This is a genomic window from Streptomyces sp. NPDC034085, assembly GCF_055575555.1.
In genome coordinates this window covers 847116-903883 of the sequence record NZ_JBVISL010000001.1, presented here as the reverse complement: position 1 = coordinate 903883, position 56768 = coordinate 847116, and the positions used below count along the sequence as shown (strand labels likewise).

51 protein-coding genes, 1 tRNA gene and 1 pseudogene (2 of these 53 cut by a window edge) are annotated in these 56768 nt (G+C 73.8%); 31 read left to right on the top strand and 22 right to left on the bottom strand.

Annotated elements, in window-relative coordinates; genetic code table 11:
* Both ACZ501_RS04180 and ACZ501_RS04175 read right to left on the bottom strand, forming a co-directional pair.
* On the bottom strand, positions 1 to 329 hold the 5' portion of the coding sequence (locus ACZ501_RS04180) for an acyl-CoA dehydrogenase family protein (protein WP_361599661.1). Its footprint begins 829 nt before the window's first position; only the first 329 of its 1158 coding nucleotides appear in the window; its start codon is at positions 327 to 329; the stop codon falls past the left edge of the window.
* 128 nt (positions 330 to 457) lie between these two features.
* Positions 458 to 2071 carry a helix-turn-helix domain-containing protein gene (locus ACZ501_RS04175; RefSeq protein ID WP_468792365.1) on the bottom strand — a complete coding sequence of 538 codons (1614 nt, stop codon included), beginning with the start codon at positions 2069 to 2071 and terminating at the stop codon, positions 458 to 460.
* 116 nt (positions 2072 to 2187) lie between these two features.
* Here ACZ501_RS04175 and speB point away from each other — a divergent pair, with 116 nt between their 5' ends.
* The 5 genes from speB (at position 2188) to ACZ501_RS04150 (ending at position 9493) form a co-directional block, all read left to right on the top strand.
* Positions 2188 to 3150, top strand: a complete 963-nt coding sequence (speB, locus tag ACZ501_RS04170) for an agmatinase (protein ID WP_125595322.1) — start codon at positions 2188 to 2190, stop codon at positions 3148 to 3150.
* A gap of 56 nt (positions 3151 to 3206) precedes the next feature.
* Positions 3207 to 4892, top strand: coding sequence for a thiamine pyrophosphate-binding protein (locus ACZ501_RS04165; protein WP_468792362.1), 1686 nt, complete (start codon positions 3207 to 3209; stop codon positions 4890 to 4892).
* Between the two features lie 63 nt (positions 4893 to 4955).
* The gene (locus tag ACZ501_RS04160; RefSeq protein WP_361599655.1) at positions 4956 to 5165 is read left to right on the top strand and encodes a type II toxin-antitoxin system VapB family antitoxin; all 210 of its coding nucleotides are present in this window, start codon (positions 4956 to 4958) and stop codon (positions 5163 to 5165) included.
* A complete protein-coding gene (locus ACZ501_RS04155) occupies positions 5162 to 5584 on the top strand; it encodes a PIN domain-containing protein (RefSeq protein WP_468792359.1) in 423 nt (140 codons plus the stop codon). The genes ACZ501_RS04160 and ACZ501_RS04155 overlap by 4 nt, the downstream gene beginning before the upstream one ends.
* A 138-nt stretch (positions 5585 to 5722) precedes the next feature.
* Positions 5723 to 9493 carry an ABC transporter ATP-binding protein gene (locus ACZ501_RS04150; RefSeq protein ID WP_468792356.1) on the top strand — a complete coding sequence of 1257 codons (3771 nt, stop codon included), beginning with the start codon at positions 5723 to 5725 and terminating at the stop codon, positions 9491 to 9493.
* 25 nt (positions 9494 to 9518) lie between these two features.
* Here ACZ501_RS04150 and ACZ501_RS04145 read toward each other — a convergent pair whose 3' ends face one another.
* Positions 9519 to 10073 carry an EF-hand domain-containing protein gene (locus ACZ501_RS04145; RefSeq protein ID WP_361599646.1) on the bottom strand — a complete coding sequence of 185 codons (555 nt, stop codon included), beginning with the start codon at positions 10071 to 10073 and terminating at the stop codon, positions 9519 to 9521.
* Positions 10074 to 10227: 154 nt separating this feature from the next.
* Here ACZ501_RS04145 and ACZ501_RS04140 point away from each other — a divergent pair, with 154 nt between their 5' ends.
* Both ACZ501_RS04140 and ACZ501_RS04135 read left to right on the top strand, forming a co-directional pair.
* Complete coding sequence (locus tag ACZ501_RS04140) at positions 10228 to 10596, top strand: hypothetical protein (protein WP_361599643.1); 369 nt, start codon at positions 10228 to 10230, stop codon at positions 10594 to 10596.
* Between the two features lie 85 nt (positions 10597 to 10681).
* The gene (locus tag ACZ501_RS04135; RefSeq protein WP_361599640.1) at positions 10682 to 12154 is read left to right on the top strand and encodes an aminopeptidase; all 1473 of its coding nucleotides are present in this window, start codon (positions 10682 to 10684) and stop codon (positions 12152 to 12154) included.
* A 9-nt stretch (positions 12155 to 12163) separates the two neighbouring features.
* Here the strand turns inward: ACZ501_RS04135 and ACZ501_RS04130 are convergent, their stop codons facing one another.
* Together ACZ501_RS04130 and ACZ501_RS04125 are read right to left on the bottom strand one after the other, a co-directional pair.
* Positions 12164 to 13936 (bottom strand): glycoside hydrolase family 3 protein, encoded by a 1773-nt coding sequence (locus tag ACZ501_RS04130; protein WP_468792676.1) that lies wholly within the window; start codon positions 13934 to 13936, stop codon positions 12164 to 12166.
* A 127-nt stretch (positions 13937 to 14063) separates the two neighbouring features.
* Positions 14064 to 15011 carry a LysR family transcriptional regulator gene (locus ACZ501_RS04125; protein ID WP_361599637.1) on the bottom strand — a complete coding sequence of 316 codons (948 nt, stop codon included), beginning with the start codon at positions 15009 to 15011 and terminating at the stop codon, positions 14064 to 14066.
* A gap of 82 nt (positions 15012 to 15093) precedes the next feature.
* Between ACZ501_RS04125 and ACZ501_RS04120 the strand changes: the two genes are divergently transcribed.
* A complete protein-coding gene (locus ACZ501_RS04120; RefSeq protein ID WP_468792353.1) occupies positions 15094 to 16020 on the top strand; it encodes an EamA family transporter in 927 nt (308 codons plus the stop codon).
* Here the strand turns inward: ACZ501_RS04120 and ACZ501_RS04115 are convergent.
* Positions 15971 to 16471, bottom strand: a pseudogene (locus tag ACZ501_RS04115) (GNAT family N-acetyltransferase); the annotation flags it as partial. The gene ACZ501_RS04120 and the pseudogene ACZ501_RS04115 overlap by 50 nt on opposite strands.
* Positions 16472 to 16556: 85 nt before the next feature.
* Positions 16557 to 17120 carry a DUF937 domain-containing protein gene (locus ACZ501_RS04110; RefSeq protein WP_468792350.1) on the bottom strand — a complete coding sequence of 188 codons (564 nt, stop codon included), beginning with the start codon at positions 17118 to 17120 and terminating at the stop codon, positions 16557 to 16559.
* Positions 17121 to 17413: 293 nt separating this feature from the next.
* Here ACZ501_RS04110 and recD2 point away from each other — a divergent pair, with 293 nt between their 5' ends.
* Both recD2 and ACZ501_RS04100 read left to right on the top strand, forming a co-directional pair.
* Entirely contained in the window at positions 17414 to 19660 is a 2247-nt protein-coding gene (gene recD2, locus ACZ501_RS04105; RefSeq protein WP_468792347.1) for an SF1B family DNA helicase RecD2, read from the top strand.
* A gap of 183 nt (positions 19661 to 19843) precedes the next feature.
* Complete coding sequence (locus ACZ501_RS04100; RefSeq protein ID WP_136216460.1) at positions 19844 to 21133, top strand: citrate synthase; 1290 nt, start codon at positions 19844 to 19846, stop codon at positions 21131 to 21133.
* A gap of 382 nt (positions 21134 to 21515) precedes the next feature.
* On the opposite strand, the gene ACZ501_RS04095 is transcribed toward ACZ501_RS04100, so the two are convergent.
* From ACZ501_RS04095 to ACZ501_RS04075, 5 genes are all read right to left on the bottom strand, one after another.
* A complete protein-coding gene (locus tag ACZ501_RS04095; protein ID WP_468792344.1) occupies positions 21516 to 23813 on the bottom strand; it encodes a heavy metal translocating P-type ATPase in 2298 nt (765 codons plus the stop codon).
* A 92-nt stretch (positions 23814 to 23905) separates the two neighbouring features.
* A complete protein-coding gene (locus ACZ501_RS04090; RefSeq protein ID WP_361600289.1) occupies positions 23906 to 24139 on the bottom strand; it encodes a heavy-metal-associated domain-containing protein in 234 nt (77 codons plus the stop codon).
* A gap of 138 nt (positions 24140 to 24277) precedes the next feature.
* The gene (locus ACZ501_RS04085; protein ID WP_030384769.1) at positions 24278 to 24478 is read right to left on the bottom strand and encodes a helix-turn-helix transcriptional regulator; all 201 of its coding nucleotides are present in this window, start codon (positions 24476 to 24478) and stop codon (positions 24278 to 24280) included.
* 239 nt (positions 24479 to 24717) lie between these two features.
* Complete coding sequence (locus ACZ501_RS04080) at positions 24718 to 25731, bottom strand: Gfo/Idh/MocA family protein (RefSeq protein WP_468792341.1); 1014 nt, start codon at positions 25729 to 25731, stop codon at positions 24718 to 24720.
* Positions 25732 to 25763: 32 nt separating this feature from the next.
* A complete protein-coding gene (locus ACZ501_RS04075) occupies positions 25764 to 26678 on the bottom strand; it encodes a sugar phosphate isomerase/epimerase family protein (RefSeq protein WP_361600282.1) in 915 nt (304 codons plus the stop codon).
* A gap of 138 nt (positions 26679 to 26816) precedes the next feature.
* On the opposite strand from ACZ501_RS04075, the gene iolC reads away from it, so the two are divergent.
* The 10 genes from iolC (at position 26817) to ACZ501_RS04025 (ending at position 34981) form a co-directional block, all read left to right on the top strand.
* Positions 26817 to 27740, top strand: coding sequence for a 5-dehydro-2-deoxygluconokinase (iolC, locus tag ACZ501_RS04070; protein ID WP_468792673.1), 924 nt, complete (start codon positions 26817 to 26819; stop codon positions 27738 to 27740).
* Positions 27724 to 28572: a 5-deoxy-glucuronate isomerase gene (gene iolB / locus ACZ501_RS04065; RefSeq protein ID WP_468792339.1), complete on the top strand. Its 849-nt coding sequence runs from the start codon at positions 27724 to 27726 to the stop codon at positions 28570 to 28572. Before iolC ends, iolB begins: the two co-directional genes overlap by 17 nt.
* On the top strand, positions 28569 to 30455 hold the full coding sequence (gene iolD, locus ACZ501_RS04060; protein WP_468792336.1) for a 3D-(3,5/4)-trihydroxycyclohexane-1,2-dione acylhydrolase (decyclizing): 1887 nt from the start codon (positions 28569 to 28571) through the stop codon (positions 30453 to 30455). The genes iolB and iolD overlap by 4 nt, the downstream gene beginning before the upstream one ends.
* Positions 30456 to 30467: 12 nt before the next feature.
* A complete protein-coding gene (locus ACZ501_RS04055) occupies positions 30468 to 31967 on the top strand; it encodes a CoA-acylating methylmalonate-semialdehyde dehydrogenase (RefSeq protein ID WP_361600273.1) in 1500 nt (499 codons plus the stop codon).
* Between the two features lie 166 nt (positions 31968 to 32133).
* Positions 32134 to 32325: a hypothetical protein gene (locus tag ACZ501_RS04050; protein WP_361600270.1), complete on the top strand. Its 192-nt coding sequence runs from the start codon at positions 32134 to 32136 to the stop codon at positions 32323 to 32325.
* A complete protein-coding gene (locus tag ACZ501_RS04045) occupies positions 32312 to 32833 on the top strand; it encodes a DUF6879 family protein (protein WP_468792333.1) in 522 nt (173 codons plus the stop codon). Before ACZ501_RS04050 ends, ACZ501_RS04045 begins: the two co-directional genes overlap by 14 nt.
* Positions 32830 to 33660, top strand: coding sequence for a helix-turn-helix domain-containing protein (locus ACZ501_RS04040; RefSeq protein WP_468792330.1), 831 nt, complete (start codon positions 32830 to 32832; stop codon positions 33658 to 33660). The genes ACZ501_RS04045 and ACZ501_RS04040 overlap by 4 nt, the downstream gene beginning before the upstream one ends.
* 65 nt (positions 33661 to 33725) lie before the next feature.
* The gene (locus tag ACZ501_RS04035) at positions 33726 to 33938 is read left to right on the top strand and encodes a hypothetical protein (protein WP_361600261.1); all 213 of its coding nucleotides are present in this window, start codon (positions 33726 to 33728) and stop codon (positions 33936 to 33938) included.
* A 273-nt stretch (positions 33939 to 34211) separates the two neighbouring features.
* Positions 34212 to 34436, top strand: coding sequence for a DUF397 domain-containing protein (locus ACZ501_RS04030; protein ID WP_033222293.1), 225 nt, complete (start codon positions 34212 to 34214; stop codon positions 34434 to 34436).
* An 80-nt stretch (positions 34437 to 34516) separates the two neighbouring features.
* On the top strand, positions 34517 to 34981 hold the full coding sequence (locus ACZ501_RS04025; protein WP_468792327.1) for a hypothetical protein: 465 nt from the start codon (positions 34517 to 34519) through the stop codon (positions 34979 to 34981).
* A gap of 222 nt (positions 34982 to 35203) precedes the next feature.
* Here ACZ501_RS04025 and ACZ501_RS04020 read toward each other — a convergent pair whose 3' ends face one another.
* The 6 genes from ACZ501_RS04020 to ACZ501_RS03995 form a co-directional block, all read right to left on the bottom strand.
* On the bottom strand, positions 35204 to 36388 hold the full coding sequence (locus ACZ501_RS04020; protein WP_468792324.1) for a hypothetical protein: 1185 nt from the start codon (positions 36386 to 36388) through the stop codon (positions 35204 to 35206).
* A gap of 65 nt (positions 36389 to 36453) precedes the next feature.
* Entirely contained in the window at positions 36454 to 37473 is a 1020-nt protein-coding gene (locus tag ACZ501_RS04015; protein ID WP_468792321.1) for a WxL protein peptidoglycan domain-containing protein, read from the bottom strand.
* A gap of 125 nt (positions 37474 to 37598) precedes the next feature.
* Positions 37599 to 38894 (bottom strand): hypothetical protein, encoded by a 1296-nt coding sequence (locus ACZ501_RS04010; protein WP_468792318.1) that lies wholly within the window; start codon positions 38892 to 38894, stop codon positions 37599 to 37601.
* 235 nt (positions 38895 to 39129) lie between these two features.
* On the bottom strand, positions 39130 to 40440 hold the full coding sequence (locus tag ACZ501_RS04005) for a S8 family peptidase (protein WP_468792315.1): 1311 nt from the start codon (positions 40438 to 40440) through the stop codon (positions 39130 to 39132).
* 92 nt (positions 40441 to 40532) lie between these two features.
* Positions 40533 to 40949: a GNAT family N-acetyltransferase gene (locus ACZ501_RS04000; protein WP_468792312.1), complete on the bottom strand. Its 417-nt coding sequence runs from the start codon at positions 40947 to 40949 to the stop codon at positions 40533 to 40535.
* 90 nt (positions 40950 to 41039) lie between these two features.
* Positions 41040 to 41741: a 4'-phosphopantetheinyl transferase family protein gene (locus ACZ501_RS03995; protein ID WP_468792309.1), complete on the bottom strand. Its 702-nt coding sequence runs from the start codon at positions 41739 to 41741 to the stop codon at positions 41040 to 41042.
* 82 nt (positions 41742 to 41823) lie between these two features.
* Between ACZ501_RS03995 and ACZ501_RS03990 the strand changes: the two genes are divergently transcribed.
* Positions 41824 to 42600: an alpha/beta fold hydrolase gene (locus ACZ501_RS03990; protein WP_468792306.1), complete on the top strand. Its 777-nt coding sequence runs from the start codon at positions 41824 to 41826 to the stop codon at positions 42598 to 42600.
* Positions 42601 to 42658: 58 nt separating this feature from the next.
* Here ACZ501_RS03990 and ACZ501_RS03985 read toward each other — a convergent pair whose 3' ends face one another.
* Positions 42659 to 43186 carry a hypothetical protein gene (locus ACZ501_RS03985; RefSeq protein ID WP_468792303.1) on the bottom strand — a complete coding sequence of 176 codons (528 nt, stop codon included), beginning with the start codon at positions 43184 to 43186 and terminating at the stop codon, positions 42659 to 42661.
* Between the two features lie 296 nt (positions 43187 to 43482).
* Here ACZ501_RS03985 and ACZ501_RS03980 point away from each other — a divergent pair, with 296 nt between their 5' ends.
* Entirely contained in the window at positions 43483 to 43998 is a 516-nt protein-coding gene (locus tag ACZ501_RS03980; RefSeq protein WP_362457411.1) for a phospholipase, read from the top strand.
* 246 nt (positions 43999 to 44244) lie between these two features.
* On the opposite strand, the gene ACZ501_RS03975 is transcribed toward ACZ501_RS03980, so the two are convergent.
* Positions 44245 to 44317, bottom strand: a tRNA-Arg gene (locus ACZ501_RS03975).
* 332 nt (positions 44318 to 44649) lie between these two features.
* On the opposite strand from ACZ501_RS03975, the gene ACZ501_RS03970 reads away from it, so the two are divergent.
* The 8 genes from ACZ501_RS03970 to ACZ501_RS03935 all read left to right on the top strand — a co-directional run bounded on the left by ACZ501_RS03970 (position 44650) and on the right by ACZ501_RS03935 (position 54903).
* The gene (locus tag ACZ501_RS03970; RefSeq protein WP_362457408.1) at positions 44650 to 46263 is read left to right on the top strand and encodes a dynamin family protein; all 1614 of its coding nucleotides are present in this window, start codon (positions 44650 to 44652) and stop codon (positions 46261 to 46263) included.
* A gap of 4 nt (positions 46264 to 46267) precedes the next feature.
* Positions 46268 to 48238, top strand: coding sequence for a YfjP family GTPase (locus ACZ501_RS03965; RefSeq protein ID WP_468792300.1), 1971 nt, complete (start codon positions 46268 to 46270; stop codon positions 48236 to 48238).
* Positions 48239 to 48336: 98 nt separating this feature from the next.
* Positions 48337 to 48744, top strand: a complete 408-nt coding sequence (locus ACZ501_RS03960; RefSeq protein WP_361600222.1) for a single-stranded DNA-binding protein — start codon at positions 48337 to 48339, stop codon at positions 48742 to 48744.
* Between the two features lie 242 nt (positions 48745 to 48986).
* Entirely contained in the window at positions 48987 to 50234 is a 1248-nt protein-coding gene (locus ACZ501_RS03955) for a TQXA domain-containing protein (protein ID WP_468792297.1), read from the top strand.
* Between the two features lie 32 nt (positions 50235 to 50266).
* A complete protein-coding gene (locus tag ACZ501_RS03950) occupies positions 50267 to 51853 on the top strand; it encodes a phosphatase PAP2 family protein (RefSeq protein ID WP_468792295.1) in 1587 nt (528 codons plus the stop codon).
* Positions 51854 to 52033: 180 nt separating this feature from the next.
* The gene (gene ettA, locus ACZ501_RS03945; RefSeq protein WP_361600213.1) at positions 52034 to 53698 is read left to right on the top strand and encodes an energy-dependent translational throttle protein EttA; all 1665 of its coding nucleotides are present in this window, start codon (positions 52034 to 52036) and stop codon (positions 53696 to 53698) included.
* A 9-nt stretch (positions 53699 to 53707) separates the two neighbouring features.
* A complete protein-coding gene (locus tag ACZ501_RS03940) occupies positions 53708 to 54187 on the top strand; it encodes an acyl-CoA thioesterase (protein WP_468792292.1) in 480 nt (159 codons plus the stop codon).
* On the top strand, positions 54184 to 54903 hold the full coding sequence (locus tag ACZ501_RS03935) for a DUF8010 domain-containing protein (protein ID WP_361600207.1): 720 nt from the start codon (positions 54184 to 54186) through the stop codon (positions 54901 to 54903). Before ACZ501_RS03940 ends, ACZ501_RS03935 begins: the two co-directional genes overlap by 4 nt.
* Here ACZ501_RS03935 and ACZ501_RS03930 read toward each other — a convergent pair whose 3' ends face one another.
* On the bottom strand, positions 54904 to 55308 hold the full coding sequence (locus tag ACZ501_RS03930; RefSeq protein ID WP_468792289.1) for a globin: 405 nt from the start codon (positions 55306 to 55308) through the stop codon (positions 54904 to 54906).
* Between the two features lie 106 nt (positions 55309 to 55414).
* Between ACZ501_RS03930 and ACZ501_RS03925 the strand changes: the two genes are divergently transcribed.
* On the top strand, positions 55415 to 56413 hold the full coding sequence (locus ACZ501_RS03925; protein ID WP_468792286.1) for a methyltransferase domain-containing protein: 999 nt from the start codon (positions 55415 to 55417) through the stop codon (positions 56411 to 56413).
* Here ACZ501_RS03925 and ACZ501_RS03920 read toward each other — a convergent pair.
* Positions 56410 to 56768, bottom strand: partial view of an FHA domain-containing protein gene (locus ACZ501_RS03920; protein ID WP_468792283.1) — the end only. 700 nt of this gene lie beyond the right edge of the window; only the last 359 of its 1059 coding nucleotides appear in the window; its start codon lies beyond the right edge, outside the window — the gene reads right to left on this strand; it ends in the stop codon at positions 56410 to 56412. The genes ACZ501_RS03925 and ACZ501_RS03920 overlap by 4 nt on opposite strands.

Genomic DNA, 56768 nt, shown 5'->3' with positions numbered 1-56768 from the left:
CGCTTCTTCTGCTCGTCGGTGGCGAGCATCTTGATGTAGGGCAGGGCGAGCAGGACGTGCACGCCGGAGCCGCCGAAGTTGACGCCCGCGCGGGAGGTCTCCTCGTAGAGGACGGCCTCGAACTTGTGGGTGTCGAGGCCGGCGCCGCCGAACTCCTCGGGCACGTTGATGCCGAAGACGCCCAGCTCGCCGAGCTTGTAGTAGAAGTCGCGCGGCGCCTGGCCGGCCTGGAACCACTCGTCGTAGACGGGGACGACCTCGGCCTCGATGAAGGCGCGGAGGGTCTCGCGGAACGCCTCGTGGTCCTCGTTGAATACGGTACGGCGCACGAGCCGCCTCCTCGATCCCTAGTTCGGCCAGACTGTGTCTAAGCGCTTGCTCATACTTAAGTTACCCGGCAGTCACTCCGGCTGTCCAGGGAGTGTGACCCGGTCGGAAACCTTTCTGCCGCCCGGGCTCACGACGGCAGGCGCAGGGCGAACCAGAGCTCCATGCGGGTGTCCGGGTCGTCGAGGTCCCGGTCCAGGAGCGCCGCGCAGCGGGCGACGCGCTGGCGGACCGTGTTGCGGTGGACGCCGAGCGCGGCCGCGCTGCGGTCCCAGCTGCCGTGGTGGGCCAGCCAGCCGCGCAGGGTGTCGCGCAGCGCGGGTGCCAGGGGCGCCAGCAGCGCCTCGGCGTGGGCCCGCGCCTCCGCCTCCCCGAACAGGCCCGCGAAACCGGGGTCCGTGTGCCGGGCCAGCGGGGTACGGGCCGCCTCGGCGCGCTCCAGCGCCCGGCCGGCCTGTGCGTCGGCGGCCGGCAGGTCCCCCGGCGAGGCCGCGGCGCTCACCCCGAGCCGCCAGCCCGGCTGCGGCCCGGGCTCGCGGTCGGTGAGCAGCCGTACGGCGGGCCCGCGCGGGTCCAGCAGTACGGTGCCCAGCGCGGCGGCCAGGGCCCGCGGGTCGCCGGAGCCCCGGGCGTGGACCGCGTACCAGGGCCCGGGGGCGAGCGCCCGGGCCGGATCCCCGTCCAGCAGCAGCCGGGTCAGGGCCGCCGCCTCCGACCCGGCGGGGCGCTCCGCGGTGAGCAGGGTCAGCAGGACGGCGGCGATGGAGGCGATGGTGTGGTCGCCCGGGGTCCGGCCCGGGCCGGCCAGGGCCAGCACGCGCCCGCCGCCCACGGCGTACGCGGCCAGGCTCGTGGCGCCGAGGGCGTCGGTGGCGGTGGCCGCGGCTCCCTGGGCCACGCGGCGGGCCAGCGCGTCCACGGCGTCGAGGACGTCCGCACCGGGAACGGCCCCGGCGGCCGCGACGGCGCCCAGGCCGGTTCCGGGGGCTCCGGCCGCCCCGGCGCCGGGGATCGCGGCGCCCGGGGTCCCCGCCGCCTCCGCGGTCCGGGGCCGGCCCCCGGCGGTACCGCCGGCCCCCGGCCCGCCGGCCGTACCGCCGGGCCCCGCGCCGCCGGGCCCCGTACCGTCGGCCCCTGGCCCGGCGGCCCCCGTACCGGTGCCGCCCGGGCCGAGCAGCGCCGCCCAGCCGCCCAGGTTCACCGCCAGCCTGGACAGCACCGCCGGGACCGGGTCCGGGCGGGCCGCGGCTGCCGCCAGGGCCTGCTGCGCCTCGGCCACCCGGCGCAGCTCCCGGGTGCGCGCCTCCGCCATCAGCCGCCCGACGGCGCGGGCGACCGCCGTGAACGGGGTTCCCGGCGGGACCTCCACGAGCGGGAGCCCGTACCGCTCGCACGCCTCGGCCAGACCGGGCGGGACCACCTCGTGGACCGGGGTCACGCCGAAGCCGAGCGCGGCCGCCCCGGCGCGGGCGAGCCGGCCGACGTAGGCGCCGGCCCCGGCCTCCGTCAGCGTGGCCCCGGCCGTCAGCAGGAGCTCGCCGCCCAGCAGGTACGGGGACGGGTCCGCCATCTCGGAGGCGTGCACCCCGTGCACCTCCGCCGCCGCCGGCCCCGCGAGGTGCCGCAGCCCGAGCCCCCGCTCGCCGAGCAGCCCCGCGAGCCCGACGGGCGGCGTCATCGGCTCCCCGGCGGGCGCCGCCCGCGGCCCGTTGCCGGGGTTCGGGGGGACCGGGAGGTCGGCCATGGATGCTCCGTACATTTCGGCGCTGCCAGATGGATGAAACGTACCCTCCCCACCCTCTCGCGGCACGCTTACGCTCGAAGGACCGCACCCGCAGGACCACCAGAAGGGCACCCCCCATGAGCACGCAGCCGCGCGGCCCCGTCGACTCCTCCCGCATCCCGCGCTACGCGGGCCCGGCGACCTTCGCCCGGCTGCCGCGCCTCGACGAGGTCGGCTCCGCCGACGTGGCCGTCGTCGGCGTGCCCTTCGACTCCGGCGTCTCCTACCGCCCCGGCGCCCGCTTCGGCGGCAACGCCATCCGCGAGGCCTCCCGCCTGCTGCGCCCGTACAACCCGGCCCAGGACGCCTCCCCCTTCGCCCTCGCGCAGGTCGCGGACGCCGGTGACATCGCGGTGAACCCCTTCAACATCAACGAGGCCGTCGAGACGGTCGAGGCCGCCGCCGACGAGCTCCTCTCCTCCGGCTCCCGCCTGATGACCCTCGGCGGCGACCACACCATCGCCCTGCCGCTGCTGCGCTCCGTCGCCAAGAAGCACGGCCCGGTCGCCCTGCTGCACTTCGACGCGCACCTGGACACCTGGGACACCTACTTCGGCGCCGAGTACACCCACGGCACGCCGTTCCGCCGCGCCGTCGAGGAGGGCATCCTCGACACCGAGGCGCTCTCCCACGTCGGCACCCGCGGCCCGCTGTACGGCAAGCAGGACCTGGACGACGACGCCAAGATGGGCTTCGGCATCGTCACCTCCGCGGACGTCTACCGCCGCGGCGCCGACGAGGTCGCCGACCAGCTGCGCCAGCGCATCGGCGACCGCCCGCTGTACATCTCCATCGACATCGACGTGCTCGACCCGGCCCACGCGCCCGGCACCGGCACCCCCGAGGCGGGCGGCATGACCTCCCGCGAGCTGCTGGAGATCATCCGGGGCCTGTCCTCCTGCAACCTGGTTTCGGCCGATGTCGTCGAGGTCGCCCCGGCGTACGATCACGCGGAGATCACCTCGGTCGCGGCCTCGCACACCGCGTACGAGCTGACCACGATCATGAGCCGTCAGATCGCCGCCTCCCGCCAGGGCTGACCAGCCCGGCCGGCGGCGCGGACGGGACGACCGCAGCACGAAGGGCACGTACGCGCGTGACGCACGACCACGACCTGGTACTCCGTCCCACCGAGGCCCAGACGGCGGCCGCCCTGGCGCCGCCGCCGGGCCGCACGGGCGGGGACCTGGTCGTGGAGACGCTGCGCGGCCTCGGCGCGACCACCGTCTTCGGCCTGCCGGGCCAGCACGCGCTGGGCCTCTTCGACGCGGTCGGCCGCTCCGACCTGCGCCTGGTCGCCCTGCGTACGGAGAACAACGCGGGCTTCGCCGCCGACGCCTACGGCCGGCTCACGGGCGAGGCCGTCCCGCTGCTGCTCTCCACCGGCCCCGGGGCGCTGATGTCGCTGCCCGCCCTGGCGGAGGCGGCCGCCGCCTCGGCGCCGGTCCTCGCCCTCTCCTCCCAGGTCCCCACGGCGGGCCTGGGCGGGGGCCGCCGGGGCCACCTGCACGAGCTGCGGGACCAGTCGGCCTCCTTCCGCGACGTGGTGAAGTCGGTCCACACCGCCCGCACCCCGTCCCAGATCCCCTCCGTGATCGCCGAGGCCTGGGAGTCGGCGCTGACCGCCCCGCACGGCCCGGTCTGGGTGGAGATCCCCGAGGACGTGCTGCGCGCGGAGACGCTGATCCCGCAGGTGACCGGCATGGACGCAGCCCCGCACGAACTGGCCCCGCGCCCGGAGCTGACGGCGCTGGCCGCGCACTGGCTGTCCCGGGCCGCCCGACCGGTGATCATCGCCGGGGGCGGCGTGATCCGCGCCGACGCCGCCGGAAAGCTCAGGCAGCTCGCGGAACGCCTGAACGCGCCCGTCGTCACCACCTTCGGCGGCAAGGGCGCCTTCCCCTGGACCCACCCGCTCTCCCTCCAGTCCTGGCTGGAGGACCGCCACATGACGGACTTCCTGGAGGACGCGGACGTCCTGCTGGTGGTCGGCTCCGGCCTCGGCGAACTGTCCTCCAACTACCACACGTTCTTCCCCACGGGCCGGGTCGTCCAGATCGAGGCTGACCTCGGCAAGCTGGAGTCCAACCACCCCGCCCTGGGCATCCACGCCGACGCCCGCCTCGCCCTCCAGGCCCTCCTGGAGACGGTGGAACCCCGCCCGGACGAGGACGCCCCCGAACGGGTCCGCGCGCTGCTCGCCGCCATCGAGGACCGCCTCGCTCCCCAGGACGTCGCCCTCGAGCGCGGCCTCCTGACCGCCATCAGGCAGGCCCTGCCGCCCCGCTCGCCGTCCTTCTGGGACATGACGATCCTGTCCTACTGGGCCTGGTCCGCCTTCGACGCGAAGCACCCCAACACCATGCACTCGGCGCAGGGCGCGGGCGGCCTCGGCTACGCCTTCCCGGCGGCCCTGGGCGCGGCGGTCGCCGAGCCCGGCACCCCGGTCCTGGCGGTCTCCGGCGACGGCGGCGCCATGTACTCCCTCTCGGAGCTGGCCACCGCGAAGGAACACGACCTGGACGTCACCTGGCTGATCGTGGACGACGGCGGCTACGGGATCCTGCGCGAGTACATGACGGCCGCCTTCGACGGCCGCACCACGGCCACGGAACTGGCCCGCCCGGACTTCGCCGCCCTGGCGGCCTCCTTCGGCGTCCCGGCCTCCACCACCACCCCGGACACCCTCCGCGAAGACCTCGCCCGCGCCCTGAAGACCCCCGGCCCCTCGGTCCTGGTCCTCCCCGCCACCCTCAAGATGTTCGCCCCGACGCACGTCTGAACCGCGTTGCCGCGCCCCGCCCCCTCTCCTATGCTTTATATGAGACAGGGATAGGAGGCATATATGTCCAACCTCTACATGGAAGTGGACGACGAGGCCCTCGCGGAGGCGGCGGCCATACTCGGCACGAGGTCGAAGAAGGACACCGTCAACGCGGCCCTCCACGAGGTCGCCCGCCGGCGCAAGCGCCTCGAAGCGCTCGAGCGGCTCGTGGAGATGGGTGAGCGGGGCGACTTCGACGTCCTCCTCGACAAGGCCGACTATCGTCCATGAGCCCCGTCACGTATCTGATCGACACCTCCGCGGTGGTACGGGTCCTGACGAACGAGGACGTGCGGAAGGCCTGGCGCGACCATCTCGCCGAGGGTGTGATCGGCCTCTGCGAGGTGACGGAGCTGGAGATCCTCTTCTCCGCACGCTCGCTCGCGGACCGTTTGGAGAAGGAAGCACTGCTGGGCGAGCTCTTCAACTGGACGCCCATGCCCGACAGCGTCTACATCCGTGCCCGCTCGGTTCAGCGGCTGCTCACCGACCGGGGCGAGCACCGCAGCGCCGGCGCGGTGGATCTGCTCGTCGCGGCGACCGCCGAACTCACCGGTCTCACCCTGCTGCACTACGACGAGGACTTCGACACGATCGCGCGGGCAACGGGCCAGCCCGCCCGCTGGGTCACCCGCCCGGACACCCCCTAGGAACCGCTCGGCCTTCAGGCGTGCGGCGGCCCCGCAAGGCGCCGCCCCGGCACCGGTGCGATCGTTGCGGTGGGATGAAATCCGCCGGTGGGGGCGTTGGGGGAGGCGGCAGGGACAGGACCGACGGGGAGGCACCACGTGACGGCGGCGCAGGCTGGGGAGAAACAGGGCTGGGGCAGGCGGCTGGCCGCCTACACCTGGCGGTACAAGGCCAACGTTCTGCTCGCGCTCGGGTCCTCGCTGGCCGGCATGGCCGTCATGGCGCTCGTGCCCCTCGTCACCCGGGTCATCATCGACGACGTCATCGGCGACGAGAGCAAGCCCATGGGGCCCTGGGCCGCCCTGCTCATAGGCGCCGCCCTGCTGGTCTACGTCCTGACCTACATACGCAGGTACTACGGCGGGCGCCTCGCCCTCGACGTGCAGCACGACCTGCGCACCGACATGTACGACACCATCGCCCGGCTCGACGGGCGCCGGCAGGACGAGCTGTCCACCGGGCAGGTCGTCGGCCGGGCCACCAGCGACCTCCAGCTGATCCAGGGCCTGCTCTTCATGCTGCCCATGACGATCGGGAACTTCCTCCTCTTCGGGATATCCCTCGGGATCATGCTGTGGCTGTCCCCGCTGCTGACCCTCGTCGCGCTGCTGATGGCCCCCGCCCTCTGGTTCATCGCCAAGCGCAGCCGCAAGAAGCTCTTCCCCGCCACCTGGTACGCCCAGAGCCAGGCCGCCGCCGTCGCCTCCGTCGTCGACGGCGCGGTGACCGGCGTACGGGTCGTCAAGGGCTTCGGGCAGGAGGAGCAGGAGACCGGCAAGCTCCGCGCGGCCGGCCGCCGGCTCTTCGGCGGCCGGATGCGCGCCATCCGGCTCAACTCCCGCTACACCCCGGCCCTCCAGGCCGTACCCGCCCTCGCCCAGGTGGCCATGCTGGCCCTCGGCGGCTGGATGGCCACCCGCGGCCAGGTCACCCTCGGCACCTTCGTCGCCTTCTCCACCTACCTCGCCCAGCTCGTCGGCCCCGTGCGCATGCTCGCCATGGTGCTCACCGTCGGCCAGCAGGCCCGCGCCGGCGTGGAGCGGGTCTTCGAGCTCATCGACACCGAACCCGAGATCGCCGAAGGCACGCGGGAGCTGCCCGCCGACGCCCCCGCGACCGTCGAGTTCGAGGACGTCCGCTTCGGGTACGAGCCCGGGCGCCCCGTCCTCGACGGGTTCTCCCTCGCCCTGGCCGAGGGCGAGACCGTCGCCCTCGTGGGAGCCTCCGGCAGCGGCAAGTCCACCGTCTCGCTGCTCCTGCCCCGCTTCTACGACGCCGACCACGGCACCGTGCGGATCGGCGGCCACGACGTCCGCGAGCTGACGTACGACTCCCTGCGCGGCGCCATCGGCCTGGTGCCCGAGGACTCGTTCCTGTTCTCCGACACCATCGGCGCGAACATCGCCTTCGGCCGCCCCGGGGCCGGTGAGGAGGAGATCCGCGCCGCCGCCCGCGCCGCCCAGGCGGAGGGGTTCATCGAGGCCCTCCCCGCCGGCTACGACACCAAGGTCGGCGAGCAGGGCCTGACCCTCTCCGGCGGCCAGCGCCAGCGCATCGCGCTCGCCCGCGCCCTTCTCACCGACCCCCGCCTGCTGCTCCTGGACGACGCCACCTCCGCCGTCGACGCCCGCGTCGAGCACGAGATCCACGAGGCGCTGCGGGCCGTGATGGCGGGCCGCACCACCCTGCTGATCGCCCACCGCCGCTCCACCCTCGCGCTCGCCGACCGGATCGCCGTACTCGAGCACGGGCGGCTCGCCGACATCGGCACGCACGACGAGCTGGAGCACCGCTCCGCGCTGTACCGGCGGCTGCTCACCGACCCCGACGTCCTCGGCGCGCACTCGCCGCGCACCCCCGACGCCCCGTCCATGGCGGAGTTCGAGCGGGACCTCGAGAAGGACATCGAGCTCGAGGCCGAGATCGACTCCGAGCCGGTGAGCGCCAAGCGGCGCGCCGTCGACGGGATCACGCCCGAGCTGTGGCGGCGCCGGGACGAGTCCGAGGCCGCCCCGGCGCCCGGCGCCACCCCCGAACTGCTCGCGCAGGTCGCCGCGCTGCCGCCCGCCGACGACGAACCCGCGGTGGACGAGCACCGGGCCGCGGCCGCCGAGGAGAGCTACGGCCTGCGCCGGCTGCTGGGCGGCTTCTGGACGCCGCTCGCCGTCAGCCTCGCCCTGGTCGCCCTCGACGCGGGCGCCGGGCTGCTGCTGCCCGTCCTGATCCGGCACGGCATCGACCAGGGCGTCGAGAAGGCCGCCCTGGGCGCGGTGTGGGCCGCGGCCCTGCTGGCCCTCGCCGTGGTCGGCGGGCAGTGGGCCGCGCAGTTCGCGGAGACCCGGATGACCGGGCGCACCGGCGAGCGCGTGCTCTACGCCCTGCGCGTCAAGATCTTCGCGCAGCTCCAGCGGCTCGGCCTGGACTACTACGAGCGGGAGCTCACCGGGAAGATCATGACCCGGATGACCACCGACGTGGACTCCCTGTCCAGCTTCCTGCAGACCGGGCTCGTCACCGCCGTCGTCTCCGTCCTGACCTTCTTCGGCATCCTGATCGCCCTGCTCGTCCTCGACGTGGAACTCGCGCTGATCGTCTTCGCCACCCTGCCCGTGCTGGTCCTCGGCACGATCGTGTTCCGCCGCAAGTCGGTGGCCGCGTACGAGCTGGCGCGCGACCGGGTCAGCCTGGTCAACGCCGACCTCCAGGAGTCGGTGGCCGGGCTCCGCCTGGTGCAGGCCTTCCGCCGCCAGGACGCCGGCCGGGCCCGGTTCGCGGAGCGCAGCGACGCGTACCGCGAGGCACGGGTGCGGGGCCAGTGGCTGATATCCGTCTACTTCCCCTTCGTGCAGCTGCTGTCCTCCGGCGCGGCGGCGGCCGTGCTCATCGTCGGCGCGGGCCGGGTCGAGGCGGCCACGCTCACCACCGGCGCGCTGGTGGCGTACTTGCTCTACATCGACCTGTTCTTCGCCCCGGTGCAGCAGCTCTCGCAGGTCTTCGACGGCTACCAGCAGGCCACCGTCTCCCTCGGCCGGATCCAGGACCTGCTGCGCGAGCCCACCACCACCCCGCGTCCGGCCGAGCCGCGCGAGGTCACCGCGCTGCGCGGTGAGATCGCCTTCGAGGGCGTGCGCTTCCAGTACGGCACGGCCGGGGAGCGCGGCGAGACGGGGGAGGCGCTGGCCGGGATCAGCCTGCGGATACCCGCCGGGCAGACCGTCGCCTTCGTCGGCGAGACCGGGGCGGGCAAGTCGACGCTGGTCAAGATGGTGGCCCGGTTCTACGACCCGACCACCGGCCGGGTCACGGCCGACGGCACCGACCTGCGGGAGCTGGACCTGACGGCGTACCGCCACCGGCTGGGGGTCGTCCCCCAGGAGCCGTACCTCTTCCCGGGGACGGTGCGCGACGCCATCGCCTACGGCCGGCCCGGTGCGAGCGACGCCGAGGTGGAGGCGGCCGCCCGCGCGGTCGGCGCCCACGACATGATCGCCACCCTGGACGGCGGCTACCTGCACGCCGTCGCCGAGCGCGGCCGCAACCTCTCGGCCGGCCAGCGCCAGCTGATCGCGCTGGCCCGGGCCGAGCTGGTCGACCCGGACGTGCTGCTGCTGGACGAGGCCACCGCGGCCCTGGACCTGGCCACCGAGGCGCAGGTCAACCAGGCCACCGAGCGGCTCGCGGGCAAGCGCACCACCCTCGTGGTGGCCCACCGGCTGACCACGGCGGCCCGGGCCGACCGGGTGGTGGTCATGGACCGGGGCCGGGTGGTCGAGGACGGCAGCCACGCCGAGCTGCTGGCCCGCGGCGGCCGCTACGCGCAGCTGTGGCGCACCTTCGCCGGCGAGGACGAGGCGGCGGCGGCCGCGTAGCCGCCGCGCGGGGGCGCCCCGGGGATCAGAGCTCGCCGAAGAGCAGGTTCCCCGGGGCGTCCTCGTCGTCACCGGTGTAGTACTCGCGTACGGCGTCGAGGAGTTCGTCCACCGACAGGTAGCCGTCGTGGTTCTTGTCGATCCGCGCGAACAGGGCGTCCGCGTCGGCGGGCTCCAGCTTGGTGTCGAAGGCGAGCTGGGCCTGGTGGAACTCCTCGGGGCTGATGTGCCCGTCGCCGTTGGTGTCGACGACCGTGAGGATCGCCTTCATCATCGGCCGGAAGGACTTCTCGTACGCCGGGCCGCCGTCCTTGTACAGGCGCGTCATGCCGTCGCGGTACTGCCCGGGGGTCAGCTTCTGGTCCTGGCCGACGCCGAGCTCGCCGAAGAGGTCCACCCAGAAGTCGGTGAGCCCGCGGAACACCTCGGCGGCCTTGGGGGAGTCGGCGGGCTCCGACAGCGCCGACAGCAGCCGCGACCCGAGCGCGATCATGTCCTTCTCGTCGATCACGCCGTTGGAGTCGGCGTCCAGGTGCGCGAACGCGCGTTCCAGCTTGCGGTCGAGCAGATCGGTCGTCATGTCGGCTGCCTTTCACGGCTACGTTGGGCGTTCGGTCGATCGCCCAGAGTAGTGCAACCTTCCGGGAGGTCTGCGCGTCGTACGTGCGTACGTGTTACGTACGACCGAGCGGGGGGTCAGCATGCGGCAAGGCCGTGCGGGGCGGGGGCGGGTCGTGTCCCTGGGGGTGTTCGGGGCCGCGCTGTGGCTCGCGGCGGGCGGGGTGCTGGCGGCGGCGCCGCAGGCGCGGGCCGCGACCGGCGGGTGTCCGGGGCAGCTGGTCAAGGTGCTGCCGCTGCCCGGCGCCGAGGTGCGCGTGTACAAGAGCCGGACCCAGGTCTGCGCGGTGAACGTCGCCCTGGACCCCGGGGAGCGCCGCCACATGGAGGTGAGCGTTCAGCCGCGCGGCGGCGTCCCGCTGGGCGATGCGGGGCAATTCACCCGGTACGCGGGCCCCGTCACCGTCGGCGCCATCAACCGGTGTGTGTACGTAAGGGGTGGTGTGGCGGCCGGATCCGTCGACTCCGGCTGGATCCTGTGCTGAGGGAGCGGCCCAACGGGGACTGTTCACGGGCGTGTTGGCCCCGCTAGGTTCACGGGCGACCACAGTGAACTCAAGGGGAGGGTGAATGCGCAAGACGCTTGGCCGGCTGCTGCCCGTCGCGGTGCTGATCGGCACCATGGGCACGGCCGGCTTCACGGCTCAGACGGCCACCGCCGCAGAGCCGGCCGCCGCCGCGCAGGCCGTCGCGGGGGACAGCTCCGCGGCCGACATCTTGGACCAGCTCCTCGCGATACCGGGCATGAGCCTGATCGAGGAGAAGCCGTACCCCGGCTACCGGTTCTTCGTCATGAACTACGAGCAGCCGGTCGACCACCGGCAGCCCTCGAAGGGCACGTTCAAGCAGCGCATCACCCTGCTGCACAAGGACGTCTCCCGGCCCACGGTGTTCTACACCTCCGGCTACAACGTCAACACCAGCCCGCGGCGCGCGGAGCCCACGACCATCGTCGACGGCAACCAGCTGTCGATGGAGTATCGATTCTTCAACCCGTCCCGCCCCGACCCGGCGGACTGGTCGAAGCTGGACATCTGGCAGGCCGCCAGCGACCAGCACCGCCTCTTCACCGCCCTGAAGAAGATCTACACCAAGAACTGGCTCGCCACCGGCGCCAGCAAGGGCGGTATGACGGCGACGTACTTCGAGCGCTTCTACCCGCGCGACATGGACGGGGTCGTCGCCTACGTGGCGCCGAACGACGTCGTCAACAAGGAGGACTCGGCCTACGACCGGTTCTTCACCAAGGTCGGCACCAAGGAGTGCCGCGACAAGCTGAACGCGGTGCAGCGCGAGGCGCTCGTGCGCCGCGAGCCGCTGGAGGCCAAGTACACGGCCGCCGCCGCCGAGAACGGCTGGACCTTCCACACCGTCGGCAGCCTCGACAAGGCCTTCGAGGCCGTCGTGCTCGACTACACCTGGGCGTTCTGGCAGTACAGCCTGCTCTCCGACTGCGCCGCGATCCCGGACGCCAAGACCGCCACCGACCAGCAGATCTGGGACACGGTCGACGCGATCTCCGGCTTCTCGGCCTACGCCGACCAGGGCCTGGAGACGTACACGCCGTACTACTACCAGGCCGGTACGCAGCTCGGCTCGCCCGACATCAAGCAGCCGCACCTGGCGGGCCTGAGCCGCTACGGCTACCAGCCGCCGCGCAACTTCGTCCCGCGCGACATCCCGATGACCTTCAAGCCGGCGGCCATGGCGGACGTGGACACCTGGGTCCGCAACAACGCCGACCGGATGCTGTTCGTGTACGGGCAGAACGACCCGTGGGGCGCCGAGCCCTTCCACCTCGGGTACGGGGTCCGCGACAGCTACGTGATGATCGCACCGGGTGCCAACCACGGGGCCAACGTCTCCAAGCTCCAGGACGGCGAGAAGGCCCTCGCGACCTCGCGCATCCTCCAGTGGGCCGGAGTGGCCCCCGCCGCGAACGTCTTCAGCACCGGACGAACCGCCCCGCAGGCGGCGCCGCTCGCCGCGCCCGACCCGCAGCTCGACCAGACCGACCTGCGCCGCGAGTCGCTGCGCCGGTAGGGCCGGGGCCTACTGGGCCGCGGGCGGGTACGACAGCCCGTGGCCCAGCGGGTAGCGGCCCGGGACCGGCACCGGGAGGCGGCCCGCCGGCCGGCTCGCGCCCGTCAGCACCCGGGCCGCCGCCCGCACCTCCACGTCCGTCCAGGTGTACGTGGCCACCTCGGCCGCGCACTGCGGCAGCCGGGCGGGGTCGTACGGATTGCGCAGCGCCACCAGCACCACCGGGACGCCCGTCGCCACCAGGTCCGCCACCAGCGTGCGCTGCGGACTCTCGCCCTCCGGGACGTTGTACGTGCACACCAGCACCGCCGCGTGCCCCGGCGCGGCCGCCACCGCCCGCTCGGGCGGGAGCGCCCGCGCCCGGCAGCCCAGCGCGGCCAGCTCCCGCGCCAGGACCGCCGTCGGGGGGCCGGTGGTGCCCGTGGGGGAGACCGGGTCGGTGCCGGTCACCAGCAGCCGCGGGCCGGCCGAGGCGTCCAGGGGCAGCAGCCCGCGCGGGTTGGCCAGCAGGGTGGTCGTACCGGCCGCGACGGCTTCGGCGGCCGCCAGGTGCTCCGGGGTCCCCACCGCCGCGTCCACCTCCGCGTCCGAGGTGTACGGGTCCTCGAACAGGCCCCGGCGGGCCTTCAGCTCCAGGATCCGCAGCACCGACTCCTCGACCCGCGCCCGCGTCAGCTCGCCCGACTCCACCGCCGCCAGCACGCTGCGGTACGCCAGCCCCAGGTCGGGCGCGTTCAGCAGCTGGTCGCAGCCCGCCTTCAGGGCCAGCACCGGCACCCGGTCGTCCCCGTACTTCTGCCGGACGCCCGCCATGTCCAGGGCGTCGGTGACCACCACCCCGCGAAAGCCCAGGCGTTCGCGCAGGATGCCCGTCACGATGGGGCGGGAGAGGGTCGCCGGGTCCCCCGACGGGTCGAGGGCGGGGAAGACGATGTGCGCCGTCATGACCACGTCCACCCCCGCCCGCACCGCCGCCCGGAAGGGCGGCTCGTCCAGCTCCTCCCACTGGGCGCGGGTGTGCCGCATCACCGGCAGTCCGACGTGGCTGTCGGTCTCGGTGTCCCCGTGCCCCGGGAAGTGCTTCGCCGCGGCAGCCACCCCCGCCCCCTGGTAGCCGCGCACCTGGGCGGCGGCCAGTTCCGCGGCCCGGGCCGGGTCGGAGCCGAAGGACCGTACGCCGATCACCGGGTTGGCGGGGTTGACGTTCACGTCGGCCACCGGCGCGTAGTCCTGCCGGATGCCCATCGCGGCCAGCTCGGTACCCGCGATCCGGGCGGCCCGGCGGGCGTTGGCGGGGGAGCCGGCCGCGCCGAGTGCCATCGCCCCGGGCAGCAGGGTCGCCGGCCGGCCGATCCGGGCGACGGCCCCGTGCTCCTGGTCCACGGACAGCAGCAGCGGGATCCCCGCCCCCGAGTCCGCCGCGGCCCGCTGGAGCCCGTTGGACAGGGCGGCGATCTGGTGCGGGGTGCGGGTGTTGTGGGCCCACGCGAAGTAGACGACGCCGCCCAGGTGGTACCGGGCCACCAGCTCGGCGGCGGTGCGCACCCCGAAGGCGCTCCGGTTCAGCTCGGCGTCCGCCGGGTCGGGGTCGGTCGCCGAATGCCCGTAGGCCCGGGACACGAACAGCTGCCCCACCAGCTCGGGCAGCCCCATCCCGGACACCAGCGCCCGCAGCCGGGCCGGATCCGGGCGGCGCCCCGGCGGCCGGGCGGGGGAGCGGGGGTCGTCGGGGGTCTGCGGGGCGGCGGTGGGAGAGGCCCCGGCGGCCGTGGCGGCGGCCATGGCGACGGCGGCGAGCAGGGCCCGGCGGGAGGCGTGGTACGGCACCCACGGGACCCTACTGCGGGGCCCGGCCCGTTGCCTGACGGACACTCGGAAACGGCCCGAAGCCGTCGCCCGGGCAGTGTCGTCACAGTGGCTCCGGCCGCCCACCGGCCAGGAGGGACTCCGACGGCACCACCCGGCCCGCCCAGTGCTCCTGGAGGGTCCGCACGGCCTCGGTGATCGCGGGCCGGCGGGCCGCCCCCGTCCGCCACAGGGCGTACAGCCTGCGGACGGGTCCGGGCTCCAGCGGTACGGCCACCGCGCCCGGCGGCAGCGCGCCTGTGCCGAGCCGGGGCACCACCGCGATCCCGAGGCCCGCAGCGACCAGGGCGACGATGGTGTGGTTCTCCTCGGCGGTGTGCGCGATGTCCGGCTCGAACCCGGCGGTGCGCATGGTCCGCACCAGCCAGTCGTGGCAGACCCGCCCGGGCGGCTGGCACACCCACCGCTGGCCGCCGAGGTCCGCCCGCCGCACCACCCGCCGGGCGGTGAAGGGATGCCCGGCCGGGACCACCAGATCGCAGCGGTCGTCCCCGATCACCGCCTGCTGCACGCCCTCGGGTGCCGGCAGCGGGGCGATGTCCCAGTCGTGCGCCACCGCCAGGTCGGTGACGCCCCGGGCCACCAGGTCCACCGAGAGGTGGGGGTCCACCTCCGTCAGGCGTACGTCCAGCGCCGGGTGACGATGCGCCAGCTCCGCCAGCACCCCCGGCAGCAGCCCGCGCGCCGCCGAGGCGAAGGCCGCCACCGCCAGCAGCCCGCTCGGCTGCCCGCGCCGCTCCTCCAGGGTGGTCTCGGCCCGCTCCACGATCGCCAGCAGCTCCCGGGCGGTGTCGGCCAGGTGCCGGGCCTCCTCGGTGAGCGCGACCCCGCGTCCGCGCCGCTCCAGCAGCGTCGTGCGGGTCTCCCGCTCCAGCTTGGCGATCTGCTGCGAGACCGCGGAGGGGGTGTAGCCGAGGGCGGCCGCCGCGCCCGCGACCGAACCGTGGACGGAGACGGCGTGCAGGGCGCGCAGCCGGGAGAGATCGAGCACGGCCCAATCGTAAGCACTGCTTCATCCGTCCCGGTAGGGATCGGCGCTGGTGCTACATGGTCCGGGCGCCGATGCTCGGAGCATGCGTCCCGTACACACCGCACTCGCCGTACTCGTCGCCGCCGTCTGGGGGTTCAACTTCGTCGTCATCGAGATCGGCCTCGGGCACTTCCCGCCGCTGCTGCTGTCCGCCCTGCGCTTTCTCGTCGCCGCGCTGCCCGCCGTGTTCTTCGTGGGGCGGCCCAAGGTCGCCTGGAAGTGGGTCCTCGGCGTCGGGGCCGCCCTCGGCATCGCCAAGTTCGGCCTGCTGTTCACCGGCATGGCCGCCGGGATGCCGGCCGGGCTGTCCTCCCTCGTGCTCCAGGCCCAGGCCGTCTTCACCGCCGTCCTGGCCGCCGTCGTGCTGCGCGAGCGGCCCGGGCGGGTGCGGCTGCTGGGCATGGCCGTGGCGCTGGCCGGGATCGCGGTGGCCGCCTGGGACCGGGGTGCCTCCGGGCCCGTGACCGGCTTCGTGCTGGTCGTCGCGGCCGCCGCCTGCTGGGGCGTGTCCAACGTGCTCACCCGCAGGGCCGCCCCGCCCGACGCGCTCAACTTCATGGTGTGGGTGTGCACCGTCCCGGTGGTCCCGCTGTTCGCGCTCTCGCTGCTGATCGAGGGGCCCGAGCGGGACGTGGCCGCGCTGCGCGCCCTCGACTGGTCCGCGGCGGCCGTCATCGGCTACGTCGCCTGGGTGTCCACGGTGTTCGGCTTCGGCGCCTGGGGGTACCTGCTGCGCCGGTACCCGGCCTCCGCCGTGGCGCCGTTCTCGCTGCTGGTGCCGGTGTTCGGGATGTCCTCGGCCGCCCTGGTGCTCGGGGAGGGCGTGTCCGGGCCGCGCTGGCTGGCGGCGGTGCTGCTGGTCGGCGGGGTGGGCCTGACCTCGCTCGCCCCGGCGGGCACGGGGTCCCGTACGGCGGGCGTCAGCGCGGGGGGTCCTCGCGCAGCGGCAGCCGCCAGTCCTGCCCCGTGAGGCGGGCCCCGTACGAACGGTGCGGCCGCTCGGCGACCAGGGTGAAGCCGGCCCGCTCGTACAGGGAGCGGGCCGCGGCCAGGACGTCGTTGGTCCACAGCACCAGCTCGCGGTAGCCCGCCGAACGGGCGAAGGCGACGACGGTGTCCACGAGCAGGGTCCCCACCCCGAGCCCGCGCCCGGCCGGCTCCACGAGCAGCAGCCGCAGCCGGGCGGTGCCGGGCGCGCCGTCCTCGCGCACGCACATCACCGAGCCGACGGGCTCGCCCCGGTACTCGGCGATCCACACCCGCTCCAGATGCGGGTCGTGGTCCTCGGCGAAGTCCGCGACGATCCGGGCCACCAGGCCCTCGAACTCCTGGTTCCAGCCATACTCCGCGGCGTAGAGCGCGCCGTGGCGCTGCACGATCCAGCCCAGCTCGCCGGGCCCGGGATCCCGCAGTCGCACGGGTGCGCGGGAGGTCTCCATGGGTGCCGAGGATAGCGCGGGGGAGGGTCGCGGGGCCCGGCCCCCGCGTGCTCCGCGACCCCGCCGGCTACTTCTTCCCGCCGCCCAGGATCTGGCCCAGGAGGTCGCCGAGGCCGCCGCCCTGCGGTCCGGAGGCGCCGGCGCCGGGGGCCGGGGCCGCGGGGCCCTTGCCTGCGGCCGCGCGCTTGGCGAACACGGCCATCACGACCGGGATCAGCATCTCGACGACCCGCTGGACCGTCGGGGCGGGGATGCCGGTCTTCTTCGCGACGGCCTGGGCCACCGGCTTGCTCACCTTGGCGAGGACCCCGGCCATCATCCCGCCGCCGAGCAGGCCTCCGAGGCCGCCGCCGAGGCCGCCGCCGAGGGTGGCGACGCCCTGGAGCGGGGCCTCGCCGGCGCCGGGCGCCCCGGACGCGCCGGGCGCCCCGGCCGCCTCCGCGACGGCCTGGCGGACCTCGTCGTCATCGGCGTCGGCCTTCTCCTGGAGACCGCCGGTCATGGCTCCGACGGTGTGCGCGACCGTCTCGCGGGCGCCCTCGGTGTCGGTGCCGAGCAGGCCGGCGATCTCGCCCAGCCTGTCGTCGCCGAGTTCCCGCATGACGTCGTCCTGGAAAGAGGATTCGCTCATGCCGGAAACGCTACGGGTGCGGTGGCGGGGCAGCACCTCGGAGTAGCTCCTACGTGGCGGTAGGTAACGGAAAGGTAAAGCTCTGGTTCCGGATGCAACCCTCCGGCCGAGTGGCGGGTCGTATGGTGCGTCGGGACTTCCGGGTGGGGATCCGGGGGGATCGGGAAGTCCGACGAGGGAGGGGTAACCGTGAGGGGGTCCGGCCGCGAGGCCGGACCCCCTTTCGTTCGTCCCGGCGGGCGTTCGTCCACAGGCCCCGGCGCCCTGTCGGCGGCGGACGGTAGCTTCGTGCCATGACGAGCAACGGGGCACCGCAACTGGCGGTGGTCGAGGGCGTGCTGGAGCGCATCACCTACGCCAACGAGGAGAGCGGGTACACGGTCGCCCGGGTCGACACCGGCCGCGGCGCCGGCGACCTGCTGACCGTCGTCGGCTCGCTCCTCGGCGCCCAGCCCGGCGAGTCCCTGCGCATGGAGGGCCGCTGGGGCTCCCACCCGCAGTACGGAAGGCAGTTCAGCGTCGAGAACTACTCGACGATCCTGCCCGCCACCATCCAGGGCATCCGGCGCTACCTCGGCTCCGGCCTGATCAAGGGCATCGGCCCCAGGATCGCCGACCGCATCGTCGAGCACTTCGGCCTCGACACCCTCGACGTCATCGAGGCCGAGCCGAAGCGGCTGGTCGAGGTCCCCGGCCTCGGCCCCAAGCGGACGAAGCTGATCGGTGCCGCCTGGGAGGAGCAGAAGGCCATCAAGGAGGTCATGGTCTTCCTCCAGGGCGTCGGTGTCTCCACCTCCATCGCGGTGCGCATCTACAAGAAGTACGGCGACGCCTCCGTCTCGGTGGTGAAGAACCAGCCCTACCGGCTCGCCGCCGACGTGTGGGGCATCGGCTTCCTCACCGCCGACCGCATCGCCCAGGCCGTCGGCATACCGCACGACAGCCCCGAGCGGGTCAGGGCCGGGCTCCAGTACGCCCTGTCCCAGTCCACCGACCAGGGGCACTGCTTCCTCCCCGAGGAGCGGCTCATCGCCGACGGGGTCAAGCTGCTCCAGGTGGACACCGGGCTGGTCATCGAGTGCCTGGCCGAACTCGCCGCCGATCCGGAGGGAGTCGTACGGGAACCCGTGCCGGACCCCCAGGGCGGCCCGGACCCCCTCACCGCCGTGTACCTCGTCCCCTTCCACCGGGCCGAGCTGTCGCTGGCCGGCCAGGTCCGCCGCCTGCTGAACGCCGAGGAGGACCGGATGCCCGGCTTCCAGGACGTGGACTGGGACAAGGCCCTCGGCTGGCTCGCCGGGCGCACCGGGGCCGCCCTCGCCCCGGAGCAGCGCGACGCGGTCCGGCTCGCCCTCACCCGCAGGGTGGCCGTGCTCACCGGCGGGCCCGGCTGCGGAAAGTCCTTCACGGTGCGCTCCATCGTGGAGCTGGCCCGGGCGAAGAAGGCCAAGGTGGTGCTCGCCGCCCCCACCGGCCGCGCGGCGAAGCGGCTGTCCGAGCTGACGGGGGCCGAGGCCTCCACCGTGCACCGGCTGCTGGAGCTCAAGCCGGGCGGGGACGCGGCGTACGACCGGGACCGGCCGCTGGACGCGGACCTGGTCGTCGTCGACGAGGCCTCGATGCTGGACCTCCTGCTCGCCAACAAGCTGGTCAAGGCCGTGGCGCCGGGAGCGCACCTGCTGCTGGTCGGCGATGTGGACCAGCTCCCGTCGGTCGGCGCCGGCGAGGTGCTGCGGGACCTGCTGGCCGAGGGCGGGCCGGTGCCCACCGTCCGGCTGACCCGGATCTTCCGCCAGGCCCAGCAGTCGGGCGTGGTCACCAACGCCCACCGCATCAACACCGGGGTCCCGCCCATCACCGACGGGCTGCCGGACTTCTTCCTCTTCCCGGAGGAGGACACCGAGGCCGCCGGGATCCTCGCCGTGGACGTGGCCGCCCGGCGGATCCCGGCGAGGTTCGGCCTCGACCCGCGCCGGGACGTCCAGGTCCTCGCCCCGATGCACCGGGGCCCGGCCGGCGCCGCGAACCTCAACGGGCTGCTCCAGCAGGCCATCACCCCCGCCCGCCCCGGCCTGCCCGAGAAGCGGTTCGGCGGTCGCGTCTTCCGGGTCGGCGACAAGGTGACCCAGATCCGCAACAACTACGAGAAGGGGGCCAACGGCGTCTTCAACGGCACGGTCGGCGTGGTCACCGGCCTGGATCCGGACGAGCAGCGCTTGACGGTGCGTACAGAGGAGGACGAGGAAGTGGGGTACGAGTTCGCCGAGCTCGACGAGCTGGCGCACGCGTACGCCGTCACCATCCACCGTTCCCAGGGGAGTGAATATCCGGCGGTCGTGATCCCCGTCACCACCGGTGCTTGGATGATGCTCCAGCGGAATCTGCTCTACACGGCCGTGACCAGGGCGAAGAAACTGGTCGTCCTGGTCGGGTCCCGCAAGGCCCTCGGCCAGGCTGTGCGTACCGTTTCCGCAGGCAGGAGGTACACCGCGGTCGCTTCCCGGCTCGCCGGCCGGCTCTCGGTGGGAAACATCACCTAGATGATCGATCATTCGGGGTTCCGACAACCGGCGCTGAGGGGGCAGGATGAGCAGGTTGAAGGCACTCAGTGCCGTCATCGAGACCAAAGGCCGACCCCGAGTGCACTCTCCTGCGCCAAATGGGGGAAGGTAGAGGCAGTCAGGGCACCTCGAAGAAGAGGCACTACGTCGGTGAGGGATGACGTGAGCGACAACTCTGTAGTACTCCGGTACGCGGACGGTGAATACACCTACCCGGTGGTCGAAAGCACCGTCGGTGACCAGGGCTTCGACATCTCGAAGCTGAGGGCCCAGACCGGGCTCGTCACCTTGGACAGCGGCTACGGCAACACCGCCGCGTACAAGTCCGCGATCACCTACCTCGACGGTGAGCAGGGCATCCTGCGCTACCGCGGCTACCCGATCGAGCAGCTGGCGGAGCGCTCGACCTTCATCGAGGTCGCCTACCTGCTGATCAACGGGGAGCTGCCGACCGTCGACCAGCTCGCGTCGTTCCGCAACGAGATCACCCAGCACACGCTGCTGCACGAGGACGTCAAGCGGTTCTACGACGGCTTCCCCCGTGACGCCCACCCGATGGCCATGCTGTCGTCCGTGGTCAGCGCGCTGTCGACGTTCTACCAGGACAGCCACAACCCGTTCGACGAGAAGCAGCGCCACCTCTCGACGATCCGTCTGCTGGCCAAGCTGCCGACGATCGCGGCGTACGCGTACAAGAAGTCGGTCGGCCACCCGGTGGTCTACCCGCGCAACGACCTCGGCTACGTCGAGAACTTCCTGCGCATGACGTTCTCCGTGCCGGCCCAGGAGTACGACCTGGACCCGGTCGTGGTCTCGGCGCTCGACAAGCTGCTGATCCTGCACGCGGACCACGAGCAGAACTGTTCGACCTCGACCGTGCGCCTGGTCGGCTCCTCGCAGGCGAACATGTTCGCCTCGATCTCCGCCGGCATCTCGGCCCTGTGGGGTCCGCTGCACGGCGGCGCCAACCAGTCCGTCCTCGAGATGCTGGAAGGCATCAAGAACGACGGCGGTGACGTCGACGCCTTCATCCGCAAGGTGAAGAACAAGGAGGACGGCGTCCGCCTGATGGGCTTCGGGCACCGCGTCTACAAGAGCTTCGACCCCCGGGCGAAGATCATCAAGGCGGCGGCGCACGACGTCCTCTCGGCGCTCGGCAAGAGCGACGAGCTGCTGGACATCGCGCTCAAGCTGGAGGAGCACGCGCTGGCCGACGAGTACTTCGTCGCGCGCAACCTCTACCCGAACGTGGACTTCTACACCGGTCTGATCTACCGGGCCATGGGCTTCCCGACCGAGATGTTCACCGTGCTCTTCGCGCTCGGCCGCCTTCCCGGCTGGATCGCCCAGTGGCACGAGATGATCAAGGAGCCTGGCTCCCGCATCGGCCGCCCGCGCCAGATCTACACCGGCGAGGTCCTGCGCGACTTCGTCCCCGTCGAGGCCCGCTAGCCGCCCTGGCCTTCGCGGCGCCCTCGCCGCGGCGGTCCGGCCGTCTCCGGTCATACGGAAAGCGCCCCGCCGTCGATCCCCCCACGGGTCGACGGTCGGGGCGCTTCCCTTTTCCCCGGCAGCGGATTCCCCCCACGGGACCCGCGCCGGGGCGTCGGTGTTGCCGGGACCCGTTCGGGTCGGGAGGGCCGCTCAAAGCTTCCCGAGGGCACGCGCCCCGGCCGGCGGATGCCCGGACGTCCCCAGGACCTCCGCGAAACGTCCCCCAAGACGTTTCGGCATCGCCCCATTAGACCCGTGCCGACCCCGGATGGTTACGTTGTCATCACTGTGATCTGCGTCTCCAGTGAAGGATGTGTGGAGAGAACGGGGAGGGGCTCCCCTACCGGAACGAGCGCAGGCGCAGGCTGTTGGTCACCACGAAGACGGACGAGAAGGCCATGGCGGCCCCCGCGATCATGGGGTTGAGCAGTCCCGCGGCGGCCAGCGGCAGGGCCGCCACGTTGTAGCCGAAGGCCCAGAACAGGTTGCCCTTGATGACGGCCAGCGTCCGCCGGGAGAGCCGGATGGCGTCCGCCGCCACCCGCAGGTCGCCGCGTACGAGGGTCAGGTCGCCGGCCTCGATGGCCGCGTCGGTGCCGGTGCCCATGGCCAGGCCCAGGTCGGCCTGGGCGAGCGCGGCCGCGTCGTTGACCCCGTCGCCCACCATGGCGACCGTACGGCCCTCGGCCTGGAGCCGGCGGACCACGTCGGCCTTGTCCTGCGGGAGCACCTCGGCGATCACCTCGCCGATGCCCACCTCGCGGGCCACCGTCTCGGCCACCGCCCTGTGGTCGCCGGTCAGCAGGACCGGAGTGAGGCCGAGCGCCCGCAGCCGGGACACGGCCTCGGCGCTGGTCTCCTTGACGGCGTCGGCCACGGTCAGGACGCCGCGCGCCGCGCCGTCCCAGGCGACCAGGACCGCGGTGGCGCCCGCGGCCTCGGCGTCGGCCCGGGCCGCGGCGAGCGGGCCGGGCAGGGTGATCGCGTGGTCGGCGAGCAGCCGCTCGCGCCCCACGAGGACCTCCCGCCCGTCCACCACGCCGCGCACCCCGAGGCCGGGGACGTTTTCGAAGGACGTGGGAGCCGCGAGGGCCGGCCGGTCGCCGACGCCCCCGGCCGCGGCGGCGATCGCCCGGGCGATGGGGTGCTCGGAGGCGTGTTCCAGCGCTCCCGCGAGCCGCAGCAGTTCCCCCTCGTCCACGCCCTCGGCGGGACGCACCCCCGAGAGGGCCATCCGGCCGGTGGTGACCGTCCCGGTCTTGTCCAGGACGACCGTGTCGACGCGCCGGGTGGACTCCAGTACCTCGGGGCCCTTGATCAGGATGCCCAGCTGCGCGCCCCGCCCGGTGCCGACCATCAGGGCGGTCGGCGTGGCGAGGCCCAGTGCGCAGGGGCACGCGATGATCAACACGGCCACGGCGGCGGTGAACGCGGCGGCGGGGTCGTCGGTGGCCAGCAGCCAGACGATCCAGGTGCCGAACGCGAGCAGCAGCACGACGGGCACGAACACCGCCGAGATCCGGTCGGCGAGGCGCTGCGCCCCGGCCTTGCCGCTCTGCGCCTGCTCGACCATGCGGGCCATCCGGGCGAGCTGGGTGTCGGCCCCGACCCGGGTGGCCTCCACGACGAGCCGGCCCGAGGCGTTGACGGTGGCGCCGGTGACGGCGTCCCCGGCGGTGACGTCGACCGGGACGGACTCGCCGGTCAGCATCGAGGCGTCCACGGCGGAGGCGCCCTCGACGACCGTGCCGTCGGTGGCGATCTTCTCCCCGGGGCGGACGACGAACCGGTCGCCCACCGCGAGCGCCGCCGCCGGGATCCGCACCTCCCGGCCGCCGCGCAGCACGGCCACGTCCTTGGCGCCCAGCTCCATCAGCGCCCGGAGGGCCGCGCCCGCCTTCCGCTTGGAGCGGGCCTCCAGGTAGCGGCCGAGCAGGATGAAGGTCACGACGCCCGCCGCGACCTCCAGGTAGAGGGCGGAGGAGCCGTCCGCGGGAGAGGCGGTGAGGCCGAAGCCGTGCCGCATCCCCGGCATCCCGGCGTGTCCGAAGAACAGGGCCCACAGCGACCAGGTGTAGGCGGCGAGGGTGCCGACCGAGACGAGGGTGTCCATGGTGGCCGCGCCGTGCCGGGCGTTGGTCCAGGCGGCCCGGTGGAAGGGGAGCGCGCCCCAGACGGCGACCGGCGAGGCGAGGGTGAGGCAGAGCCACTGCCAGTTCTCGAACTGGAGGGCGGGGACCATCGACAGCACGACCACGGGCAGGGCCAGCGCGGCCGACACGAGCAGCCGCTCGCGCAGCGCGGCGAGCTCCGGATCGCCTTCCTCCGGGGCGGCCGGCGCGCCGGACCCCGCTTCCGCTTCCGGTGCGGGCGCGGGTGCCGGCGGCGGGGGCTCCTCGGCGGTGTACCCGGTCTTCACCACGGTGGCGATCAGGTCGGCCACCCGTACCGCGCCGCCGTAGGAGACCCGGGCCTTCTCGGTGGCGTAGTTGACCGTGGCGCTGACGCCGTCCATCCGGTTGAGCTTCTTCTCGATGCGGGCCGCGCAGGAGGCGCAGGTCATCCCGCCGATCGTCAGCTCGACCTCGGAGGCGGCGGCCTCCACCGCCGGCGCGTCGTGCACGCTGCTGCTGCTCATGTCCCGCTCCAGGGGGTGGCCGGGCCGTACGGTCCAGTATGAGCCGGAGGGTGCGGCCCGGCGGTACTGCGGTGGGGGAGGGGCGGGGGTGCTCAGGCCCGGCCGGCGAGCTCGTACCCGGCCTCGTCCACGGCCGCGCGCACGTCCTCCTCGGCGAGCGGAGCGGCGGAGGTCACGGTGACCTCGCCGGTGGCGGCGACGGCCTTGACCGAGGTCACGCCGGGCAGGGCGGTGAGCTCGGCGGTCACGGCGCCCTCGCAGTGCCCGCAGGTCATGCCGGTGACCTTGTAGACAACGGTGTGCTGGGTGTCCGTCTCGGCGGTCATGTCGTTCTCCTCATCGCAGGGATGTCTCAAGCGGACTCCGATCATACCCCTAGGGGGTATGAGGGGGCGGATCGGGCCCACACGGCCCGTTCCGCGGCGCTCATCCATCATGGCCGTCGCCCGTGCCGTACCGGCGGGTCAGTCCTCGCGGCGGCCCCGGTTTCCGGGGCGGCGCGCCACCCAGGCCCGGACGGTGTCGGCGTACCAGTAGGGCTTGCCGCCCTCCACGTGGTCGGGAGCGGGCAGCAGCCCGTGCTTGCGGTAGGAGCGCACGGTGTCCGGCTGGACCCGGATATGGGCGGCGATCTCCTTGTAGGACCACAGCTGTCGGTCGCTCATCCAGGCACCTCCTGGTCCACGGCGCGGGGCCGGCCGGGAGGCCGTCGGGGGAGCCGGCGCGTGGACACTGACGATCACTCGGGTTGTGCCCGGAGAACGACGCCCGGTGAGGGCCGGGGAGGGGCTGTGGACCGGCTGTGACGGAAAACCCGCGTGATCCGGACATGCGTGACACGGCAGCGACTCCCGTGACAGCCGTGACACAGGAGCCGCCCGGCGTGACGCGCCGTGACGGGGCCTCAGCGGGCGTACAGCTCCGGCCGCTCCGCCAGCCGCACCTCGGTCCGTACGCCGGTGCGCGCGGCCGCCAGGCCCGCCTCCGAGACGGCGGCGGCCGCGTACCCGTCCCAGGCGTCCGGCCCCGCCACCCGCCCCCGCGCGGCCGCGGCCACCCAGCGCCGCACCTGGCGGTCGTAGGCGTCCGCGAAGCGCGTGGTGTAGTCCTGGGTGATCTCCCCGCCCCAGCGGCCGCCGGACTGGACGACCATCGCGTGGCCGTCGCCGATCCGGGCGCTGCCGGACTCGCCGACGGCCTCGCACTGCACCTGGTAGCCGAACCCGCAGTTGACGAAGACCTCCACGTCGACGACCGCCCCGCCCGAGGTCTCCAGCAGCACCAGCCGCGGGTCGCGCAGCCCCTCCGGGGCGGCCGAGGAGGGGGTCGGGGAGAGCACGGTCACCGCGGTGACCTCCTGGCCCAGCAGCCAGCGGGCCGCGTCCACCTCGTGCACCACCGAGTCGCTGATCAGCATGTCGCTGGTGAAGAAGGACGGCGAGGCGGCGTTGCGGTGCCGGCAGTGCAGGAAAAGCGGCCGGCCGATGCCGCCCGCGTCCAGCAGCTCCTTGAGCCGCTCGTACTCGGCGTCGAAACGCCGCATGAAGCCCACCTGCACCAGGCGCCGGCCGAGCCCGCGCTCCGCCTCCAGCACCCGCAGGGCACCCTCCGGATCCGGGGTCAGCGGCTTCTCGCAGAGCACCGGCAGCTCCCGGGCCAGGGCGAGCAGAATCGCTTCCTCATGGGCCGGCCCGGGCGAGGCGATCAGTACGGCCTCCACCCCGGGCGCCGCGATCGCCGCCGCCGGGTCCGTGTAGGCACCCGCCCCGTCCAGGGTCGCCGCGACCTCCTTGACCCGGTCCCCGTCCGGGTCGGCCACGGCCACCACCCGCGCCCCGCCGACCGTGTCGCCGATCCGGCGGACGTGGTCGGCGCCCATCTTGCCGGTGCCGATGACGGCGATGCCGAGCGTGCTCATGTCTCTCCTCGCAAGGGTCGGGAACCGGGTCGTCAGCGGGCGCCGCAGGAGCGCAGGTAGGCGCGGGTGCGCCGGGCCACGGGCAGCGGCCGCTCGGGCGGGCACGGGTACATGTCCTGCTCCACGATCGCGAACAGGTCGGCCCCGAGCCGCTGCGCCGCCGCCAGGACGGGCTCCAGCGCGGGCACCCCCGACGGCGGCTCGCACATCACCCCGCGCGCCACGGCCGGCCCGAACGGCAGCTGCTGCTCCCGCACTTCGGCGAGGATCCGCGGGTCCACCTGCTTCAGGTGCAGGTAGCCGATCCGCTCGCCGAAGGCCTCGATCGCCTCGACGCTGTCCCCGCCGCAGTACGCGTAGTGCCCGGTGTCCAGGCAGAGGGAGACCAGCGCCGGGTCCGTGGCGTCCAGGAACCGGGCCACGTTCGCAGGGGTGTCGATGTGGGTGTCCGCGTGCGGGTGGACCACGATCCGCAGCCCGTACCGCTCGCGGACCTCCCGGCCCAGGCGCTCGGTCTGGGCGGCCAGTTCACGCCATTGCGCGGGGGTCAGGACCGGGTCCTCCAGCATCCCGCCGGTCTTGTCGTCGCGCCAGAACGACGGGATGACCACCAGGTGCTCCGCCCCCGTGTCCCGGGCCAGCGCGGCGATCCGCGACACGTGCGCCCAGGTCTGCTCCCAGACGGCGGGGCCGTGATGGAGTCCGGTGAAGACGGTGCCGGCGGACACCCGCAGGCCCCGCTTCGCGGTCTCGTCGGCGAGCCGGGCCGCGTCGGTGGGCAGGTAGCCGTAGGGGCCGAGCTCGATCCACTCGTACCCGGCGTCGGCGACCTCGTCGAGGAACCGCTCCCACGGGATCTGCAGGGGATCCTCGGGGAACCAGACACCCCAGGAGTCCGGAGCCGAACCGACACGGATACGGGACAACGCGGGTGGGGAGGAGGTCATGACGGCCACCTTAGGGTGCGAGTTCGGAGGCGAAAGGGAGGACGGGTGGGACGAGTGGGAGCAGTGCCTGCGGGGGCCGCGCCGGAAGGGCCGCCGGACGGGGAGGCGGACGCGGAAGCCGCCTACGACGTGATCACGATGGGGCGGATCGGGGTGGATCTCTACCCGCTCAAGACCGGCGTACCGCTCGCCGAGGCCGACACCTTCGGCAAGTTCCTCGGCGGCTCGCCGACGAACGTCGCCGTCGCGGCCGCCCGCCTCGGGCGGCGCACCGCCGTCATCACCCGCACCGGGGCGGACCCCTTCGGCGCCTACCTGCGGGCCGAGCTGCGCGGCTTCGGCGTCGACGACCGGTGGGCGGGGGAGGTCGCGGCCTACCCGACGCCCGTCACCTTCTGCGAGGTCTTCCCGCCGGACCACTTCCCGCTCTACTTCTACCGGCTCCCGAAGGCACCCGACCTCGAGATCGGGCCGGACGAGATCGACCGGGCGGCGGTGCGCGCGGCGCGGGTCTTCTGGATGACCGGGACGGGGCTCAGCGCCGAGCCGAGCCGCGCCGCGACCCTGGCCGCGCTGGAGGCCCGCTCGAAGTCCGGGACGACCGTCTTCGACCTCGACTGGAGGCCGATGCTCTGGGACGGCCCGCCCGGGCCCTGGTACGAACGGGCGCTCGGGCTGGCGACGGTGGCCGTCGGCAACACCGAGGAGTGCGCGGTCGCGACCGGGCGGAGCGAGCCGTACGAGGCCGCGCGGGCGCTGCTCGCCGCCGGGGTGGAGCTGGCGGTGGTCAAACGCGGGCCGCTGGGCGTGCTCGCGGTGCACCGGGACGGGACGGCGGTGGAGGTGCCGCCGGTGCCGGTGGAGGTGGTGAACGGGCTGGGCGCCGGGGACGCCTTCGGGGGCGCGCTGTGCCACGGACTGCTGGCCGGCTGGGACCTGGAGCGGGTGCTGCGGTACGCGAACGCGGCCGGGGCGATCGTCGCCTCGCGGCTGGCGTGTTCGTCCGCGATGCCGTTCCCGGGTGAGGTGGAGGAGGTGCTGGGACGTGCCGGTGGTCTCTGAGACGGGGCTGGAGTTCACCCGGCTGCGGGTGCTGGAACTGGCGCCGGGCGAGGCGTACGCGCACGCGAGCGGGGACGCGGAGTGGATCGTCCTGCCCCTGTCGGGCGCCTGCGAGGTCCGCTGCGCGGACGACCCCGGTGTGTTCGAACTGCGCGGCCGGGCCGGTGTCTTCGCCGGAGTCACCGACTTCGCGTACCTCCCCCGGGACGGGCACGCGGAGGTCACCTCGGCGGAGGGAGGGCGGTTCGCGCTGGCCGGGGCCCGCTGCGAGCGGCGGCTGCCCGCCCGGTACGGGGCCGCCGGGGCCGTCCCCGTCGAGCTGCGCGGCGCCGGCCGGTGCTCCCGCCAGGTCAACAACTTCGCCGCCGCCGGGGTGTTCGCCGCCGACCGGCTCATCGCCGTCGAGGTGCTCACCCCCGGCGGGAACTGGTCCTCGTACCCGCCCCACAAGCACGACGAGCACCACCCGGGCGAGGAGTCCCGCCTGGAGGAGATCTACTACTTCGAGATCGCCCCGCACGGCGCCACCCCGGGCGTCGGCTACCAGCGGGTGACTCCCTCGCCCGCCGGGAGGACCGACGTCCTCGCCGAGGTACGGACCGGCGACACCGTCCTCATCCCGGACGGCTGGCACGGCCCGTCCATCGCCGCGCCCGGCCACGACATGTACTACCTGAACGTGATGGCCGGCCCGGACGCGGCACGGGAGTGGCTGATCCGCGACCACCCCGACCACGCCTGGATCCGCGGCACCTGGCCCGGTCAGGACGTCGACCCCCGGCTGCCCTTCCCCGGGTCCGGCCCCGCCCCCCGCCCCGAGGAGGCCCCGTGAGCACGCCGCGCACCATCCGGCTCACCACCGCGCAGGCGCTCGTACGGTTCCTGAGCCGCCAGTACGCCGAACGCGACGGCCGCAGGCACCGGCTGATCGCCGCCACCTGGGGGATCTTCGGACACGGGAACGTCGCCGGGATCGGGCAGGCCCTGCTGGAGAGCGGCCCGGACGCCATGCCCTTCCTCCAGGGCCGCAACGAACAGGCCATGGTGCACGCCGCCGTCGGGTACGCCCGGCAGAGCGGCCGGCTGTCGGCGCACGCCGTGACCACTTCCATCGGGCCCGGCGCGACCAACCTCGTCACCGGGGCCGCCCTCGCCACCGTCAACCGGATCCCGGTGCTCCTGCTGCCCGGGGACACCTTCGCGACCCGGCCCGCCGACCCGGTGCTCCAGCAGCTCGAAGTCCCCTACGCCGGCGACGTCTCCGTCAACGACACCCTGCGGCCCGTATCCCGGTACTTCGACCGGATCACCCGCCCCGAGGCCCTGGTGCCGGCCGCCCTCCAGGCGATGCGGGTGCTCACCGACCCCGTGCAGACCGGCGCGGTCACCCTCGCGCTCCCGCAGGACGTGCAGGCGCAGGCCCACGACTGGCCGGAGGAGTTCTTCGCCGAGCGGGTGTGGGCCGTGCGCCGCCCCCGCCCCGACCGCGGCGAGCTCGCCACCGCCGCCGAGCTGGTACGCGGCTCCGCGCGCCCCCTGATCATCGCCGGCGGCGGCGTCCGGCACAGCGCCGCCCGGGCCGCCCTCGCGGCCTTCGCGGAGGCTACCGGGATCCCGGTCGCCTCCACCCAGGCGGGCAAGGGCGCCCTGCCGTACGACCACCCCGCCGACGTGGGCGGCGTCGGCCACACCGGCACGGCCACCGCCGACGCGCTGGCCCGCGGGGCGGACCTGGTCATCGCCGCCGGGAGCCGGCTCACCGACTTCACCACCGCCTCCGCCACCCTGTTCCAGAACCCGGCCGTCCGCTTCGTCGGCCTCAACCTCGATCCCCACGACGCCCACAAGCTCGCCGCCCACCCCCTGGTCGGCGACGCGCGCGAGGGGCTCACGGAACTGCGGGAGGCGGTGGCCGGCTACCGGGTCGAGCCCGCGTACGAGGCGGCGTACACCGCCGCGAAGGCCGACTGGGAACGCCGCGTCGACCGGGCCTGGGCGGCCCCCGACGAGGACGCCGCGCCCACCCAGGCCCAGGTGCTCGGCCTGCTCGACGGGCTCGTCGACGACAGCGACATCCTGATCAACGCCGCCGGATCCCTCCCCGGCGACCTGCACAAGCTGTGGCGCGCCCGCTCCGGCGACCAGTACCACGTCGAGTACGGCTACTCCTGCATGGGCTACGAGATCCCCGCCGCGATCGGCACCGCGCTGGCCGCCCCCGGCCGCCCGGTGTGGGCCCTGGTCGGCGACGGGACGTACCTGATGAACCCCACCGAGATCGTCACCGCCGTCCAGGAGGGCGTCCCGGTCAAGGTGGTGATCCTCGACAACCACGGCTACGCCTCCATCGGCGGCCTGTCCGGGGCGGTGGGCGGCGAGGGCTTCGGCACGGCGTACCGCTTCCGGGGCCGGGACGGGTCGTACGACGGGCCGCCCCTGCCGGTGGACCTGGCGGCCAACGCGGCCTCCCTCGGGATGGCCGTGATCCGCACGCGCACCATCGGTGACCTGCGGAAAGCCTTGGCCGAGGCCCGTCAATCGGACCGGCCCACATGTGTCTACGCACGGACCCGAACACCCGACACTGTGTCGGGCCCGCCCCCGGCACAGGCGTGGTGGGATGTTCCCGTGGCCGAGACCGCGACCCGTGCGTCGGCGGCCCGCGCCCGTGAAGAGTACGACCGGCAAGCCGCGCAGCGACGTCGCCATCTGTGAAGGAGCAGCACAATGAAGACCGTCAACCACTGGATCGGTGGCAAGACCGTCGAGGGCGCGTCGGGCAACTACGGCCCGGTCACCGACCCGGCCACCGGCGAGGTCACCACCCGGGTCGCCCTCGCCTCCGCCGAGGAGGTCGACGCGGCCGTACAGGTCGCCCAGGAGGCCTTCCTGTCCTGGGGCCAGTCCTCGCTGGCCGCCCGCACCAAGGTGCTCTTCGCCTACCGCGCCCTGCTGGACGCCCACCGCGACGCCATCGCCGAGCTGATCGTCGCCGAGCACGGCAAGGTGCACTCCGACGCGCTGGGCGAGGTCGCCCGCGGCCTGGAGATCGTCGAGCTGGCCTGCGGCATCACCACCCAGCTCAAGGGCGAGCTGTCCACCTCCGTCTCCAACCGCGTGGACGTCTCCTCCCTCCGCCAGCCGCTCGGCGTGGTCGCCGGCATCACCCCCTTCAACTTCCCGGCGATGGTCCCCATGTGGATGTTCCCGCTGGCCGTGGCCTGCGGGAACACCTTCATCCTCAAGCCGAGCGAGAAGGACCCGTCGGCCGCCAACAAGCTCGCCGAGCTGATGACCGAGGCCGGCCTGCCGGCGGGCGTCCTCAACGTCGTCCACGGCGACAAGGTGGCCGTCGACGCCCTCCTCGCCCACCCCGGCATCGCCGCCGTCTCCTTCGTCGGCTCCACCCCGATCGCCCGCCACATCCACACCACCGCCTCCGCCAACGGCAAGCGCGTCCAGGCGCTGGGCGGCGCCAAGAACCACATGCTGGTGCTCCCCGACGCCGACCTGGACGCCGCCGCCGACGCGGCCGTCTCCGCCGCCTACGGCTCGGCGGGTGAGCGCTGCATGGCCATCTCGGCGGTCGTCGCCGTCGGCTCCATCGCCGACGAGCTCGTCGAGAAGATCCGCGAGCGCGCCGAGAAGATCAAGATCGGCCCCGGCAACGACCCGACCTCGGAGATGGGCCCGCTGATCACCGCCGCCCACCGCGACAAGGTCGCCTCGTACGTGAAGGGCGCGGCCGCCCAGGGCGCCGATGTGGTCCTCGACGGCACGGGCTACACGGTGGAGGGCAACGAGAACGGCCACTGGATCGGTCTGTCCCTGCTCGACCACGTCAGGACCGACTCCGACGCCTACCGCGACGAGATCTTCGGCCCGGTGCTGTGCGTGCTGCGCACCGAGACCTACGAGGAGGGCGTGGCCCTCATCAACGCCTCGCCGTTCGGCAACGGCACCGCGATCTTCACCCGCGACGGCGGCGCCGCCCGCCGCTTCCAGCTGGAGATCCAGGCGGGCATGGTCGGCGTCAACGTGCCGATCCCCGTGCCGGTGGGCTACCACTCCTTCGGCGGCTGGAAGGACTCGCTCTTCGGCGACCACCACATCTACGGCAACGACGGCATCCACTTCTACACGCGCGGCAAGGTCGTCACCACCCGCTGGCCGGACCCGGCCGACGCCCCGGCCGGCGTCGACCTGGGCTTCCCCCGCAACCACTGACGCCCCCGGACGGCAGGAACCCCCGGCCCACCCTCACCGGCCGGGGGTTCCTGCCGTCCCGGGCCGGTTTCCCGTTCTCTCCATCGTGATCGCTTGACCCCGGGGTCACGGGGTCGGGAGCATCGAACGCGGCACTACGCCGAACGGGAGAGGGGAACCGGAAGCCATGAAGGTGACCAAGTTGATCAGCACCTGTGACGTGAAGGACTGCCCGACGATCTATGCGACCGACAGGGGCACGTTCCTCGTGCAGGGCGAGACGCCCGACGATCACCGGCTCAAGATTCCCGCTCACGAAACCCTCGTCGAAATCCCCGTCGAGCTGATCAAGAAGGCCATTGCCGATGGCCTCATCTAGCACCCTGGCCGAGCTCTTCGAGCGGTTCCAGCACGAGGCGTTCCGCCTGGAGACTCTGGACGACTACAGCGGCTCCGGGAACGTTGATGCCTACCGTGCCTTCCAGGCCGGACAGGAGCGGCCTGAGGGCTACAACGCCGGATGGGTCGAAGAACTCCGGGGACTCACGCACGAGGGCAAGCGGGTGTACCGCGTGCACGTCCTCAAGCGGCCCCTCACGGAGTACCTCCGCTTCGAGCTGGGGTGGGGCTACCGGGCGAACATGACCGGCGGGGAAGAGTTCTTCATCCTCGACGTGACGGACGCCCCGAACCCACTCGACGCCGTTCCGGACTTCTGGCTCTTCGACTCCAAGGACACGGCCGTGATGCGGTACGACGACGCCGGGGCGTACCTCGGCGCCGACGTTCTGTCGCAGGACGAAGCCGCCGCTTACGTCGCCTACCGGGAAACGGCACTCGCCCACGCGGAGCCGTTCACCGACTGGTGGGCCAAGTACGGCGAGTGAACAAGGCACAGCTCGGGGCCGCGCTGCGGGCACTGCGAGAGGCATCCGGCAAGGAAGCCAAAGCGGTCGCCCGTAGCGCCCTCATGTCTCCGTCCAAGCTCTCCAAAATCGAGAACGCGAATCTCCTTCCTAGCGCCACGGACGTGGAGCGCATCCTCACCGCCATAGGCGTCTCTCACGCCATCAAGGCCGAGTACACGGAAGCGGCCCGCGCAGCGACCACAGAGGCCACCGCATGCCGGCTCCTCAAACGAGCCGGCATTCACAAGGGCCAGCAGGCGGCGAAGGCACTAGAAGCTCAAATGACCGTCCTGCGGCTGTTCCAGCCCGCCCTGGTCCCCGGGCTGCTTCAGACACCCGAGTACATCCGCGCCATCCTTCAGCGTCATGACCTGAGCGAGGACGCCCTCACGCGCACCATCAGCGGCAGGCTTGAACGCCAGGCGGTGCTGTTCGACAGCACGAAGCAGCTGCGCTTCGTCATCACGGAGTCTGTCCTTCGGTGGCGGATCGTCCCGCCGCAGATGATGGCCGCACAGCTCGACCGCATCGTCTCGATGTCCAGGTTGGCTCACGTGGACATCAGGGTCGTGCCGCTGTCCGCCCCTCAGACGGACATCGCCAATCACGCCTTTGTCGTCCGAGACGACCGGATGGTGACGGTCGAAACCGTCCACGCCGAGATAGTCGTAACGGACCCGCGAGACATCGAAATGTACGTCCGGAAGTTCGAAGGATTCGAGCAAATCGCCTTGTCCGGCGACGGAATGCGGAGCTTCGTCGAGAGCCTGCGAGATGGATTCTTGAGGGAACAGGAAACGGACTAGGAACGCCCACCTCCCCTGGTCGATATTGCTGCCGACGCAGCGACGGCGACCGCGAGGGGTGCGACATGGCAAAGGTGAAACCGGCAGAGGCCCCGAAGCTTGATCGGGGCGTGTGGGAGTACCTGACCTTCGCGCCCGAACACGAGTGCTCGGCCTGCAAGCGCGAGGTCGGGCCGCTGGAACCCGTCCGCCGAGCTGTCGTTGACCGTGCGTCCGGTGCGCCCGCCGTCAGCTACAGGCACAACAAGTGCCCGAGCGTGCAGGTCGTGGCCGCCTGATGGAGATGCAGACCTGGCGGGATGGCCGGGCGAAGGCCACCGACGCCACGGAGGCGATACGTGCGGCCCTGGCCTCCCGCGGCCTCCCCGAATCCGCGTGGGGCGACATAAGGCCCACGGTCACTTTCAGCGGGCTCCCGTACGTGCACCTGGGGATGCTCCCCGCTGACGTCGTGGAGCAGATGGCAGAGGCCATGAGGGTTACGAGAACTTCCGCCCGCTAGGGGTGGGAGACGGCCCTCCGGGGCCGTCAGATGATCAGGAAGGGCAATGATGGCCGACCTGTACGCGCTCGACATCGACACCGCCGCCTTCTCGAAGGCGTGCGGCGGCAACACCCACCCGGACGGCGAGGCGTGTGTGACCCTCGCCAAGATCGGCCCGGACGCGTGGGCCCTGGGGGACAGCAAGCGGCCGGACGCCGAGCCGCTGCGCTTCACCACGGCGGAACTGGACGCGGCGGGCATCGACCCCGCGCGCTTCGACCTCTCCGCCTGATCCACAGCACCACCTGAACTGACGGCCCTGCCCTCACGCCGACGGGTGGGGCCGTCGTCATCCCTCGGAACGGAGCAGCAGTGCACCACCACGGCTACGCATGGCTCGGGGAGAAGCAGGACCTCGACAAGGAAGGCGTCCGCCGCCCCCCGGGGGAGTCCCCTACTGCTGGCAGTCCTCGAGAGGTCATCAACCGCTACCGGCAGGCCGTAACCGACTTCCCCACGTCCGGCATGCCGCCGATCCAGACGGCGCACTGGCTGATGAAGCCGCCCTCGACGATCCGAGGGACCTGGGCGGAGCCGAGGGAGGCCGGCGAATGGTTGGGCCTCCAACTCGCAGGGTTCGCATCACGGTTCGCCTCGCCACAGGAAGCCGATGCAACCCGCCTCGTCATGCTGGTGAGAGCTGCTGTGGAGCGGCTGGCATGGGGTGGGGACGTCTCCCTCGGCCACTACATCAAGGGAACCATCTTCCACTCCGTAGCCCTGGTCACCTGCTCCCCGAACCATGCCGAACCCGGGTTGCCCTGCCCGCTCCGCTAGGCCGAGTTGAGAACAGCCCTTCAGAAACCTTGCAGGTCACCGCCTCCGCCGGCACCTCCGCAGCAACCACAACTCGAAGTGGGCCACCTCCTGACGTTAGGAGGTGGCCCTCCGGTGATGCGGTATTCCGGTGACCTCCGGTCCCCCGCAACCACTGACGCCCCCCGGACGGCAGGAACCCCCGGCCCGCCCTCACCGGCCGGGGGTTCCTGCCGTCCGGTCTCAGAGGAGCGGCCAGAGGTCCGTCGCCGCCGTACGGGACCACACCGCGTCGCCGTGGCCGTAGCCGGGGACGGTGGTGAAGCGGACCCGTTCGTTGCCGCCCGCCCGGATCAGCTCGGCCCCGCGCGGCTCGTCGCCCCGGCCCAGCTCGGTGTTGACCCACACCACCTCGCAGCGGATCCGCTCCCAGGCGATCCCGTACGCCTTCCCGTCGCCCGCCCACACCGCCGCCAGGTCCCGCATCAGGGCCGTCGGGACCAGCCCGCTGCCGAGCGCGGAGGTGGCCGCGTGCCAGGTGGCGAGCGGGGTGTGGGCCAGGGCGAAGCGGTCCTCGGCCGGGGTGGCGCCGAACGCGTACGCGCCCGCGCCGTGGCCCTGCCGGTAGACCCACTGGGCCGGGCCCGGCAGGGCGGAGGTGCGGATCAGCGCGAAGTGGGCCAGGCCCGCGTGCGTGAAGCGCCGCGAGGGGTCCGGCGGCCAGGGCACCGCCGAGGTGCCCGAGGGGTCGGCGACCGCCCGGGCGACCAGCGCCGCCAGGCCCGGGTCGGCCGCGTGGACACCCCGCGCGAGCTGCTCCTCGTACACCTCCCGCGCCTCGGCCGCCCGCTCGGCCAGGCCCCCGGCGCACGGGCCGGCCGTGTCCAGGGCCAGCACCCGGCGCAACCGCTCCGACGGGTCGTGCGAGGCCGCGTCGAGGGCCAGGACGGCGCCGGCCGAGTGGCCCGCGTACTCGTACGGCAGGCCCAGTACGGAGTCCAGCGCGGCCACGACCCCCGCCAGGTCCCGGCGGTGCGCGGCGAGCCCGAAGCCGGGGGTGACGTCGGCGGCGCGGGCGGCGTCCTCGCGCGGGGTGACCCCGACGACCAGCAGGCCCTGGCGGCGCAGGTGGTGGGCCAGGTTGTCCCCGCCCGGAGTGAAGAAGTCCGACGCGAAGTTCAGGCCACCGCCGGGCAGCAGGTACACGATCCCGTGCGGGGCCCGCACCGTGTCCGCGACCAGGTCCAGGGTGAGGGGCGCCGGGCCGCCGTCGTCGAGCGGGAGGGTGAGGCGGATCCAGCCGTCACCGGGCAGGTAGGCGGCGGTCCCGGTGCCCAGCGCCCGCTCGACACGGGTCAGCAGGCCCACGCCCCTGACCGGCCGGGCGGGTGCGTCGGTCCCGCCCGGCCGGCTGTGCTCTCGTACCATCCGTGATGCCCTCCCGTCGCAGGTGATGGCCGGATGCCGTCACCCCCCGGGGACACCCTCGCCCGTCAGCGGGCCGCAGCCAAGTCCGGTTCGCTCTCCGCTTGTTCCGGGACACCGGCCCGGCGCCGGCGCAGCACGAGGAAGGCGGTGCCCGCCCCCGCCAGCACCAGGGCCGCGCCCGCCGCCGGCCACGGGACGGCGAGGAACTCCGTACCGGCCTCAGCGGTGACCTCCGGAGCGGACGCCGACACCCTGACGGAGACCCGGTCCAACTGCGGGGCGTCCGGCCACGGTTCGGTCAGCTCGATGCGCTGGCCGGGCAGCAGCAGGAGCGTGCGGTCCCGTACGGGCCGGTCCAGCACCCGGCGTCCGAACAGCCCCTTCGCTGAGACCGCCACCGTGGGTGCGACCACCACGTTGCCCCGGTTGACCAGCGCGTACGCGATGGTGGCGCGGGCGTCCTTGACCCACGGCAGCAGCGGGGCGCCCCGGGTGACCCGTACGTCCTCCACGCTGAGCCCCGGGGTGACCGGGCCGGGCACCCGGAAGTAGAGCCGGGCGCCCACCGAACGCCTGACCCCGACCTGCACCCGGCCGTCCTTCCGGACCCCCTCGACCTCGGTGTTCAGGGCGACGATCCCGCCGACGTGGTCGCCGGGCGCGGCGTCCCGGGGGACGGTGAGGGTGAAGGGGACGTCCTTGCGGGCCCGGGGCGGGACGGTGACGGTCGTCGCCGTCTCCGGCGCCAGGGCGATCCAGGTGCCCACGTCCCGGGGCTTCGTCTCCGCGGGAAGCAGCGCGAAGGCGCCGCCCGAGGGGGTGTTCACCGCGTCGGTGGCGAAGACCTGGAAGGTCAGCTCCCGGTCGGAGGAGTTCAGGATCGTCGCGCTGTCGTGGACGGTGGTGCCGGCCGCGCCCTGGTGGAAGAAGTACGCGCGGTCGGTCACCGACGCACCGGCCGGGGGCGTGGGGAAGACCCCCCAGGTGCCGTTGTCCGCGGCCGTGGCGGGGGCGGCGGGGAGCAGCAGCAGCGCCGCACCGCACAGGCCGGGGAGGAGGGAGCGGAGAACGGTGCGGATGCGCATGGGCGGGCGTCTCCAGGGTCGCGGCGGAGGAGTGCGGGGAGGGGGAGGCGGGGAGGCGGCGCGGATGTGCGGGCAGGCGGTGCGGCGCCGGAGCACCGCACCGCCCCCGGTCGGCCCGGTGTCCGTCAGGCGATCGAGAAGGTGACGACCGACTGGTAGGTGTCGGCGAACATGAACGGCGGCAGCTGGATCATCGCCGCGCCGCCCACGGCGAACTCGCCGCCGGTCAGCTCGTCACCGCCGGGCGCCTGGGAGGCGACCTTCATCGGCGTCTCCGAGACCGCACCCGGCGCGCCCGCCGTGCAGGTGCTCGGGCTGTCCGGGTTGGTGACGGTGCAGGACGGCTGGATGCCGAGCTGCGCCTTCGCCAGCGAGTGGCCCGTAGCCTGGTTCAGGAACGGCGTACGGGTCGCCGTCACGTCCCAGCCGAGGCTGCCGCCGCGGAAGTCCTGGACGGTCGCGGCGTTGAACGCGCCGACCACCGACTGCGCCTTGCCGTTGATGGTCACCGCCCCGAAGCTGACGGCCGGCTGGCCGTCCTTCGGGCCGAGGGCCAGCGGCCCCGGCAGCACCTCGATGTCCACCGGGTTCTTCACGCCCGCCTGCTCCTCGACGAAGACGAAGGGCTTGTAGGGGGCGACCGAGCCGTCGATCCTGACCGCGTCGGCCTTCTTCGTGACGGTGAGGGTGCAGCCGGCAGCGCCGGAGGCGTCCGCGGTGCCGGTGCCGGTGTCACCGGTGGCCGTGCCCGCGAGCAGGGCGGAACAGGTGACCGGGCCGGCCGGGAAGTTGGCGCCGGTGACGGCGACGGAGGTGCCCGCCCCGCCGCTGTTGGGGGTCAGCCTGGTGGTGACCGGGTCCTTCGGGAGGGCTGCCACGGCGATCGAGGCGACGGCGGCGCTGGGGCGCGGGTCCGGCGTACAGGTCGTGGTGTAGACGGTGCCGCCGAGATCGGCGTCCGTGACCACCTGGTCGATCGTGACCTGGACCGTCGTGCCCTCGGTGCCGTCCGGGATCCTGAGGGTTCCGCTGAACGCCGGCGGGTCGGACTTCTTGTTGGCCTCCTGGTGGCTGGGGACCGCCGGGCTGGTGACCGTCTGGGCGACCCCGCCGACGAGCAGCTTCGCCTTGATGGTGTTGACCGTGTCGATGGTGAACATCGGGATCACCGGCGTCTCGCCGGGGTCGATGGTGATCGGTACCGTCTCGCCCGCCTTGGCGGTGTCCGGCACCGTGACCGTGTAGTCCTGGTTGCCGTTGGCGCCCGGCTGGGGCGCGGGGGCGACGCACTTCACCGGCACGGGAGTGGTCTTGGTCGCGGCCTGCGCCGGTCCCGTCAGGGCCACGAACCCGCCCGTGAGGGCCAGGGACAGGGCGCCCGCCCCGGCCAGCACTCTTCGTCGATACGTTCTCGTACTCACTGGGTCGCGACTCCTTCGTCATGACGAACCCCTCCTCCCACCCGCTGTGGGGGAAGGCCGAGCCGGTGCGGATGGCCGTCATTGACGCGTCGCGGTGGTGAGAAGTCAATGGCTTGCTTTCGCCCGAAGCGCACACACATCGATGTCCCATCAGACCCGGTCTGATGGGACATCGGATACCCACTGGTCGGTGGCTCGGGCGCCGTCCGCGGGGGAGTCCCCGGACCGGGGCGGGTCAGTCCTCCGCCGGGATGTGCAGGAGCAGGTTCGCGGTCCCGGCGGGCAGGTTCGTGATCGTGTCCCGGACGGCGTCGCGCACCAGCACCCGGCCCACCTCCTCGGGGGTCTTCGCCGTACCGTCCGCCAGGATCAGGGCGGCGGCGCCCGCCACGTGCGGCGCGGCCATGGAGGTGCCGGAGGAGCGGGCGAGGGCGGTCGGGGAGCCCTTCCAGGCCGAGGTGACGGACAGGCCGGGCGCCGAGATGTCCACGCAGCGGCCGTGGTTGGAGAAGTCCGGACGCCGGTCCGCGCGGTCGGTCGCGCCGACGGTCAGGGCCTGGGGGGCGGCGGCGGGGGAGCCGGCGCAGGCGTCCCTGGCCTCGTTGCCGGCGGCCACGGCGAAGGTGATCCCGGCGGTGACCGCGCGGGCGACCGCCGTTTCCATGGAGCGGCTGCGGGTGCCGCCCATGCTCATGTTGGCGACGGCGGGGCCCCGGCCGGGGTTCCCGAGGTGGTCCTTCAGCATCCAGTCGAGGCCGCGCAGGATGACCGACAGGCGTCCGTCCCCCCGGCAGTCGGCCACCTTCACCCCGACGAGGGAGACGTCCTTCGCGACCCCGTACGTCGCCCCGCCGACGGTGGCGGCGACGTGCGTGCCGTGGCCGTTGCAGTCCTGGGCGTCCTCGCGGGGCATCCCGTTGTAGCCGTTGCGGGCGCGGCCGCCGAACTCCTGGTGGAGGGTGTTGATCCCGGTGTCGAGCACGTAGACCGTGACGCCGTGCCCCTTCTTCCCGGCGTACGTGTACGAGCCGTCGAGCGGCAGCTCGCGCTGGTCGATCCGGTCGAGCGGCCAGGGAGCGTGCCGCTGGGTCTCGGCGCCGGAGGGGGCGGGCGTGGGGGTGGTGGGCGTGGGGGTGGGGTCGGCCGGTGTCGGGGTGGCCGGGTCGGGGGTGGGGTCGGCCGGTGTGGGCCGGCCCGCCGGGGGCTGGGGGGCGGGCGGTGCGCCGGAGATCCGGAACGGCGCGTCCGGTTCCACCGAGGCCACCCGGGGGTCGGCGGCCAGCCGGGCGGCGCGGGCCGCGGTGGTGCGAACGGCGAACCCGTCGATGACGGCGTCGTAGACCGCTCCGACCTGGTCTCCCGACCGCGCCGCCTCGGCGGCCAGGGCCCGGGTCGGGGCGCGGGAGGTGGTGTCCTTCAGGGTGACGACGTAGGGGGCGGTGGGGGCGTCGGTGCCACCGTCGACATCGGGGACGGGGTGCGGCGGCAGAACGGTGGCCGCCGCCAGGAGGGCGGCGGCCGGGAGCAGCGCGGTCATGGCGGTCATGCGGCCGATGCTCGGCCGGTGCGGGCGGCGCCGCGCGGAGGGTGCGCCGAGTGGCGGCACGACACGCCGCCGGAGGGGTCGGTTTCCGCGGTTCAGGCGTCCCGCAGGTTCCAGCCGCGCATCGCGAAGAGGCCCTCGTCCTCGGCGCCCGCGGAGTCGTACGTCGCCAGGGCTTCGTCGTTGTCCGTGTCGACCGCCACCCACATGCCGTAGCAGCCGCGGGCCCTGGCCTCGTTGGCGAGCGCCCGCGTCAGGGCGCGGCCGATGCCCCGACGGCGGTACTCCTCGTCCACTGACAGCTCGTACAGGCACATCTCGGTGCCCTTGTCCGGGTGGGTCATCTCGACGCCGGAGACCATGCCGGCGGGTACGCCGTCGACGTAGGCGATGAGCATCAGGTGGCCGGTGCTGCCGAGGAAGCGCTCGGACCACTCCGGGCGGGCGGGCCCGTCGAAGAGCCCCTCGGCGGCGGCGAGTTCGGCGGCGTCGCGGGCGCGGCGGATGTCCATGGGGGCCAGGGTAGGGGAGGCGCCGCGCGGCTGCGCTGAACGGCCGCACTGCTCCGGCCCGGCGGCGTCCGGGCTCTGTCCGGGCGGGGCTCAGGCGGTGCGGACGGCGAGGGCGGCGGCGTAGGCGTCGGGCGCCGGAAGGTCGAGCAGCGTCCAGCCGGGGACCGGGGCGGGAGCGGGCGCCGCACCCACGTACGGCTCGGCCAGGCCGAAGGCGACGCCCACGCCGGTGCCCTTGAGGCAGGCCTCCTTGCGGGCCCACACCCGGGCCATCGCCGCCGGCTGCTCCGCCTCCGGGAGCGCGGCGAGCTCCGCCTGCTCCACCGGATGCAGGCTGCTCATGACGTCGGCCACCGCCTCCGCCTTCGGCAGGTTCTCCACGTCGACCCCCACCGGCACCCCCGAGAAGGCGAAGTAGGCCATGTCGTCGCTGTGGGAGAGGGAGAAGTGCAGCGCGCCCCCGGCCACGGCGGGACGTCCGTGCGGCGCGCCGCAGCACGGGCAGTCCTCGCGGACCAATACGACCTTCTCCGGCGACAGCCCCAGGTACCCGCCGAGCAGGACCCGCAGGCCCAGGTGCGAGGCGAGGTAGGTGCGCCGGTCGGCCGGGCGCACCAGCCGGGCGGCCCGCTCCCGTTCGGTGGAGTCCAGCAGCGCCTGCGCCCCCTCGGCCTCGTGACCGCCGATCACCTCGCGCGTGGTGTCCAGCGCCCACACCGCCACTGCGGAGCCCGCCGGGGGTGGTCCGGTCAGGGGTGCGGCGCCGTCGAGGTGGTTGACGTACTGGCTCATCCGACGAGGGTAGACGAGGCAGTTGGAGCCCCGGTTAACCTCGTGCTCGACCAGCCGAGCACCACTCCAGGGGGAACACACCATGCACAGTGCCGTCGTGACACCGGAAGGCGACCGGATCCGCTGGGTCGAACTCCCGGGCACCCGGGCCCCTCGCGTCTACCTGCACGGTCTGGGCTCCACCTCCCCGGCCTACTTCGCCGCCAGTGCCGTGCACCCGCTGCTCGTGGGGCGGCGCTCCCTGCTGCTCGACATGCTCGGACACGGCCACAGCGACCGGCCCGAGGCGTTCTCCTACACCCTGGAGGCACACGCCGACGCCGTGGCGCAGGCCCTGACCGAGGCCCGCGTCGAAGGCGCCGAGGTCATCGCCCACAGCATGGGCGGGGCGGTGGCCATCGTGCTGGCCGCCCGGCACCCGCGGCTGGTCTCCCGCCTGGTCCTGATCGACGCCAACCTGGACCCGATGCCGCCCACCCCGGGCCTGGCCGGCAGCAGCGGCCTCGCCTCCTACACGGAGGAGGAGTTCCTCGCCGGCGGCTGGGCGGAAGTACGCGACCGGGTCGGCGCGCACTGGTGGTCGACCATGCGGCTGGCCGGCCGCACCGCCCTGCACCGCAGCGCCGTGCACCTGGCCGCCGGCACGACGCCCACCATGCGGGAGCTGCTGCTGGAGCTGAAGATCCCGCGCGGCTTCCTCTTCCCGGAGCCCGACGGACCGCCGGCCGGAGCCGAGGCGCTGGAGGCCGCCGGAGTCGGCGTGGTGGCCGTACCGGACTGCGGGCACAACATCATGCTCGACAACCCGGAGGGGTTCGCCCGGGCCACGGCGGCGGCCCTCGCCTCGGACGCGGTCTGAGCCTCCCGGGCCTCCTGGCGCACCAGGCGCCCCCGAGCCGTCCCCCGAGCACCCCGCGTCACCTCGCGGCAGCGCCGGCGGGCGTGGCGGCCGGGGCGCCGTCCGGTATTCGGGCCCCGGGGGAGGGCGTCCCGTCAGTCCAGGCGTAGACCTTCTTGCCGCGCACCGAGACCTGGTACTGGTAGCGGTCCCGGCACTCGGGGCGCTCCTCGGCACGGGTGTCGTGCGGCCACCAACGGGCGTCCAGGCGGGGGCCGCCGGTCTTCTTCGGGGCCGCGGCGGCACACTGCGGGCCGTCGAGCGGGGTCTTGCCCAGGGTGAACCGGATCAGCCGGGCACCGCCGTCGCCGCGCGCGCGTATCCGTATGTCGGTCGCGTCCTGCGGTATCCAGCCGGGCAGGACGAACGCCCGGTCGCCCCGTTTCGGCGCGTCGGCGGCGCTGGCGTAGCGCTTGCCCTCCTCCCGCAGGACCTGCTTGGCGAGGGCGTCCGTGACCGGGTTGGGCGGCAGGTTGGGCAGCGCGAAGGCGGCCAGTGCGAGGACTCCCGCGATGGCGGCGGCGATGACGAGCGGACGGCGGTTCATACCCACAAGTGTTGGCACCGGGGGCCGTTCGCGCGTCCCTCCCCGGTACGAACCTCGGCTCTGCCGTAGGTCGGATACGCCGTCATACCTGAGGGGGGTGCCGACGACGTGACTGCCCCAGCCGACGGGCGGCCGGCACCGCGTTATAGGGGCGGTAGGGGTCGGGGATATGGCGTGCTCCGAGGGTGTAACCCGACGCCGCACCGGGAGTTGACCGGACGGCCCACCGCCCGCTCGCTCGCCCCGCCGCCCGTTCGCCCCGCCGCCCGTTCGCCCCGCCGCCCCGGAGGAATGCCATGCGCCGTCGTCTCGTCACCCTGCTCGCGTCCGCGTCCGCCGGTCTGCTCGCCCTGGCGACTCCCGCCTCGGCGGCGGTACCGGCGGACAAGCCGCTGGTGCTCAGCGGTTGGACGCAGACGAGCGCCGCAAGCCACAACTCCTGGGTCGCTGCGCGCGGCAGCCAGTCCACCTGGTCCTCGTACGCCTTCGACTGGTCGACGGACTACTGCTCCTCGTCCCCCGACAACCCCTTCGGCTTCCCCTTCCAGACGGCGTGCGCCCGCCACGACTTCGGCTACCGCAACTACAAGGCGGCGGGTGCCTTCCCGGCCAACAAGTCCCGGCTGGACGACGCCTTCTACGCGGACCTGAAGCGGGTCTGCTCGCAGTACTCGGGCGTCAAGAAGGGCTCCTGCGACAGCACGGCCTGGACCTACTACCAGGCGGTCAAGGCCTTCGGAGTCTCCCCGCAGGACGCCCCCTCCGACTCGGCCCCGACGGAGGCCACCCCGGCCGAGCCCACGGCCCCCTGACCCGCCGGCCCCCCTGACCCGTCAGCCCCCCGCCCAGGCCCCTCGCCCACCGAGGCGCGCCCGGCCCCGCACTCCGTCCCGCCCGAACCCCCGTCGGGCGGGACGGTGCTCTTTCCGGTTTGCGGGTGCAAGGGTCGCGCAAGGACCCGGTCGAGTGATTTTCCGCCAGCCGCTGACGGCCGCGCGAGCCACCGCCCAGGGTGGTCCGAACGGCCTGACGCGGCCGTTCGGGAGAAGGAAGAAGAGTGCCCCCGGCAGGACTCGAACCTGCGGCCAAGCGCTTAGAAGGCGCCTGCTCTATCCACTGAGCTACGGGGGCCGGAAGGTGACCGTGGTGGCCTGGAGCCCCTTGGTGGGGGTGGGACTTCGGTCCGTGCCGGGTCAAGGATAGGGCTCCGGTTGCCTTGTCCCGGTTGCTTCACTCGCGTGCCACGTTGTGGAGGTTCGGTGAAGCGGTCCCGATAATCGCAGGCAGGTGCGATTCTCGCACCGCTTTTGCGCCGCGTCGGCCTGGGTGTTGTGCAGTCGTTATGCCTGCGTCCCACTCGTCCGCCGTGTCCATGATGTCCCACTGGAGTCGCGCTCGGCGCGCAGAGGGCGTATAAGCTTCAAAAATGGTCCCAAATTGGGCATTCTTCGCATGTGGTGACCTTGGATGTTCGGCCTCAGCTGCTCGATGCCCTGTCCGCCCTGCGCGACCGGGTCGCGTCCGTGCGTCTGCCGCTGCCCCTGCCCGGCGCCCCACGCGCCCGGCAGACCAGAGCCGAGCTGCTCGCGCAGCTCGACGACTACCTCGTACCCCGCCTGAAGGCGCCCGAGGCGCCGCTGCTCGCCGTCATCGGGGGATCCACGGGGGCCGGCAAGTCCACCCTCGTCAACTCCCTCGTCGGCCGGCAGGTCAGCGAGGCCGGAGTGCTGCGCCCCACGACCCGCACGCCGGTGCTCGTCTGCCACCCGGACGACCACCACTGGTTCGCCGGGATGCGGATCCTCCCCGACCTCATGCGCGTCTGGGCGCCCCAGCCCGAGGAGGAACTGCTCCCCGCCTCCAGGACGAGGTCCCCGGGCGGCCCCGGCCACCACCCCGCCACCCGCGAGCTGCGGATCGAGACCGTCGCCACCCTCCCGCGCGGCCTCGCCCTCCTCGACCCGCCCGACATCGACTCCCTCGTCGTCGAGAACCGCACCCTCGCGGCCCAGCTGATCTGCGCCGCCGACGTCTGGGTCATGGTCACCACCGCCTCGCGGTACGCCGACGCCGTCCCCTGGCACCTGCTGCGCACCGCCAAGCAGTACAACGCCACCCTGATCACCGTCCTCGACCGGGTCCCGCACCAGGTCCTCGCCGAGGTCTCGCGGCAGTACGGGGCGCTGCTCACCCGGGCCGGGCTGGGCGACGTGCCCCGGTTCACGGTGCCCGAGCTGCCCGAGTCGGCCGGCGGCGGGGGACTGCTGCCCGCCAGCGCCGTCGCGCCGCTGCTCGCCTGGCTCACCCACCACGTGCAGGACCCGGCCGCCCGCCAGTACGCCGTCGGCCGGACCGCCCTCGGCGCGCTCGACTCCCTCAAGCGCCGCATGCCGGAGCTGGCCTCCGCCGTCGCCGCCCAGCACGCCGCCGCCGTCCGGCTGACCTCCGCAGTCGAGGACGCGTACCGGCAGGAGGGCAAGCGGGTCCGCAACCGCCTCGACAAGGGCGCCGTCCTCGCGGGCGACGCCCTCACCCGGTGGCGGGGCTACCCCCTCGACACCACCGCCGACGAACTCCTCGACTCCCTCGCGGAATCCCTCGCCGCGCTGCTCCAGTGCGCCGTCGCCGCCGCCGACGAGCGGATCGCCCAGGTCTGGCGCCGCGAGCCGGCCTCCGGGGCGGTACCGCTGCCCGCGCCGGACCGGGAGGCGGCGGAACGTATCAGCATGGCCGTACGCCGCTGGCGGCGCGTGCTGGAGGAGCTCGCCGAGGAAGAGGTCGCCCAGCTCGGCAAGCAGCCCGCGCCCGACCCCGACGGCGTCGCCGCCCTCCTCGTCGCCGCCCTCCTCGGCGGCAAACGGGCCCGGCCGGCGGGCGAGAAGCTCGCCGAGCGGATCGGCGTACAGGCCGCCGTACGCCTGCGCGACCGCGGCGGAGAGCTGGTGAGCGACCACCTCGACCAGGTCCTGCGCGGCGAACGGGACCGCAGGCTCGCCCCGCTCCAGGCACTCGAAGTCACCCCCGAACCCCAGGCCGAGCTGATCGCCGCGCTGTCCGTACTGCAGAAGGAGAGGTGACGCGGTGACCGCTGTGACCGACCGCGACCACGCCGGCGACCGATGGGACGACGGGTTCATCGCACGCTCGCGCCACCGCGACGGCCGCAAGGGCGGCGCGCGCGGCGCCGGTGCGCGCACCGGCGACGCCCTCCTCGACGATGCCCTGCTCGACGCCGCCCTCCTCGCCAACGGCTACGAGGAGGACGGTGGCGACGGCGGTGACGGCGGCGGGAGCCAGGACGGCGAGGACGGCGAGGGCGACGAGGCACTCGTCCGGGCCGTCTCCGGCGCCGGGAGCGATGGCGGCAAGGCCCCCGCGCCCCCGCTCAGCCCCGAGGCCCGGGCCCTGCGGACGCGCCTCGACGCGCTGCGCCAGCTGGTCGGCCTGTCCCGCACCCGGCTCGACGGCAAGACCCTCGCAGAGGCCGGCCGGGTACTGGACGAGGCCGCCGCGCGCCGGGGACTCTCCCCCCAGCACACCGTCGTCGCCATCGCCGGAGCCACCGGAAGCGGCAAGTCCACCCTCTTCAACGCACTCGCCGGAGTGCAGATCTCCGAAACCGGGCTGCGCCGCCCCACCACCGCCGCCCCCATCGCCTGCAGCTGGTCCGACGGGGCCGCCGGCCTGCTCGACCGGCTGGAGATCCCCGGACGGCTGCGCCGCCGGCCCCGCGAGACCCCGGAGGCCGGGGCGCTGCGCGGCATGGTCCTCGTCGACCTGCCCGACCTGGACTCGGCGGTCGGCGCGCACCGGGAGCACGTCGACCGGGTGCTGGCGCTGGTCGACGCCGTGGTGTGGGTGGTGGATCCGGAGAAGTACGCGGACGCCGTCCTGCACGAGCGCTACCTGCGGCCGCTGGCCGGGCACGCCGAGGTGACCTTCGTCGTGCTGAACCAGGTGGACCGGCTGCCCGGCGAAGCCGCCGACCTCGTACTGGACGACCTGCGGCGGCTGCTGGACGAGGACGGGATCGCGCTCGGCGAGCACGGCGACCCCGGGGCCACCGTGCTCGGGCTGTCCGCCCTGACGGGTGAGGGGGTGGGGGAACTGCGCGAACTCCTCGGACAGTTCACCCAGGAGAAGGGCGCCGCGACCCGGCGGATCTCCGCCGACGTCGACCGGGCCGCGACCCGCCTGCGCCCGCTGTACGTCGCCGACGGGCACAGCGGGCCCTCCGGGCCCGAGATCGGCGAGGCGGCGCGCGCCGAGTTCGAGGACCGGCTCGCCGAGGCGGTCGGGGCGTACGCGGCCGGCCTCGCCGCCGAACGGGCCTGGCGGCGCAACGCCGGCAAGGCCTGCGGGACGCCCTGGCTGCGGCTGTGGCGCTGGTACGAGAGCCGGCGTACCCCGCGCTCGCTCGCGGGCCTGGCCGTCCTGTCGGCGAAGAACCGCACCCCGGGGGCGCCCGCCGCGCCCGCCGAGGAGGAGGTGACCGCCCGCCAGCGGGTGGAACAGGCCGTACGGACGGTCGCGGACGCGGCCGTCACCGGACTGCCCGACCCCTGGGCGCAGGCCGTACGGGAGACCGCGGTGCGCGGCGCCGAGCGGCTGCCGGAGGCGCTGGACGAGCTGGCGGTGACGCTGGGCGCGGCCGTCGCGGTGCCCGGGGGCAAGCCGCCGCGGCCCGCCTGGTGGCCGGTCGCGGTGCTGGCGCAGGCGGCCATGACGCTGGTGCAGATCTTCGGTGGGCTGTGGCTGGTGGGGCAGATCGTCGGGGTCCTGGAGCCGAAGCTGCTGCCGCCGGTGCTGTTCATGGCGGCGGGGATCGTCGGCGGGCCGCTGGTGGAGTGGGCGTGCTCGATCACGGCGCGCGGACCGGCGCGCAGGTACGGCCAGGACGCCGAACGCCGGTTGCGGCAGGCCGCGGCCGGCTGCGGCCGGGCCCGGGTGCTGGAGCCGGTGGCGGCGGAGCTGCTGCGCTACCGGGAGGTGCGCGAGCAGTACGCGACCGTCGCCGCAGGGGGGACGAAGTTGTCCACAACCCGCCAGTAGTCCACAGGCCCGGGCGGGGGACCGGGGCGCGCGGCCAGCATGGTCGTACCTCGTGCGGACGGTCCGCACGGGTACGGAGCGCGGGGAGGGCGGCAGGGATGAACGACACCCTGGTGACGCTGGTGGGGCACGTGGCCACGCAGATCGACTTCAAGGAGACGGTGACCGGGCCGTCCGCGAGGTTCCGCTTCGCGGTGACCCCCCGGTACTACGACCGGCGCACGCAGACCTGGACGGATGCCCCCACCAGCTTCTACACCGTGTGGGCGCGCCGCGTCCTGGCGCTCAACCTGGCCAGTTCCGTCTCGGTGGGGGAACCACTGGTGGTGCACGGGCGTCTGCGGGTCCGGGAGGATCCGCCCGACGGCGAGGGCGTCCGGTGGTTCTCGGCCGACATCGACGCGATCGCCGTCGGACACGACCTCAACCGCGGAACGGCGGCCTTCCGCAGGGTCGTCAAGACTGAGACCGCACTGATGGGGCCTCAGAAGGCGGCGGTGGTCTGAGTGTTCGAGGCGGCTAGGATTCCCCGGTACTCACGGGCACCTTGGTCTCCGGCCCGAAGGGGAGAACTGTGTCGATTGCTGTTCCCGCGTCCTCCGCAACCTCCGAGTCCCGCGCGGAGTCCACCGCGTCCGCGGGCGGCCCGGCCTCCGTGTCCACCTCCCCACCTGTCGCCGGCCCGGCCCGGCCGCAGGTTCCGCTTCCACCCGAACCAGAGCCCGGGGCCGATCCCGGGGCCGGACCCGTGGCCGCTGCCGGCCCCGGGGCGAGAGCCGGCGCCGGCGCGGCAGGCGCCGCGGGCGCCGGACGCGGCTCCGTACGCCGGCCCCTGGCCGCCGCCCTGCTGGCCGCCGCCCTCACCGCCGCGCCAGGGGCCCGGGCGGCGGCCGACTCCGGCCCGGCCGCCACGGGCCGGGCGGCCGGGGGCGCGAGCGCCGTGCTGGACGGCCTCAAGACCTACGGGCAGGCGGTCCTGCGCGCCGGGGACGGCTCGGTCCGGCAGATCCCCGCCGGGCTGTACGAGATGCGGGTCGACGGCGGCGGCATGCTCCAGACGTACGGGGTCGGCGTCGCGGGCTACGCGCAGCCCCAGGCCCGGTACACGGAGAGCGGGTGGGGCGGCAGCCTCCTCGCCGGCAACGCCGAGGCGGGCCGGATCCGCTGGGTGCTGGAGCACTCCTATCCGCAGCACAACGACCTGGCCGGGCTGGCGAAGGCGGCCGGGGCCGGGGCGCTGACCGCGGAGAGCGCGGCGGCCGGGACCCAGGTGGCGATCTGGCGGCTGGCCGACGGGGCGCAGGTGGAGGCGGCCGACCCCGCGGCCGAACTGCTGGCCGACTACCTCCAGCGGGAGGCGGGCCGGCTGCCGGAGCCGCCGGCCTCGCTCGGCCTGGACCCCGGGCGGGTGTCCGGGCCGCTGACGGGGCCCGTCGGCACCCGGCTGGGCCCGCTCACCGTCCGGACGGGGGCGCAGAGCGTGAGCGTCACCCCCGACGCGGCCGCCACCGCCATGGGGGTGCGGGTGGTCGACGCCGAGGGGCAGCCGGTCACCTCCGCCGCGAACGGCAGCCGGCTGTACTTCGAGGTGCCCCCCGGCACCCCGGACGGGACGGCCTCGGTCACCGTGCACGGCTCCACGAAGGTGCCCGTCGGGCGCGTCTTCACCAGCGGGATCCCGGCCGAGGCGCAGATCGTGGCCGGCTCCAGCGAGTCCGCGGCGGCCGCCACCGCCACGGCCGTCTGGCCGTCCCCGCCGGCGGTCCCGGCGGGGGCTGTGGGCCAGCTGGCCGGTGCGGCGGAGGCGGCGACCGCCGCCGAGTCCGTCACGGCCGGGCCTGACTCCCCGGACGAGGAGGAGCGGCTGGCGACGAGCGGCAGTTCCGCGGCCACCCCGGTGATCGCCTCCCTCGCGGTGGGGCTGGTGGTGCTCGGCGGCATGGTGGTCCTGCTGTTGCGCAAGCGGCCGCTGGAGGGAGAGGACGGCGAGGGGTGATTCCGTCCGGCTGCCCCGGGTAAGCGGGGAGCGTGGCTGATCAGAAACTCACGACCTGGCGGGGCACGCTCGCGGCATGGGACCGGCGGCTGTTCGACGCGGTGGCACAGCGGCACTGGCCCGGCGCCGAACGGGTGCTGCCCGCCCTCGGGCGGGCCGCGAACCACGGCGTGCTCTGGGGCGGGACCGCCGCGGCGATCACCGTCCTGGGATCCCAGCGGGCCCGCAAGGGGGCGCTGACCGCGGCCGCCTCGCTGGCGCTCGCCTCCGCCACCATCAACACCGTCGGCAAGTGGTCGGTGCGCCGGCCCCGGCCGCTGCTGGAGGGCGTGCCCCTGGTGCGGCGGCCGGCCGTGCAGCCGTGGACCACCTCCTTCCCGTCCGGGCACTCCGCCTCGGCGGCCGCGTTCACCGCCGGGCTCGCGCTGGAGGCCCCGGCGTGGGGGGCGGCGGTGGCGCCGGTGGCCGCGTCGGTGGCGTTCTCGCGGGTGTACACCGGTGTGCACTACCCGTCCGACGTCGTGGCGGGCGCGGCACTCGGGGTGGCGGCGGGGTTCGTCGTACGCGGTCTCGCGCGCCGTGCCGAGCAGGCACGGGCCGTACCGGGCCACGAGCGCCCGGAGACCGGGGCTCCCGCACTGCCGGACGGGGCCGGGCTGACGGTCGTGGCGAACACCGCGTCGGGGACGCCCCAGGCCGAGGTGCTCGGGCTCCTGCGCGAGCGGCTGCCGGCGGCGGAGATCGTGGAGTGCGCCGGCAGCGGGCTGGAGGACGCCCTGGCGGACGCCGCCGCCCGGGCCACCGTGCTCGGGGTGTGCGGGGGCGACGGCACGGTCAACGCCGCCGCGACCGCCGCCCTGCGGGCCGGGCTGCCCCTGGCGGTGTTCCCCGGCGGCACGCTGAACCACTTCGCCCTGGACCTCGGCCTCGCCGGCCCGGAGGACACCTGCCGCGCCGTGACCGCCGGCCACGCGGTCCGCGTCTCGGTGGGCCGCTTCACCCCGGCCCCCGTCGACGTCCCCGCCGACCCCCCGGCCGACCTCCCGCCGGAGGCCCGTGCCGACGCCGGCGCCCCCGGCCCCGCGGCGCCGGAAGGGGCGCGCCCACCGGTCCGCACCGGCGGGGAGTCGGGTTACTTCCTGAACAACTTCAGCATCGGGGCCTACCCCGAGCTGCTGCGGCACCGGCTGCGGTGGGCGCCGCGGATCGGCGGCGGTCCGGCCGCGGTGCTGGCCGCCTGGCGGGTGCTGCGCGCCGAGCGACCCGTCCGCCTGACCCTCGCCGGCCGGCCCCGCAGCGCGTGGCTGCTCTTCGCCGGCAACGGCACCTACCAGGGCTCCGGCCCCACCCCGCGACGCCGCGCCGGCCTCGGCGAGGGCCTGCTCGACCTGCGCGTCGTCCACGGCGGCGGCCGCCCCGGCCCGCGCCTGCTCGCCGCCGCCTTCACCGGGCCCCTCACCCGGTCCCCCGTCCACGCGGCCACCCGCCTGCGCAGCCTGCGCATCACGGACATCCCGGCGGGCACCCCGTTCGCCTACGACGGGGAGTACGCCCAGGCCCCCTCCGCACTCACCCTCGACTCCCTCACCGACGCCCTGGTCGTCTACCGCCCCCGCTGAACGGCGCGTCCGTCCCGGGGGACGGGCCCCGTACCCGTCACGCCCCGGGTACACAGGGTCATCCACCCGCGCCCCGGCCGCCGCGGGGCACGGGGGCGGCCGAACGCGTTTCCCCCGGGGGATGGACGTACGGCAGTATGGGGTGTATCTGCCCACCATCGATCTGCCGGACGGTTTCTCTTGGCTGAGTTCATCTACACCATGCGCAAGACGCGCAAGGCACACGGCGACAAGGTCATCCTTGACGACGTCTTCCTGAACTTCCTGCCCGGCGCGAAGATCGGTGTGGTCGGCCCCAACGGCGCCGGCAAGTCCACCGTTCTGAAGATCATGGCGGGCATCGAGCAGCCGTCCAACGGCGACGCCTTCCTGTCGCCGGGCTACTCCGTGGGCATCCTCATGCAGGAGCCCAAGCTCGACGAGTCCAAGACCGTCCTGGAGAACGTCGAGGACGGCGTCGGCCCGATCAAGCAGAAGCTCAACCGGTTCAACGCGATCGCCGAGGAGATGGCGACAAACTACACCGACGAGCTGATGGAGGAGATGGGCAAGCTCCAGGACGACCTGGACCACGCCAACGCGTGGGACCTCGACGCCCAGCTGGAGCAGGCCATGGACGCCCTGGGCTGCCCGCCCGGCGACTGGCCCGTCACCAACCTCTCCGGTGGTGAGAAGCGCCGCGTGGCCCTCTGCAAGCTCCTGCTGGAGGCCCCCGACCTGCTGCTCCTCGACGAGCCCACCAACCACCTCGACGCCGAGTCCGTGAACTGGCTGGAGCAGCACCTGGCCCAGTACAAGGGCGCCGTCGTGGCCGTCACCCACGACCGCTACTTCCTCGACAACGTCGCCGAGTGGATCCTCGAGCTCGACCGCGGCCGCGCCCACCCCTACGAGGGCAACTACTCCACCTACCTGGAGAAGAAGGCCGAGCGCCTCAAGGTCGAGGGCAAGAAGGACGAGAAGCGCGCCAAGCGCCTCAAGGAAGAGCTGGAGTGGGTCCGCTCCAACGCCAAGGGCCGCCAGGCCAAGTCCAAGGCCCGCCTCGCCCGCTACGAGGAGATGGCGGCCGAGGCCGACAAGATGCGCAAGCTCGACTTCGAGGAGATCCAGATCCCGCCGGGCCCGCGCCTGGGCTCGATCGTGGTCGAGGTCAACAACCTCTCGAAGGCGTTCGGCGACAAGGTCCTCATCGACGACCTGTCCTTCACGCTGCCGCGCAACGGCATCGTCGGCATCATCGGCCCGAACGGCGCCGGCAAGACCACGCTCTTCAAGATGATCCAGGGCCTCGAGACCCCGGACTCCGGCGAGATCAAGGTCGGCGAGACCGTCAAGATCTCGTACGTGGACCAGGGCCGCGCCAACATCGACCCCAAGAAGAGCCTCTGGGCGGTCGTGTCGGACGAGCTGGACTACATCAACGTCGGCCAGGTCGAGATGCCGTCCCGCGCCTACGTCAGCGCCTTCGGCTTCAAGGGCCCGGACCAGCAGAAGCCGGCCGGCGTCCTCTCCGGCGGTGAGCGCAACCGCCTGAACCTCGCGCTCACCCTCAAGCAGGGCGGCAACCTGCTCCTCCTCGACGAGCCCACCAACGACCTCGACGTCGAGACCCTGGGCTCCCTCGAGAACGCGCTGCTGGAGTTCCCCGGTGCGGCCGTGGTCGTCTCCCACGACCGCTGGTTCCTCGACCGCGTCGCCACGCACATCCTGGCGTACGAGGGCGACTCGAAGTGGTTCTGGTTCGAGGGCAACTTCGAGTCCTACGAGAAGAACAAGGTCGAGCGGCTCGGCCCGGACGCCACGCGTCCGCACCGCGCCACCTACAAGAAGCTCACGCGGGGTTAGGCCGGGACCATGGCCAGACACCACTACCGGTGCCCCCTCCGCTGGGCGGACATGGACGCCTTCGGGCACGTCAACAACGTCGTCTTCCTCCGCTACCTGGAGGAGGCGCGCATCGACTTCATGTTCCGCCTGGCGCCGGGGGAGGGCAGCGAGTCCTTCACCGGCGGCTCCGTCGTGGCCCGCCACGAGATCGACTACAAGCTCCCCCTGGTGCACCGGCACGAGCCGGTGCTCATCGAGTCCTGGGTCACCCGGATCGGCGCCGCTTCCCTGACCATCCGCTACGAGGTCAAGGACGAGGCGACCGAGGACACCCCGGAGACCGTCTACGTCCGCGCCGAGACGGTCGTCGTGCCCTACAACCTCGCCGAGGGGCGGCCCCGCCGCATCACGGCCGAGGAGCGGCACTTCCTGGAGAAGTACCTCGACACGCCCGACAAGGCGCCCGGCCGCGCGTCCGGGGCCGCCGAAGGGCGCATCGCGGCATGAGCGGACAGCTGCGCCTCGCCGACTCCGGGGAGGCGGCGGACCTCGCCGCCTTCCTGGGCCGGCTGGTGCACTACGACCGCGCCGCCGCGGTCCGCCTGCAGGCCGCGGCCGGCGGCGGCGCGCTCGCCGTCTTCGGGCGGCCGCCGTCCTTCGAGGTCCTGGCCATCCGTACGGCGCGCCTCGCCGAGCCCCCGGCGACCCCGCTGGACGTCACCGTCTCGGCGGGCGAGCTGCTGGAGGCCGTCGACGAGAGCGGCGCCGGCGTCGTCGTGCCCGGGCCCGTCACCGGGCCGCCCTGGGCGGGCGTCCTGCCGCCCCGCGGCGGCTGGCGGCCCGTTCCCGGACTGCCCGGCCCCGAGACGGTACGGGCGGCCGTGGCCGCCGCCGTCGCCGAGTTCCGGGCCCGTGACGAGGCGCTGCCCCCGCAGCACCGGACCCGCTCCGAGCGGGACCGCATCGGCCGCGAGATCTGGTCGCGGACCCTCGCCGACACCGAACTCCCGCTGCGCGCCGTGCACGCCGCGCAGTCCCTCGGCTTCCTGCGGCCGGTACGCGCCACCGTCCCGGCCGGCGCCCCCGCGGCGGGCGGCCCCGCCCCGGTGGCCCTGTTCGCCTCCGGCGGGTGGCTGCGGCTGAGCACCCCGTACGGGTCCGTCGCCACCCGGCGCCCCGGCGGCAGCGGAGGGCTGGGCGCCCTCCAGGTCCGCCCGCTGTAGCTATCCGGCGGTGTTGATCATCGAGGCGGCCGCGTAGGTCAGGTACCTCCACAGCTGGGCCTCGTGCTCGGGCGCCAGGCCCAGCTCGTCCACCGCCACGCGCATGTGGCCCAGCCACGCGTCGTGCGCGGCCGCGTCCACCTGGAAGGGTGCGTGCCGCATCCGCAGCCGCGGGTGTCCCCGGTCCCGGCTGTACGTCGTCGGGCCGCCCCAGTACTGCATCAGGAACAGCGTGAACCGCTCCTCGGCGGGCCCGAGGTCCTCCTCCGGGTACATCGGGCGCAGCAGCGGGTCCCCCGCGACACCCTGGTAGAAGCGGTGGACCAGGCGGCGGAAGGTCTCCTCGCCGCCCACCTGCTCGTAGAAGGTCGTCTCCTGGACCGTGCTCTGCGGATCGTCATTCACCCGACCATCGTCTCAGACGCCCGGACGGAGGACCCCGGTCCTAGGACCACCCCCCGCCCCCGGCCGAGAGGTCGCCCCCGGGGCCCGCCCGCCGCACAGTGGAGACATGGGCACGGCGAAGGGCGGGGAGAAGGACCTGCGCGAGACCGCGCACGCCGCCCAGGTACGGGAACTCACCGCCGCCGGCGTGCTCGAGGACCCGGCCTGGCGGGCGGCCTTCGCCGCCGTGCCCCGGCACCTGTTCGTCCCGTACTTCTGGACCGGCCGTGGAGCCGGACACGAGCGGCTGTGGGCCGAGGACCCGGACCCCGAGCACCGGGCCCGCTGGCTGCGCGGGGTGTACACCGACGCCCCGCTCGCGACCAGGCTGCGCGACGGCGAGCTGGTCTCCTCCAGCAGCCAGCCCTCCCTGATGGCCAAGATGCTGGACGCCCTGGAGGTGCGGGACGGGCACAACGTGCTGGAGGTCGGTGCCGGCACCGGGTACAACGCCGCCCTGCTCTGCCACCGGCTCGGCGACGCCCTCGTCACCACGGTGGACCTCGACGAGGAGATCACCGAGTCGGCGCGGTCCCATCTGGCGCTGCTCGGCTACCACCCGGCCGTGGTCACCGGGGACGGCGCGCGCGGCTGCCCGGCCCGGGCGCCCTTCGACCGGATCCTGGTCACCTGCACCCTGCCGCTGATCCCGCCCGCCTGGCTCGGCCAGTGCCGGCCGGGGGCGCGGATCCTGGCCCCGCTGTCGACCGGGCTGATCGCGCTCACCGTCCGCGACGCCGGTTTCGCGGAGGGCCGCTTCCTGCACACGTCCGCCTACTTCGTCCCGCTGCGCGGGGCCACCGCCGCGCCGGAGCCGCCCGGGGCGACCGGGCCGGTGCACGGGCTCCCGTACGAGCTGGTGGAGAACGAGCGCTTCCAGTTCCTGCTGATCCTGACCGCCGGCGTGCTGCACCCCCGCGAGGCGCTGGACCTCTGGCGCCGCGAGGGCCGGCCGGCGCGCGAGCGGTTCGGCGTCACGGTCACCCCGCAGGGCCAGTGGGCCTGGCTCGACGATCCCCAGGGGCCCTACGTGTGGCCCCTGGGGGAGGAAACCGGGGGCGACTAGCCGCGGCGGACGGTGATGGTGGTCCAGGCGCCCACGTGGACGCGGTCGCCGTCGGCGAGGGGGACCGGGACGTACGGCTGGATGGGCTCCTCGCCGCCGTTGATGGTGGTGCCGTTGGTGGAGTTCTGGTCGACCACCGCCCAGCTCAGGTCGGGCTGCTGGACGAGCACCGCGTGCTGGTGGGAGACGCCCGGGTCCTCCGGCGGCACCGCGAGGTCGATGTCCGGGGACTCGCCCGTGGAGGCGCGGCGGCGGCCGATGGTGATCTGGCCGCCGGAGAGCGGGAGGTGCTGCTCCGGGGAGTACGCGGGCAGGTTCAGCCCGGCGGCCTCGGGGCCGCTGCGCTGCATCATCG

Bases quoted from the DNA above. Each gene is read 5' to 3' on its own strand.
- ACZ501_RS04175 (WP_468792365.1), bottom strand. From the start codon at position 2,071: ATGGCCGACCTCCCGGTCCCCCCGAACCCCGGCAACGGGCCGCGGGCG.
- speB (WP_125595322.1), top strand. From the start codon at position 2,188: ATGAGCACGCAGCCGCGCGGCCCCGTCGACTCCTCCCGCATCCCGCGC.
- ACZ501_RS04160 (WP_361599655.1), top strand. From the start codon at position 4,956: ATGTCCAACCTCTACATGGAAGTGGACGACGAGGCCCTCGCGGAGGCG.
- ACZ501_RS04155 (WP_468792359.1), top strand. From the start codon at position 5,162: ATGAGCCCCGTCACGTATCTGATCGACACCTCCGCGGTGGTACGGGTC.
- ACZ501_RS04145 (WP_361599646.1), bottom strand. From the start codon at position 10,073: ATGACGACCGATCTGCTCGACCGCAAGCTGGAACGCGCGTTCGCGCAC.
- ACZ501_RS04135 (WP_361599640.1), top strand. From the start codon at position 10,682: ATGCGCAAGACGCTTGGCCGGCTGCTGCCCGTCGCGGTGCTGATCGGC.
- ACZ501_RS04130 (WP_468792676.1), bottom strand. From the start codon at position 13,936: ATGGCCGCCGCCACGGCCGCCGGGGCCTCTCCCACCGCCGCCCCGCAG.
- ACZ501_RS04120 (WP_468792353.1), top strand. From the start codon at position 15,094: ATGCGTCCCGTACACACCGCACTCGCCGTACTCGTCGCCGCCGTCTGG.
- ACZ501_RS04110 (WP_468792350.1), bottom strand. From the start codon at position 17,120: ATGAGCGAATCCTCTTTCCAGGACGACGTCATGCGGGAACTCGGCGAC.
- recD2 (WP_468792347.1), top strand. From the start codon at position 17,414: ATGACGAGCAACGGGGCACCGCAACTGGCGGTGGTCGAGGGCGTGCTG.
- ACZ501_RS04095 (WP_468792344.1), bottom strand. From the start codon at position 23,813: ATGAGCAGCAGCAGCGTGCACGACGCGCCGGCGGTGGAGGCCGCCGCC.
- ACZ501_RS04090 (WP_361600289.1), bottom strand. From the start codon at position 24,139: ATGACCGCCGAGACGGACACCCAGCACACCGTTGTCTACAAGGTCACC.
- ACZ501_RS04085 (WP_030384769.1), bottom strand. From the start codon at position 24,478: ATGAGCGACCGACAGCTGTGGTCCTACAAGGAGATCGCCGCCCATATC.
- ACZ501_RS04080 (WP_468792341.1), bottom strand. From the start codon at position 25,731: ATGAGCACGCTCGGCATCGCCGTCATCGGCACCGGCAAGATGGGCGCC.
- ACZ501_RS04075 (WP_361600282.1), bottom strand. From the start codon at position 26,678: ATGACCTCCTCCCCACCCGCGTTGTCCCGTATCCGTGTCGGTTCGGCT.
- iolC (WP_468792673.1), top strand. From the start codon at position 26,817: ATGGGGCGGATCGGGGTGGATCTCTACCCGCTCAAGACCGGCGTACCG.
- ACZ501_RS04055 (WP_361600273.1), top strand. From the start codon at position 30,468: ATGAAGACCGTCAACCACTGGATCGGTGGCAAGACCGTCGAGGGCGCG.
- ACZ501_RS04050 (WP_361600270.1), top strand. From the start codon at position 32,134: ATGAAGGTGACCAAGTTGATCAGCACCTGTGACGTGAAGGACTGCCCG.
- ACZ501_RS04045 (WP_468792333.1), top strand. From the start codon at position 32,312: ATGGCCTCATCTAGCACCCTGGCCGAGCTCTTCGAGCGGTTCCAGCAC.
- ACZ501_RS04035 (WP_361600261.1), top strand. From the start codon at position 33,726: ATGGCAAAGGTGAAACCGGCAGAGGCCCCGAAGCTTGATCGGGGCGTG.
- ACZ501_RS04030 (WP_033222293.1), top strand. From the start codon at position 34,212: ATGGCCGACCTGTACGCGCTCGACATCGACACCGCCGCCTTCTCGAAG.
- ACZ501_RS04020 (WP_468792324.1), bottom strand. From the start codon at position 36,388: ATGGTACGAGAGCACAGCCGGCCGGGCGGGACCGACGCACCCGCCCGG.
- ACZ501_RS04015 (WP_468792321.1), bottom strand. From the start codon at position 37,473: ATGCGCATCCGCACCGTTCTCCGCTCCCTCCTCCCCGGCCTGTGCGGT.
- ACZ501_RS04005 (WP_468792315.1), bottom strand. From the start codon at position 40,440: ATGACCGCCATGACCGCGCTGCTCCCGGCCGCCGCCCTCCTGGCGGCG.
- ACZ501_RS04000 (WP_468792312.1), bottom strand. From the start codon at position 40,949: ATGGACATCCGCCGCGCCCGCGACGCCGCCGAACTCGCCGCCGCCGAG.
- ACZ501_RS03995 (WP_468792309.1), bottom strand. From the start codon at position 41,741: ATGAGCCAGTACGTCAACCACCTCGACGGCGCCGCACCCCTGACCGGA.
- ACZ501_RS03990 (WP_468792306.1), top strand. From the start codon at position 41,824: ATGCACAGTGCCGTCGTGACACCGGAAGGCGACCGGATCCGCTGGGTC.
- ACZ501_RS03985 (WP_468792303.1), bottom strand. From the start codon at position 43,186: ATGAACCGCCGTCCGCTCGTCATCGCCGCCGCCATCGCGGGAGTCCTC.
- ACZ501_RS03980 (WP_362457411.1), top strand. From the start codon at position 43,483: ATGCGCCGTCGTCTCGTCACCCTGCTCGCGTCCGCGTCCGCCGGTCTG.
- ACZ501_RS03960 (WP_361600222.1), top strand. From the start codon at position 48,337: ATGAACGACACCCTGGTGACGCTGGTGGGGCACGTGGCCACGCAGATC.
- ACZ501_RS03940 (WP_468792292.1), top strand. From the start codon at position 53,708: ATGGCCAGACACCACTACCGGTGCCCCCTCCGCTGGGCGGACATGGAC.
- ACZ501_RS03935 (WP_361600207.1), top strand. From the start codon at position 54,184: ATGAGCGGACAGCTGCGCCTCGCCGACTCCGGGGAGGCGGCGGACCTC.
- ACZ501_RS03925 (WP_468792286.1), top strand. From the start codon at position 55,415: ATGGGCACGGCGAAGGGCGGGGAGAAGGACCTGCGCGAGACCGCGCAC.